This window comes from Parahaliea mediterranea, from assembly GCF_003402235.1.
Classification (GTDB): Bacteria; Pseudomonadota; Gammaproteobacteria; order Pseudomonadales; family Halieaceae; genus Parahaliea; species Parahaliea mediterranea.
Genome location: NZ_QEWO01000001.1, coordinates 568,698 through 626,368, shown reverse-complemented (window position 1 = coordinate 626,368; position 57,671 = coordinate 568,698). Strand labels below are relative to the sequence as shown.

The window sequence follows — 57,671 nt, the reverse complement described above, 5'->3', positions numbered from 1 at the left end:
AAAGTCGGCCATGCCCTCGTCGGCGCGGCCTTCGCCCCGCGCGGCGGCCTGCTGGTAAACGTCTATCGTCTCCTGCAGGGAGGGAATCCAGCGCTCGCTGATGCGCGGGTCGGTGCCCGGAATCTGGGCCCAGCCGCGGGCCGCGGCCAGGGTGCCCTGCAGGGCCTGGATGCGGCTGACGTTGCCGGCCGGGTCCACGGCGGTAAAGCCCACGGTTTGCTGCAGGGCGCCGACTTCATCGAGCTTGCTGTTGTCGTAGGCGTAGTCCACATAGAAGCTGTCGGTGAGCGACCAGCGGGCGGCAAAGCGCCAGGCCTGGCGGTCCATCTCGTCGAAGTCATCGCCGCCCGGGCTGTTGTTGTCGTACAGGCCGTCGCGCAGGCGTGTCTGGTAACCGAAGTTGACCGCCAACTCGCCAAGGCCCTCGCCCGCGGTGCCGATGGCCGGCAGGTCGAGGTTGCCCTTGAACTGGCGGTAGTTGTAGTTGCCCACCCCGGCCTTGGCGCGCAGGCCGAATTCGCCGCTGGGCTTTTTGGTGATGAAGTTCACCGCGCCGCCAGTGGAGTTGCGCCCGTACAGGGTGCCCTGGGGGCCGCGCAGTACCTCGATGCGCTCAATCTCCGCCACGTCCATGGCCGAACCCACCTGCTTGCCCACGTAAACGCCGTCCAGGTACAGCGCCACCGCCGGGTCCAGCGACAGGTTGGCCGGCGCGCCACCAGACACACCGCGCATGTTGATGGCGGTTGCGGCCCGGGAGCCGGGGGAGTCGTAGCCGGATACGCCGGGTATCTGGCCGATCAGGTCTTCGCTGTTGTTGATCCCGCGATTCTCGATGTTGGACTCGCTCAAGGCGGTGATGGAGATGGGGGTGTCCTGGCTGGACTCTTCCCGCTTCTGGGCGGTGACCACCACTTCCTCCAGGGCGCCGCCCTGGGCCAGCACGGGCAAGGCGCAGGGGCTGATGGCCAGGCCGAGCGCCAAGGCCATTGGCCGGGGCGCCAGGGCGCGGGCTGGGCGTGCCTGGGAGGAGCGCGTTCCGGTGACCGGTGCACTGGGGGAAAGGGGTTTGGATAATGGCATGTGAACCTCGCTGACCATCTTATCGGAGGCCGACAGGCCCCGGTGTTATTGAGCAGGTAAAACGGCGCGCAGCGTCAGAAACGCGGCGCCGGGCCACCTTACTCCGGGCTCTGGCGGCAGGCTACGGGCGGGCGCCCGAAAGGCGGTGTGGCTGGTTTTGATTGTCAGACTGTGGGCGATGAATTGCCCGCCGAGCGCCGGAACAGACGCTGGTAAGGGGGGCGAGTGCCGGGTGGGTGGGGCCGCTGCGGCGCAAAAAAAAGAGCGACACCATTGCCGGTGCCGCCCCGAACATGGACCGGGTGGTGCCCGATCAGTAGTCGTAGGTGACTTCCAGGCCGTAGGTGCGCGGCGCGCCGTACTGCTCGGCGATCAGCCCCAGGGTGCCGAAGTTGACGGCGAAGTTGGGGTAGTCGTCGTCGGTCAGGTTACGACCCCACAGGCTGACGCGCAGGTAGCCGTCACCCACCTGGATGTCTTCCAGGTTCAGGCGGGCGTTGACGATGGTGCGCTCGTCCATGCCCTGGTGGTCGTAAACCACCGGCTCGCCGCCCACCACGGCGCTCCACAGGGCGGTTTCCACCCAGTCGCTCTGCCAGTTGGCCTGCACATAGCCGGTCAGGTTGCCGACGGGAGTGCGGGCAAACAGGTAGTCGGCAGACACGCTGACCTGGTGGTCGGGCGAGGCGCCGCGCTTGGCCATGCCGGAGGTGTCGATGCAGGTGGTGGGCACGTTGGTGCCGCACACTTCGGGGAACTTCTCGAAGTCGCCGTCCACGTAGGAGTAGCTCAGGCCCAGCACCAGGTCGTCCAGCGGAGACACCATCATTTCCAGCTCGCCACCCCAGCGGTCGGCTTCGCCGGCGTTGGTGATCATGCTGGTGGCGGCGCCGGTGTCGGTGCGAATCTGGCTGACCTGCAGGTCCTCGTAGGTGTAGGTGTACAGGGAGCCGTTGATGCGCAGACGCTGGTTCCACAGGTCGCTCTTGAAGCCGACCTCGTACTGCTCGATGGTTTCCTCGTCGTAGGCGTTGTTGAACACCTCGCCGTTGAAACCGCCGCTGCGATAGCCGGTGGCGTAGCGGAAGAAGCCGTTGACCTGGTCGGTGAACTGGTAGGCCAGGGTGAAGTTGCCGCTCACGTTGCTGAAGCTCTCGTCGCGGCTGGCGATTTGCGCCGGCACCGGGCCGAAGGGCGTTTCGTAGGCGCTGTAGTTGTAGTCGATTTCCTTCTCTTCCTCGGTGTAGCGCAGGCCGAAGGTCAGGGCGATGCGGTCGTCAAACCAGCCGGGGGTCCAGGTGGCCTGGGAGAAGGCGGCCCAGGCTTCGGTGGCGTTGTCGTAGTACTGGCTGCCGGCGCCATTCAGGGGGGCGGCGAAGATGGCGTTGCGGCGGTACTTGCCCTCGTCCTCGAAGTAATAAAGGCCCAGGGCGTAGTCCACCCGGTCGGTGCTGCCCACCATTTGCAGTTCTTCGGAGAACTGCTCGTAGCCGGTGTAGGTGTCCTGCTTGGTGTGGAAGGCGCCGATGTCGTCGATGCCGTTCCACAGGTTGTCCACCTGGCCGAAGGCGTAGCCGCCGGAGGCGCCGTAGAGCTGGCCCAGGGTCAGGTGCACCAGGTCGGAATAGGCGCCCACACCGTTGCCGTCCAGGCGCGAGTCGATGTCTTCCAGGTCGCCAAAGACCGAGGTTTCCACTTCCCGGTAGGCGGTGATGGACTTAAAGGTCACATCGCCGAAGATGCCGAGCTCACCCGCTTCCCAGGTGGCGGTGAGGGAGTGGCCGTCCACATCGTTCTGTGATGCCGGGGCAAAGTCCGCCAGGCCGTCGTCGGCGCGGCCTTCGCCACGGTCCAGGGCATTCTGGTAGGCGTTGATGCTCTGCTGCAGGGAGGGAATCCAGCGCTCGGCAATGCGGCTGTCGGCGCCGGGGTTGGCGGCCCAGCCCCGGGCGGCCTGCAGCAGGCCCTGCATGGCATCCAGGCGGCTGACATTGCCGCCGGCGTCCACCGGCGTGTAGCCCACCACCTGTTGCAGCGCGCCGATTTCGTCCAGCTCGCTGTGGTCGTAGATGTAATCCACATACACCCGGTCGGTGATGTTCCAGCTGGCAGCAAAGCGCCAGGCCTGGCGGTCCAGGTCGTCGAAGTCATCGCCGCCGGGGCTGTCGTTCTCGTAGAAGCCATCGCGCAGGCGGGTCTGGTAGCCCAGGTTCACGGCAAATTCGCCAAGGCCTTCGCCCACGGTGCCAAAGGCCGGCAGGTCAATGTTGGTTTTGAATTCGCGGAAGTTGTAGTTGCCGGCCTTGGCGCTGGCGCGCACGCCGAATTCGCCGGTGGGCTTTTTGGTAATGAAGTTCACCGCGCCGGCGGTGGAGTTGCGGCCGTACAGCGTGCCCTGGGGCCCGCGCAGCACTTCAATGCGCTCTATCTCGGCCACGTCCATGGCCGAACCCACCAGCTTGCCCACGTACACGCCGTCCATGTACATGGCCACGGACGGGTCCAGCGACAGGTTGGCCGGGTTGCCGGCAGACACGCCGCGCATGGCCAGGCTGGAGGCGCCGCGAGAGCCCGGGGCGGTGTAGCCGGACAGGCCGGGCAATTCGCCGATCAGGTCTTCGGAGTTGGCGATGCCGCGGTTCTCAACAGCCGTTTCGCTGAGGGCGGTGATGGAAATGGGGGTGTCCTGGCTGGACTCTTCGCGTTTTTGCGCGGTAACCACGACTTCTTCCAGTGCCGCCCCCTGGGCCAGGGCGGGCAGGGCGACCGGAGCGCTGAGCAGGGAGATCGCCAGCGCCAGCGGCGCGTGGCGGTGAGTGGTAGCGTGTTGCATGTAGGCCTCGCTTGGTTCGATGTGCAGACGGGACGCGTGTGCGTAGCCGGATGGTTGCGGGTAGTAAAAGTTTATATTGGGTACAAAAAAATGACCGCGGGCAAAGATACGCCTGAGTCCGCGCCTGGGCCATTCACAAAATCAGGCAGTGGCCAAATTTCGGTATGAAATAATAAACCCGGCAATGGGGGGCGCTGGTCGCGCCGGGTGGGTTAAGTGCGTAGGTTCAGAAAGCGCTCAGGAAGGCCTCAGCGCAGAAGCGAGGAAGCCGGCGGCGGCGGTCAGTTCGGTTTTCAGCGGATAGCGGGGGTTGATCAGCCACATCATCAACTGGTGCACGTAGATGCCGGTGAGGTACTCGGCCAGCTGTTCCGGGCTGCGGTCGGTGCGGATTTCGCCGCGCAGAATGCCGGCATCGATCAGCGCCAGCAGGGCGCCGCGGGTGGCCGGAAAGCGGCGCGGGTCCGCGGCGGTGGCCTGTCTTTCCTCGCCCTGGTACACCTGCAGGGACTGCAGCAGCAGCGAGCGGGTGAGCTGGGGGGTGATGTCGATCATCGACGCCACATAGTTGAAGAAGTTCTGCAGGCGCTCGTCGGTGGACACCGCGCCCTTGCCCGTGGCCTCAATGGCGGTGGCAAAGCGCTCGTCCACCGCCGGCAGCAGGGCCTGCAGTAGGCTCAGTTTGCTGGGGAAGTAATTGAACAGGGTCGGCTTGGAGATGTCGGCGCGCTCGGCGATGGTCTCCACCGTGGTGGACTCAAAGCCGCGCCGGGTGAATTCCTCCTGGGCCACGCGCAGGATGCGGGCGCGGGTCTCGCGTTTCTTGCGTTCGCGTCGGCCTTCGGTGGCGGGGGCATCCGGCATGCTTAACCTTAATCAAAATTTTTACCTGCCGGCTATTAAGCCCCATATCGGCGCGACTGCCAAGCGGTGGGGCAGCCCGCGGGAGGCTCCGCCCCGATCGGGCAGGGGGAATAATCCCGCGCCCCCTCAACCCCGGCGGCGGCTTCCGTTATACTCGGCCCTTCGAGCCGCTCTCTCAATTCTCTCAATCCGGCCCTGTAATCGAGCCCTGTCTGGCGCAGGGATCGGGGCCACAGCGCAGCGCTAGTGCAGGACAGTCAATGGCAGACAGCAATCTCATTCCCACCGTGCAGGTTTACAGCGGACAGAAGTTCGTCAACGACCGTGGCATTACCGCCATCAAGGACGGTATCAAGTCCAGCAGCGGCCAGGGAGCACGCCTGGCCAAGCCCGACTGGCTGCGCATTCGCGCCCGTGGCGGCCCCACCTTCGAGAAGGTAAAGGGCATTGTGCACGAGCACCGTCTGGCCACCGTCTGCGAAGAGGCCAAGTGCCCCAATATGAGTGAGTGCTGGAGCGCCGGCACCGCCACCATCATGCTGATGGGGGATGTCTGCACCCGGGCCTGCCGGTTCTGCTCGGTGAATACCGGCAACCCCAAAGGCTGGCTGGACAGTGAGGAGCCGGACAACACCGCCCGCTCGGTGTCGCTGATGGGCCTGAAATACGTAGTGCTGACCTCGGTGAACCGCGACGACCTGCCGGACGGCGGCGCCGGCCACTACGCCGCCTGCGTGCGCCGGGTTAAAGAGGACAACCCGGACACCGCGGTGGAGGCCCTGACCCCGGATTTTCTGGGTGTTTTGAAAGACGTGGAAACCGTGGTCGATTCCGGCATTGAAGTATTTGCCCAGAACGTGGAGACGGTGCGGCGCCTGACCCACCCGGTGCGCGACCCGCGGGCCTCCTACGAGCAGACCCTGGCCGTGCTGGCCCACGCCAAGGCCCACCGCCCGGACGTGCTCACCAAAACCAGCCTGATGCTGGGCCTTGGCGAAACCGACCAGGAAATCCGCGAGGCCATGGACGACCTGCGCGCAGCCAGGGTGGACATTCTCACCTTTGGCCAGTACCTGCAGCCGACCGTCAACCACCTGCCCATCCAGCGCTATGTCACCCCGGATGAGTTCGAGCAGTACCGCCACTGGGGCCTGGAAAAAGGCTTTCTGGAGGTGGTGTCCGGTGTGTTTGTACGCTCCAGCTACCGCGCCGAACAGGTACTGCAAAAGAATAACGTGGGGCTGTAACCAGCCCCGGCGTCGCTAGCGCCCGAAGCGCTGCTGCAGGTGGCGCCGCCGCGCGGCCAGTTGTGCTTCCCTGTCCTTGAGCTGGCCGGTGGCAAAACCGGGAATGGCGCTGGCCAGATCCTCCATGGCAACCACCTGGGCGCTGGGCCACTGGGCCTTGGGAATATCGCCATTCACCCCGTCAAAGCGCAGCAGCATGGCGCCCCGGCCAAGGCCCACTGGGTCCAGCCAGTTCTGGTAGCCGGGGTCCTGCGCACTCAGCACATAATAGTAGGCGCCATCCGGCGCTTGCAGCGACTGCTCGCGGTTGAAGCTGGAGGTGCGATTGCCGTATTCCAGCGAGGCAAACCACGGGTCGGTGAGCTGCACAGCCTGGTAGACGGCAGTGGTTTGCGGAATGCGCAGCACCACCGCCTGGCCCGGCGCCAGCTGGAAGTGGCCGCTGCTCATCCAGCGCCCGGGCACGCCGCCCAGGGTTGAGGTATCCAGCAGCGGCGACAGGGTGTTGGCCGGCCGGGCGTTCACATAGCGCTGCTCGACAAAACGCGGCCAGGTGACCGCTGCGGTATAGAGTTCGTCCCCCGCCTGGCGGATGTCGGCCGCCAGTTGCTTGCTTGCGGGCTGGGGCAGGGGGCGGCCCTCGTAACCAATGCGGTCAATGTGGGCGGCGCCGGGGCGCTGTGCCTGCCAGTCGCCGTAAATAAAGCGCACAAACAATTCACTGGCATCCTCGGGCAGCAGCAGATCCGGCTTATCCGCCGGGCGCGATGACACCCGCAGGGAGAAGCTGCCATCGTCGGCAAAGGCAATGTCGTCGTGGCTGATAAAACCGGCGCTGCGGCCGTTGCCCGCCCAGGGCTTGCCGGCGTACACCTGAATCTCCACCCGGGTGGCATCCCCGCGCTGGCCCCACACCCGGTAGGCGCCAGTGCCATCGATTGGGGCGAACAGGTACTTCTGGTCCGGGTTATCGCCGCCCTCGCGGCTGAACAGATCCAGCGAGCGGAAGTAGGGGAAGTCCCGATCCTGCAGGATGTCCTGCTCGATGCTCTTGCGCACACTGCGAAACAGGTGGCTGTAGGCGCCGGCGCGCTCCACATCGCTGCCGTAGAAGGGGTGGGCGCGCAGGGCCTGCTCCGCGCCCTGCAGCTGCTCAAGGTAGTGGCTGAAGGCCGCGCCGAGTGCGTCCTGGCTACTGCCGGCATCGGCGGCCTCGCTGGCGACGGCCGGGCCTGTGGCCAGCAGGGCGAGGGCGATGGCGCGGGCCTGGGCCCGGGAAAAGAGAGTGCGAAAGAGGGTGTGAAAGAGGGTGTGAAAGAGGGTGCGCAGGAGCGGGCAAACCCGTGCCGGCGGAGAGAACGAGAGGAAATACACGGTAATGGGCTCCGTTTGTGCTGTTATCGGCTCAGCCCCCAGTGTGGTGAGTCGCCGCCGATGGTGAAAGCCCGCGGCGGCCAGTCACTTGTACCAGGCGCCGGTTTAGGGTGGATTGACAGTGCCAACCGGCAGGCGCAATGAGCGGGTGCTCAACCAACAGCCACTTGCACAATGGCTGCCCCCCGGGTATTGAAGTGCCATGTCTTCCGCCACCTTACTTGACCCCCAAAGTCCAGCGCTCTGGCAAACCCTGGCCCTGCCCCTGCCGGATGGGGGCGCGTTGCCCCTGCAAGTGCTGCGGCTGGATCGCTGCGACAGCCTGGCGCCTGGCAACAAGCTGTTCAAGCTGGCCGGCCTGCTGCCTGAGGTGAGTGGGCCGGCGCGGGTGCTCAGTTTTGGCGGCCCCTGGTCCAATCACCTGCACGCGCTGGCGGCGCTGGGGCGAGAGCGGGGCTGGCAGACGGTGGGGCTGGTGCGCGGCGAAGCCCTGGATACGCCCACCCTGCGCGAGGCTGCCGACTGGGGCATGGCGCTGCATCCGTTGTGCCGCGCGGACTATCGCCAGCGCCACAGCGACGCATTCCAACTGGCCTGCCAAAAGCGTTACCGGGCGGACCGGGTGATTCCCGAAGGTGGCGACTGCCCCGCGGGCGCCCGGGGTTGCATGGCGATTGGCGCGGCTATTGGTGCGCGCTTTGGTGATGGTGATGGCGGCTTCGATGGCGGCGGCGAGGGCGCAGTGGTCGCCCTGGCTACCGGCACCGGCACCACCCTGGCCGGCATTGTGGCTGGCCTGGACCGGCGCTTTGAGGTGCTGGGCATTTCCGCCCTGAAGGGCGCGTGGGATACCGAGCAGCGTATTCTCGCCAACCTGGCGGCCCTGGGTAGCGCGGGCGATACGCAGGCGGCGCGTTGGCGGCTGTACCATGAATTTCACTGCGGCGGTTTTGCCCGCGCCAATGCCGAGTTGCGCAAGTTGCTGGCTTGGGCCGATGGCCAGAACTTGCCGCTGGAGCCGGTTTACACTGCCAAGGCGCTATTGGCCCTGCAAACCCTGGCCGATCGCGGCGAGCTCAGCCCCGGCAAGCCCCTGGTGCTGGTACACACCGGTGGCCTGCAGGGGCGGCGCGGGTTTGACTGGCTCGCGCATCAGCCGGGCCAGTGATCGGCGCACACAAAAAAACGCTGTGATTCCTTGCCCGCTGCATCCAGGGCGGCCACCAGTTGCGCGCTGCCGCGCCCGGCAAAGTGTGCCTGCAGCTGCTGGCGCAGTGCCGTTGCTGTTAGCGCCGGGTGATCGGCGTCATCCCCCAGTGCCGGCGCCAGCCAGTCAAGGCGCGCCAGGGTGCGATAGCGTTTGCCGTCACTGTTTTTAACGCCGTCGCCAGCCATCAAGGCGTTCAACTCGCGCAGGTGACACCAGCGCTGCAGGCGCCGGGCCGGGTTAACGCCGTAAGGCCCCCGGGGGGCGGGCTGCTGCCAGTGGTGAAACAGATAGCCTTTGAGTTCGATCTCCGTCAGTGGCGAGTCGATACCGCGTTGCGCCAGTTGCGCCTGGCCGGCGTCGATTTGAGACAGCGCGCTCTGGTGATGCAGCAGCCGCGCCAGCTTGCGGTCGAGGCGGTCGCGGCTGTTGGGCCCCAGCCAGTGTCGCCACTCGCCGGCACTGCCGCCATGGTGCAGGTAGAACTTGACCGCCAGCTCCAGATGCACCGGCCGCTGGCGGCGGTGGCAGTAGTACAGGCAGTCGAATTCACCGAGGGTGCGGCCACCTTTGCGTACCGGCAGGTTGTGGGCCAGCAGGTCCACCGCGCTGTCGCGGGTCAGGAAAAAATGCCAAAGGGCCTCAAAATACAGGCCCAGGCGTTGTGTGGGGCGCCGGCCCAGGTGATCCAGCAGGGGCCCGGGCTGCCGGTCCAGTTGTTCCAGCCAGTGCTGCCGCTCGGGGGTGAGTGCAAAAACCGCGTTGTTTTTGCCACCTGCCGGGCCTGATGTTGCTGCCTGCGCAGCCACTTGCACCGTCAACACCAGTGGCGGTGAAAAACAGGCCCAGGCCAGGTCGCGCACCCGGGGGTGGCGCAGGTTGTTCAATGGCAGGGCAGGGGTGTCGGACTGTGGCATGCATGCGCCCCGGTGAATCTCGTGTTTATAATACCAGTCCATTCGGGGCGGAACGCGAATCCATGCAGCCATCCTTCAAGAAAATCGGTATCGTCGGTCGCAGCCAGCACGAGGGCGTGCAGTCTGTGCTCGAGGAGCTGCTGGCCCTGCTGCTGGAGCGCGATCTGGAGGTGGTGCTGGAAGAGCGCCTGGGCGAACTCCTGGGCGCCGGTCGTTTCCAGCAGGGCAGTGTGGACGAGATCGGCGAGGATTCCGACCTGGTGATTGTGGTGGGGGGCGATGGCAGCCTGCTCAGCGCCGCCCGCACCCTGGCGCGCTACGAAACGCCGGTGCTGGGCGTGAACCGCGGGCGCCTTGGCTTTCTGACCGACATCAGCCCCGACGAACTCAAGCAGCAGGTGCCCGCAGTGCTGGATGGCAAGTTCGAGCGCGAACGCCGCTTTCTGCTGGATGCCCGGGTTACCCGCGATGGCAAGACGGTGGGCCGGGCGGATGCCCTGAACGACGTGGTGGTGAACTCCGGCACCTCGGCGCAGATGATCGAGTTCGAGCTGTCCATCAACGACACCTTTGTGTATCGCCAGCGCGCCGACGGCCTGATCGTATCGACCCCCACCGGCTCCACCGCCTATTCCCTGTCGGGCGGCGGGCCCATCATGCACCCCACCCTGGATGCGGTGGTACTGGTGCCCATGTTCCCCCACGCCCTGTCCAGCCGCCCCATTGTGGTGGACGGCAACAGCGAGATCAGCATTCACATCCTGGGGCGCAACCGCATTCACCCACCGGTCACCTGCGACGGGCAGGTGAATATGACCGCCCGCCCGGGCGACTGTGTGGTGATTAGTAAAAAGCCCCACCGCCTGACCCTGTTGCACCCCATCGGCCACAGTTTTTACGCCAGCTGCAGAGACAAACTGCGCTGGAGCTACGCCCTGGTGAATTGATGCCAAGCATGCGTGATGGTTATCCGGCCCTGAGTGTGGGCCTGGACGAGGATTTGCTGCCCCTCAGCGTGGCCCTGCGCCAGCGCGGCGTGGGTCACCGCATTTACGAAGAGCAGGGCCGGCAGGTGTTGAAGGTGCTGGACGACGCCCATGTGGCGCCGGTGGCGGAGCTGTACCGCGCCTGGCGCGCCGGCGAAGTGGACATTACCCTGCAGCGCAACAGCAGTGCCCCCGCCGCCCGCGCCGGTGGGCTGGACCTGCGGGGCGTGCCGGTCACGCTGGCGTTGCTGGCCCTCAGCGCGGCGGGTTTTTTGCTGGTGTACTTCAATGCGCCGCTGGCCTGGCTGTCGCTGCTGACCTTTACGCCCTTTGAGGTGAGCCACGGCCAGGTCAGCTTCGAGCCCATGGGGCAGCAGTACTGGCGGCTGCTGACCCCTGCCTTTCTGCATTTCGGCTGGCTGCATATCGTGTTCAACAGCCTGTGGCTGTGGGAATTGGGCGGGCGCATCGAGCGCGCCATGGGCAGTGTGAACATGGCCGGCCTGTTTCTGGTGATTGCGCTGGTGTCCAACAGTGCCCAGTACCTGTTCGGCGGGTCGGGCATTTTCGGCGGCATGTCCGGCGTGGTCTACGGCCTGCTGGGCTTTGGCTGGGTGGCCGGGGCCCTGCAGCCGCGCTGGGGTATCCAGCCGCGGCCGGCCATCATGCTGTTCATGGTGGGCTGGCTGGTGATCTGTGTGCTCGGTGTGGTGGAGGTGCTGGGCTTTGGCGCCATCGCCAATGCCGCCCACGTCGGCGGCCTGCTCAGCGGCGCCGCGCTGGGCGCCCTGTTTGGCGGATTGTCCCGCGTTTCCAAAGCCTGAGCCGGGGGCGTTATAATCGCGCCCCGCGCAACCCGCGCTCGACAAGCCCATTCCCCCGACATCTCATCCACAGACCTGCCGCCATGGATTACCAGCAACTCATCGAAAGCCTGACCCCCGAGGTCTACGACAAACTCCGCATCGCCGTGGAAATCGGCAAATGGCCCGATGGCCGCCGCGTGAGCCCCGAACAGCGCCAGGAATGCCTGCAGGCTCTGATTGCCTGGGGCGCGCTGAACCTGCCTGAAGAACAGCGGATAGGCTACATCGACCGCGGCCACAAGGCCGGCGAGGTCTGTGACGATCCGCAGCCCGACTCTCCTGGCAACGCCACGGATGAAGTGCCGCTGAACTGGCGCAATTGAACAACCGGCAAAAGGAGACCCCTTGGCCCAGCAACTTTCCGCAGGCCCCCTGCGCAAAATGCACACCGCCCTGGCGGCGCCCGTGCAATACCAGATGGTGCTCGGCGAGCACCGCCAACCGCTGAATGCCCTGCTGGGCCAGGCCCTGCGCCTGGACTACGAGGGCGCGATTTTCTGCATTCACTGCGCGCGCAAAACCAGCAAGAGCTTCAGCCAGGGGTATTGCTACCCCTGCTTCAAGCGCCTGGCCCAGTGCGACAGCTGCATCGTCAGCCCGGAAAAATGCCACTACCACCTGGGCACCTGCCGCGAGCCCGAGTGGGGCGAGCAGCACTGCATGATCGATCACATCGTGTACCTGGCCAACACCTCCGGGGTGAAGGTGGGCATTACCCGCCACAGCCAGGTGCCCACCCGCTGGATGGATCAGGGTGCCACCCAGGCCCAGCCCATTTTCCGGGTCAGCAGCCGCTTTCAGTCGGGGCTGGTGGAAACCCTGTTCAAGGCCCATGTGGCCGACAAAACCAGCTGGCAGACCATGCTCAAGGGCGCCGGGGAACCGGTGGATCTGGAAGCCCGCCGCGCCGAACTCACCGCCGCCTGCGCCGACGACATAGCCCGCCTGCAGGCGGAACACGGCCTGCAGGCCATCACCGTGCTGGCAGGCGAGCCGGCGGTGACCATCGATTACCCGGTGCTGGAGTACCCGGTGAAAGTGAAGTCCTTTAACCTGGACAAGACGCCGCTGGTGGAGGGCACCCTGCTTGGCATCAAGGGCCAGTACCTGATGTTTGATACCGGTGTTATCAACCTGCGTAAATACGGCGGCTACCAGGTCGCCCTGTCACAGCTGTAGCCATTTCTTTTGCCACTTTTGTAGCCGCTTTGTAGCCCCTTTCCCACGACCGAGGTAAACCATGCGCGACGCCCGCCCCAGTGCCATCTATCTCAAGGATTACCGCCCACCGGCCTTTCTGATCGAGCGCACCGAACTGGCTTTCGATTTGCACGAAGACCACGCCATCGTCGAAGCCACCCTGCACCTGCGCCGCAACAGCGGCGTGGCGCCGGAGGAGGCCCTGGTGCTGCACGGGCAGGATCTGGAGCTGCAGTGGCTGGCCCTGGACGGGCGCGAGCTGTCGGCGGGGGAGTACAGCCAGAGCGATGACGGCCTGCGCATTGCCCGCGTGCCGCAGCAGTTCACCCTGTCCAGCCGCACCCGCATCCGGCCCCAGGACAACACCTCGCTGGAGGGCCTGTACAAATCGCGCACCCTGTTCTGCACCCAGTGCGAGGCCGAGGGCTTTCGCAAAATCACCTGGTACCTGGACCGGCCCGATGTCATGGCCGAGTTCGACGTGAGTATCGAGGCGGACAAAGCCCGCTATCCGGTGCTGCTCAGCAACGGCAACCCGGTGGCGGCCGAGGACCTCGGCAACGGCCGCCACCGCGCCCGCTGGCACGACCCCTTCCCCAAGCCCGCTTATCTGTTTGCCCTTGTGGCGGGGGATTTGCACAGCGTGGACGATCACTTCACCACCGCCAGCGGCCGCCAGGTCGGCCTGCGGATTTTTGTCGAGGAAAAGGACCTCGACAAGTGTGAGCACGCCATGGTCTCCCTGAAAAAATCCATGCGCTGGGACGAGGAGGTGTACGGCCGCGAATACGACCTGGACATCTTCAACATCGTCGCCGTGGATGACTTCAACATGGGGGCGATGGAAAACAAGAGCCTCAATATTTTCAACAGTTCCTGCGTGCTGTGCAGCCCGCAAACCACCACAGACAAAGGCTTTCAGACGGTGGAGGCCATTGTCGCCCACGAGTACTTCCACAACTGGTCCGGCAACCGGGTCACCTGTCGCGACTGGTTCCAGCTCAGCCTGAAAGAGGGCTTTACCGTGTTTCGCGATGCGGAATTTTCCGCCGACATGGGCTCGCGCACCGTAAAGCGGGTGGAAGACGCCACGGTGATGCGCACCGCCCAGTTTGCCGAAGATGCCGGCCCCATGGCCCACCCGGTGCGGCCGGACTCCTTCATCGAAATCTCCAACTTCTACACCCTCACCGTGTACGAAAAGGGCGCGGAAGTGGTGCGCATGATCCACACCCTGCTGGGGGCGGAGGCGTTTCGCAAAGGCGCAGACCTGTACTTTGAGCGCCACGACGGCCAGGCGGTGACCTGCGAGGATTTTGTGCGCGCCATGGAGGACGCCTCCGGCGTTGACCTCGGTCAGTTCCGGCGCTGGTATGCCCAGGCCGGCACGCCGGTGCTGAGCGTGGCCGGCGCATACGATGAAGCGGCCCAGACCTACGCACTCACCGTGCGCCAGAGTACACCGCCCACCCCGGGCCAGGCCCACAAGGAGCCCCTGCTGATCCCCCTGGCGCTTGGCCTGCTGGGCGATGCCGGCAACCTGCCCCTGCAACTGGCGGGCGCCGCGCCCAACGTGGAGAGCGCGGACAACACCCACCTGGTGCTGAAGGTGAGCGAGGCGGAGCAGACCTTTGTGTTCAGCGGTGTTCGCGAGCGTCCGGTGCCGTCGCTGCTGCGCGGGTTTTCTGCCCCGGTACGGCTGGAATACGATTACAGCCGGGCCGAACTCTGCGCCCTGATGAGTCGCGACAACGACGGCTTTGTGCGCTGGGACGCGGCCCAGCAACTGGCTATTTCCGTATTGCAGGAGGCCGAGGAGCAGATTCACGCCGGCGCGGCGCCGGTGGTTGACCCGCTGTATCTCAACGCCTGCCAAACCCTGCTTGAAGATGCCTCACTGGATGCGGCCATGGTGGCGGAAATGCTGCGCCTGCCGGGTGAGGGCTACCTGGCGGAACTGGCCGCCCGGCGCGGTGGCGCCCGGGTGCTCAGCATCCACCTGGCCCGCGAAGCGGTGCACAAGGCCCTGGCGGTGCATGCCGAGGCCGCCTGGCTGGATGCCTACCGGCGCAACGCCGTTAACACGCCCTATGCCCCCGAGGCGGGGCAGATAGCCGCGCGCAGCCTGCGCAACCTGAGCCTGGAGTACCTGGTGCTGGCGCGGGATGAGCACATCGCCCTGGCGCGGGCGCAGTTTGCCAGTGCCGGCAACATGACCGACAGCCTGGCGGCGCTGAAGGTGATCAGCCAGCGCGGCAGCGCGGCGCAGCGCGACGAAGCGCTGGATGACTTCTATCGCCGCTGGAAATCGGAAACCCTGGTGGTGAACCAGTGGCTGCAGGTGCAGGCCGCGGTGCCGGGGGAGGGTGCGCTGGAGCGGGTACAGGGGCTGTTGCAGCACGAAGCCTTTGACCTGCGCAACCCGAACAAAGTGCGGGCCCTGGTGGCGGGCTTTGCCAACGGCAATCCCCTGCAATTCCACCGTGCCGACGGCGCCGGTTACCGCTTTCTGGGTGAGGTGATTGAGGCCTTAAACACCCGCAACCCGCAGATTGCCGCGCGCCTGCTGGTGCCGCTGACCCGCTGGCGCAATTACGCCGGTGATCAGGGGCCGGCCATGCGCAGCGAGCTGGAGTGCCTGGCGGCCCTGCCGGACCTGTCGCCGGATGTGTTCGAGGTGTTGAGTAAGTCCCTGCAGGACTGAGGACTCATGACTCATGACTGAGGGCTGAGGGCTGAGGGCTGAGGGCTGAGGGCTGAGGGCTGGGCTTGCGTGCCAGGGCGTGATTCTGCTCGCTGCTCAGTACTCGCTGCCGGCGCTACGAGGTGCTTTCGTCAGGTCGGGTAGAGTGACAGGCCAGGCTGGTCGGCGCCGTCCTGGCGGCGCAGTTGCGGCCGCAGGGCCTTGGCGCTCTGGGCCAGCTTGCTGCCGTCCCAGTTGCCATCGCCCGGGGCGAACAGGGCCTGTTCCAGCTGGCTGACGGCACTGGCAAAGGCCGGGCTGTTGGCCCGTTCAACCAGCGTGGCCAGCGCGGGCCCCCGCGCCTGGGGGTAGAGGCTGCCGGCCCAGTCGAGCAGGGCCTTGCGCGCCGCACCCGCCTGGTTGCTTGCACAGGCCGCCATCAACTGTTTGTAGGCGCGGCTCTCCCCGGGGCCTGCGGGTGTGTCTGGCGTTGCACCGTGGTGTGGCCCGTTGTTGCCTCGCGCTCCGCGCCTTCTTGCGTGCCACCAGAGCCATCCGGCCAGTAGCCAGCCCAGGGCGCCGAAGGCGGCAAGGCCACGCCACAACCACAGCTCGCCCGGTTCGCCGGCCGCGGCTACCATTGAGGCAGGCGCCGAGCGGTCCTTGGCCGGCGCTGCTGGCGCCGCTGTACCCGGTGCGGTTTGGCCTTGCCCTTGATTAAGCTCTTGATTGAGTCCGGGCGCGGCGCTTACCGCAATGTCCCGGGCCGGCAGCACGGCCTCGCGCAGTTCGCCGCGCTCGGTGTCCCACCAGGGAATGCGAATCTCCGGGATGCGATAGTGGCCGGGGGCCGCCGGCACCAGCGCGGCGCTGTCCACCCGCTGGCCGATCAGGCCATTGCCGCCCTCGGTTTCGGCAATCTGCGGCTGGTCGGGGTAGTAGCGCAGGCCGGCCTGGGCGGGGAACAGGGTGGGCGGCAGCTGGGCGCCCTGCAAACCCTCGCCACTGATGCGCACGGTGCGCGTGGCGCTCTCGCCGGCCTGTAGCTGTTCCGGTGGCACCGACCAGGTTTCCTCAATGCGCAGGTTGCGCGCCGGCAGCCAGGTGGTGCCGGCGGGCCAGTTGCCCGGCCGCGGCAACACCTCGATGGACAGCGGCTCGGTGCTGCGGCGCAACAGCGGGCCGCTGCCCCGGTCGAACAGGCTGCGCCGGGGCTGGCTTTCGCGGGCGGAAAAGGTTTGGGCGGGTATCTCCAGCGTGCCGCTCTGCTCGGGGAAGATGGCGTAGCGAATTTCGTGCACCAGCCAGGGGCGGCCATTCACCGTGCGCTGGAAGGACTTCTGCTCCAGCGGTTTGACGAAGGCGTTGTCGATCTTAAGCTCGGTCACGCTGCGGTTGTCGAGGTTCACCGCCTGCTGCAGGCGCAGGGTAAGCAGCAACTGCCCCTGCACATACACCTGCGAGCGGTCCACCTCGGCCTCGAACAGCACCTGGGCATCGCCGGCGGGGCGCTCGGGCTGGGGACCAACCTCCACCTGCAAGGGCAGGGTGCGCGCATTGGCGCTGGCCAGGGGCGAAATAGTCAGTTGCCCCTGGCGCCTGGGGGTGATTTCCAGCACCAGCTGGCGGTTTTCGCTGCGCTGCCCGTTGACGATGTTCACGCTGCTGCTGGAAGAGCGCTGCAGGATGTCGAAATCGCGCTGCACCGGCGTCAGGTCGATGGCGCCCAGGTCCTCCCCGGCGGTGGCGGTGATTTCCAGGCGCAGGGTGTCGCCCATAGCCACCTGTTGCCGGTCGACACGGGCCTGAAGGGCCGCCAGCGCCGGCTGCGCCAGCAGCGGCAACAGGGCGAGCCACAGCAGCCAGGTGGCGGGGCGCTTACCAGTTCTGATCATCTCGCGGTGTGTCTCCCTGCTGTTGCCGTTGCCGGCTTTCAAACCTGAACTTCTCCCGCAGCAGACCTGAGGGGTCATCCGGCACCCGCCGCAGCCACTGCTCCAGGGCCTGGTCGCGCTCGGCTTGCTCCGCGCTGGGTTCTGCGCTGGCTTGGGCCTGGCCGGGCTGTTCCTCGGGATCGCCGGCTTGCGGTTCGGGTTGGGGGGCCTGCCCCGGTGCCTGCTCTGGCGCTTTCTCTTGCTGATTGGCGTCTTCCGGCGCCGGCTGCTGAGCGGGTGATTGGCCGGGATCCTGCTGATCCTGCTGATCCTGCGATTGATCGCCGTTCTGTTGGCCCGGGTCGGCGGGGTTCTGTTTGTCCTTGGGCCCCTGGCTGTCCTGCTGGCCGTCGTTGTTCTGCGGCGGGTTCTGCTTATTGTCGCCCTGGTTGGGGTTCTGCGCATTCTGTTGCTGTTCCTGCTGCTGTTGCTTCACCTGCTCCAGCAGTTCGATGTTGGCCTCGGCATCGGCCTGGCCCGGCTGGCGCTTGAGAGATTCCCGATAGGCCTCGATGGCGGCATCCAGCTCGCCGGCCCGGGCCAGGGCGTTGCCGCGGTTGTACCAGTCATCGGCGCTATCGCCTTCGGCAAAGCGTTTGGCCGCCGCGTCGAAATCACCGGCCTTGAAGGCGGCGGTGCCCGCCCAGGGGGCGCTGTCAAACAGTGTGCTGGCGGCATCGAAGTCGCCGGCCTGCAGCGCCCGCTGGCCCTGCTGGTCGGGGGTGAGCCACAGGTCGTTCCACAGTGAGGGTTGCCACGCCCCGGGCTGGGCTGCGTTTTCGGCTGGGTTCTGGCTCGGGTTCTGGTTCTGGCTCTGGGCTTGCGGCTGGGTTGGAGCCTGATGTTGCTGCAGTGCTTGCGCCTGTGCCGGCCCCGGCTGACCCAGCCACAGCAAGGCCAGCAGGCCCAGCACCACGCCGCGGCGAAACAGCAGCAGGGCCACCGGCAGCAGCAACATAATCAGCAGGTAGCCCTGGTCTTCCCAGTGGTCGGCGCGGCGCTCGGCGGCGCTCAGGCGTTCCTGCCCGGGCAGGCTGAGGGGGCTGGTGATCTGTTGCAGGTCGGCGTTATCCACCTGCATGTCCAGGTAGCGGCCGCCGCTTTGGCGGGCCAGGCGGGTCAATTCCGCCCGCTCCAGCCCCGGCACCACTATGCTGCCCTGGGCGTCCTTGAGGAAGCCACCGTCGGGCAGCGGCAGGGGGGCGCCACTGCGCGTGCCAATGCCAAGAATGGTCAGGGCCGCGCCGGCATCGGAGACGGCCTCGGCAATGGCGTCGTGCTGGCGCCAGGCCACGCCGTCGGTAAGCAGCAGCAGGCGCCCGTGGCGGGCGCCGCCGCTGTGCAGCAATTCCAGCGCCAGGCTGACGGCGCCGGCGGCATCGCTGCCCGGCACGGGCATCATGTCCGGGTTAAGGGCCGGCAGCAGGTTGGCGATGGTGGCCTTGTCGTCGGTGAGAGGCGTCACCACGTGGGCATCGCCGGCAAAGGCCACTAGGGCGGTTTGCCCCTCATCGCGCGCTGCTAGCAGGTCGAGGATTTTCTGCCGCGCCCGATCCAGCCGCGAGGGGGCGAGGTCGGCGGCTTTCATGGAGTAGCTGAGGTCGAGAATCACCACCAGCGCGTCTTCGCGCTGGGCCACCGGCTGGGGGATTTTGTGCAGGCTGGGGCCGGCCAGGGCCACACAGGCCAGCGCCCAGGCCAGCAGCAGCCAGGGCAGGGCATTGCGTTTTTTGGCAGCGTTGCTTTCTGCCACCAGATGGCGCAGCAGCTCCGGGTCGATCACGGCGCTCCAGCTGCCGGAGCGGCGGCGCGCGGCAAACAGGCCCAGCCCCAGCAGGGCGGCCGGCAGCAGGGCCCACAGCCATTCCGGGCGCAGAAAATGCAGGCCTTCGGCGTTCATGGCCCAGCCCCCCGGCGCGCGGCAGTGGGTGCAGTGGTGCTGCGTTCAGCCGGCGCTTCGCCGCGCGCACGGGCGCGCTCAAACAGCCCCTGGCGATAGCAGTGGCGCAGGGCCAGCAAAAAGCTCAGCAGCAGGGCGCCGGCCAGCGGCCAGTGCCCCAGCGCCTGGCGGGGCCGGTAGGTGGCGCTGTCCTGTTCCACCGGCTCCAGCTGGTCCAGCAGCTGGTAGATACCCACCAGTTCCTGGGGGTCGCGGGCGCGGAAGTAGCGCCCGCCGGTCAGGTCCGCAATCTGTTGCAGGCCCTCTTCGTCAAGCTCGGCGGAGGGGTTCACCTGGCGGCTGCCAAAGCTGGAGCCGAACAGGCCCGGCAGGGTGAGCCGGTCGGCGCCAATGCCGATGGTGTATATCCGGATGCCCAGGGTTTGTGCCAGGCGGGCGGCGTCCAGCGGCTGCACCGAACTGGCGGTGTCCTGGCCGTCGGTGAGCAACACCAGCACCCGGCTTTCGGCGGGGCGCTCTTTCAGGCGTTTGACGGCCAGGCCAATGGCATCGCCGATGGCGGTCTCCTGCCCGGCAAAGCCAATCTGGGCCTCCTGCAGAAAGCTGCCCACGGTGTCGGTGTCAAAACTGAGGGGCGACTGCACATAGGCCCGGCTGCCGAACAGGATCAGCCCCAGGCGGTCCCCGGCGCGGCGGTCGATAAAGTCGGCGCCCACCACTTTCACCGCGTCGATACGCCGCAACTGGCGCTGGCCGACCAGCATGTCTTCCATGCGCATGCTGCCGGAGATATCAACGGCCAGCATCAGGTCGCGGCCGCTGTTGGGCAGCTCGATCGCCTCGCCAATCCACTGGGGGCGGGCCGCCGCCAGCAGCAGTAACAGCCACAGCAGGGCCAGGCAGGCCAGCAGCGCCCAGCCGCGCCGGTCGGGTGAATCACTGCCTTTGTCGCCCAGATCCTGCCACTGGTCGAAGAAGGGAGTACGCAGGGCGACTTGCTGGGTATCGAGCCTGGGCAGCAGGCGCCGCGCCAGCCAGGGCAGGGGCAGCAGCAGGAGCATCCAGGGCCATTGCCATTCAATCACAGGGTCGCCTCGTGCTTTTGAATCCACCGGCGGCTGCTGTGGTAGAGGGCATTGCGCGCCGGCGCCGGCGCCTGGGGGCGGTAGTGCTGCTCGCCAAAGTCCTCGGGAAACAGCCCGCCTTTTGCGCTGTTGACGGTGGTATTCAGAAAGTCGCGCCAGGGCCGGCCCGACAGGGCGGCCACATCGGTGCGCGGGAAGCTGCGCAGCGCCACGGCTTTTAATAGGCGGTTGCACTGGGCGCTGAAGCCGGCGTCGTCATCTGCCGGCCAGGTGGCCTGCAACTGCGCCAGCGCAACCAGCGCCTGGCGGCGATAGCGGCGGCGCTGGTGGCGGCGCCACAGCACCCACAGCGCCAGCGCCATTAGCAGCACTAACAGCGCCGCCAGCACCCACCAGCCGGGGGCCGGGGGCCACCAGCCGGGTTCGACCGGTGTGCGCAGGGGCTGCAGATTGGCCAGGGGGTCGTTCGCCTGCATGTCAGTGCTTACCCGCGCCGTAGTAGTGCTGCAGCAGTGGAAAGGGTGCGCTGGTGGTGGAGAAGGCCAGCAGGGGGATGCCAAGGCGCTGCAGGTCTTCTGCCAGTTGGCCCGCCTCGGCTCTGGCCTGTTCTGCGAACTTCCGGCGCAGATTAGCATCGGCGGTGCTGAGTTGTGCCCGTTGCTGGCCATCGGTAACGGCGTAAACGCCGGCACGTGGAAGCTCCTGCTCCAACGGATCGTGACAGGCCATGGCGGTAATCTCGCAGTGGCGGGCGAGCTGGTAGAGGTGTTCGCTGGCGCCATCGCGGGCGGCGTTGTGAAAGTCGCTGATCAGGTAGATGCTGCTGCCCGGGCGCGCCACCCGGCGCAGGTGACCCAGCATGTCGCTGAAGCTGCCATCGCTGGCGCTGGCTGCGAGCGGCAGGCGGTGGTTGTACTCGGTAATGGCCGACAGTATGGCCAGCACATTGCGGCGGCTGCGGCGGGGGCGAATTTCCCGGTGCTCTGTGCCGTTGAACAGCAGCGCGCCCACCCTATCGCCCCGGTCCAGCGCGCTCCAGGCCAGCAGGGCGCCGAGGTGGGCTGCCAGAACCGACTTGAAGCAGTGGCGCGAGCCAAAGAACAGGCTGTTGCGCTGGTCGATGGCAATCAGCACCGGGCGTTCGCGCTCCTCGCGAAACAGCTTGGTGTGGGCGCTGCCGGTGCGGGCGGTGACCCGCCAGTCGATTGAACGGATGTCATCACCGGCCTGGTAGCCGCGCACCTCTTCAAAGTCGATGCCACGGCCGCGGAAGCTCGATTTGTTGGGGCCGGTGAGCTGGTTCAGGGCGCGCTTGCGCCGGCCGAGGTCCAGCTGGCTGCCCAGCAGGCGCAGGCCGATCAACGCCGCCAGTTCGCAGTAGGCGCCGCGCGGGGGGAGCTGCAGGTTGTGTGGCAGGGTGTGTTGCGACATGCCAGCCGGCTCAGGCCACCGGCACCCGGCCGAGCAGTTCGGCAATCACCGCATCGGGTGTGACGCCGCTGGCCTCCGCCTCAAAGCTCAGCAGCAGGCGGTGGCGCAGGACATCGCCGGCCACGGCCTGCACGTCGTCCGGCGAAACAAAGTCGCGCCCGGCCAGCCAGGCGTGGGCGCGGGCGCAGCGGTCCAGGGCGATGGTGGCGCGGGGGCTGCCGCCAAATTCAATCCAGCCCGCCAGTTCGCTGCTGTAGTGCCCGGGCTCCCGGGTGGCTATCACCAGCTGCACGATGTACTCCTCCACGGCGTCGGCCATGTGCAGGCCAAGCACCTCCCGGCGCGCCTCGAACACGGCCTGCTGCGACAAGGGCGGGGGCGGTGCGACGTTGCTGTGGGCGGCCTCGGCGCGGGTCAGGCGCAGAATGTCGCGCTCGGCCGTGGCGTCGGGATAGCCCACTTTGACATGCAGCAAAAAGCGGTCGAGCTGGGCTTCGGGCAGTGGGTAGGTGCCCTCCTGCTCGATGGGGTTCTGGGTGGCCATCACCAGGAACAGCTCGGGCAGGGCGTAGGTTTCGCTGCCCACGCTCACCTGGCGCTCGGCCATGGCTTCCAGCAGGGCCGACTGTACCTTGGCCGGCGCACGGTTCACCTCGTCTGCCAGCACCAGGTTGTGGAACACCGGCCCCGGCTGGAAGTGGAAGCTGCCCTGTTGGGGGCGATAGATTTCGGTGCCGGTGACATCACCGGGCAGCAGGTCCGGGGTGAACTGCACCCGGTGAAAGCTGCCCTCTATGCCGTCGGCCAGGGATTTGATGGCGCGGGTTTTGGCCAGCCCAGGCGCCCCTTCCACCAGCAGGTGGCCGTCGGCCAGCAGGGCGATGATAAGGCGTTGCACCAGGTGGGCCTGGCCGATGATCTGCTGGCTGAGCCAGCTTTCCAGTGCTCTTAGCTCTGCGCTTGCCACGCGGTCTCCTGTTATTCGTGTCCGGTTGTGCCGGTTTGCAATGGATGGGGCTACCCGGGTCCTGCCCGGGCAAGCGCCGGATTCTAGCGAATGCCCGGGCGCAGGCCAAACCGGTGGCCGGGCTGTATTTGTGACGGGTGTGTGACTGGTGCGCTGTGTAAAAGTTCCAGACGTAACTAACGTCAGGGCTGGGTATTTGAACTAGACTAGGCGACAACGATTGAGGCCGTAAAGGCCCTGTTTTTCGCCATAAAAATGGAGTCCGCAAGAATCCGATGGCCTGGGATGCAATGAAGAACAGCCTGCTGGAAGAGCTGGCGCAACGAATCGACAAGCGGGGCGACGCGGATGATCGCCAGTCCCTGCATAACCTGGCAGCAACCTTCCTGTCGCGCTTTCCCGCCGAGGACATGCGCGGCCGCTCGGTGGAAAACCTCTACGGCTGCCTGTACGGCCTGCTGCGGTTCATGGAGAACTGGCAGGCCCCCGCCGCCAAGGTGCGCATCTTCAACCCGCAGTTGCAGGGCCACGGCTGGGAGAGCAAGTACACCGTGCTGGCGGTGCTGTGCCGCGACATGCCCTTTTGCACGGCGTCGGTGCGGGGCGAGCTGAACCAGCGCAATATCCGTATTCACACCCTGGCCAGTTGCAACCTGGTGGCCAGGCGCGACGCCGACAACGTGCTGCAGGCCGTGCTCAGCGATAGCGAGGCAGACGAGGCGGGCGACGGGACAGACGACGGGCTGTCACGGGAGAGCCTGCTCTACTTCGAGATTGGCCGCCACTCGGATGTCGCCGAGTTGGAAGAGCTGCGCACCACACTGGAGGGCGTTCTGGCGGAGGTGGCGCTGGTGGTGGAGGACTTCCCCGCCATGCGCGAGCGCCTGCTGGAGGCGACGGCGGTCATCGACAGCAGTACCTGTGTGGATGAGGACTACCGCGCCGAGGCCGCCGCCTTCTGCCAGTGGCTGCGCCAGGATCACATGACTTTCCTCGGCTACGAGTACCTGGCCGTTGAGCGCAGCGGCTCACAGTTTGCCGTGGCGGTGGACGAGGCGCGCAGCCTGGGCCTGCTCAGCGAGCGCAGCAGCAGCGGCGCCCGCGACCTGGCGGCCGACCTGAACGCCATGCCGGCGGAGGAACTGCAGCGGCGCCAGCTCAGCTTCGCCAAGTCGCGGGTGCGCTCGCGCATCCACCGCCTGGCCTACCCGGACTACGTGGAAATCAAAGTCTTCGACGACGCCGGCGAGGTGGTGGGCCAGCACCGCTTTATCGGCCTGTTCACCTCCACCGTGTACACCATGAACCCGGCGCTTATTCCCATCCTGCGCCGCAAGGTGGAGCAGGTGGTGGCCCTGTCGGGCCTGGACGACGGCGAGCACGACGGCCGCGAGCTGGCCCGGGTGCTGGAGCTGTTCCCCCGGGACGAGCTGTTCCAGTCCAGCATTCGCGAACTCTACGACACGGTGATGGCGGTCAACCGCATTCAGGAGCGACGCCAGACCCGCCTGTTTGTGCGCGAAGACGCCCACGGCAAATTCGTGAACTGCCTGGTGTACATGCCGCGCGACCGCTACACCACCGAACAGCGGGTGGTGATGCAGAACATCCTTACCCGTGCTTTTGGCGCCGAGGAATCCGAGTTCACCACCCATTTTTCGGAATCCATCCTGGTGCGCTGCCACTTTGTGCTGCGGGTAGACCCCGCCGCCGAGCGGCACTACGACGTCAATGAAATTGAGGAGCAAATAGTGCAAGCCACACTGGCCTGGGAAGATCGCCTGCGGATGCGCCTGATCGAGGAGTTTGGCGAGGAGCAGGGCGAGCACCACGCGCGCAACCTTGGCACTGGTTTCCCGCCCGGCTATCGCGATGACTTCGACGCCCGCGTGGCGGTGATGGACATACACGATCTGTTGAGCCTGGGTGAACAGCGCGAACTGTCCATGCGGCTGTACCGCCTGCTGGAAGAAGACGACGACCAGCTGCGCCTGCGCCTGTACCACCGGGGCGAATCCCTGCCCCTGTCGGACATTCTGCCGATTCTGGAAAACCTCGGCCTGCGGGTGGTGTCGGAGCGTCCCTACGGGGTGCGCTCGGCGGACGGCGAGCGCTACTGGATCCAGGAATTCAGCCTGATCTACTCCCTGTCCAACAACATCGACCTGGAGCAGGTGCGCGATGAGTTCGAGGACGCCTTCTCCCGCATCTGGTTCGGCGAGGCGGAGAACGACTCCTTCAACCGCCTGCTGCTGGGCACCCGCCTGAGCTGGCGGGAAATTGCCCTGCTCAGGGCCTACGCCCGCTACCTGCGGCAGCTGCAGTTCCCCTACAGCGTGGACTACATTGCCGAAACCATGGCCAACCACCTGCACATCACCGCCGGTTTGGTGGAGCTGTTCCTGACCCGCTTCTCGCCAGTGTTTGACGGCGACGAAGACTGGCGTAATCAGCGCGAGCAGGCGGTGGAACAGCGCATTCTCGATTCGCTGGAGCAGGTGGAAAACCTCGGTGAGGACCGCATCATGCGGCAGTTCATCACCGTCATCAAAGCCACCCTGCGCACCAACTTCTTCCAGCAGGGCGACAACGGTGAACTGAAGCCGTACTTCTCGTTCAAGTTCGACCCGCGGCAGATTCCCGAGGTGCCGCAGCCGGTGCCCATGTTCGAGATTTTCGTGTACTCGCCGCGGGTCGAGGGTGTGCACCTGCGCGGTGGCAAAGTGGCCCGGGGTGGTTTGCGCTGGTCCGACCGGCTGGAGGACTTCCGCACCGAGGTGCTGGGGCTGGTGAAGGCCCAGCAGGTGAAAAACGCGGTGATTGTGCCGGTGGGGGCCAAGGGCGGCTTTGTGGCCAAGAACCTCACCACCGACATGAACCGCGACGAGGTGCAGCAGGAAGGCATTGCGTGCTACAAGCTGTTCATTCGCGGCTTGCTGGACATTACCGACAACCGGGTGGAAAGCGGCATCCGCCGCCCCAGCCAGGTGGTGTGCAAGGACGAGGAAGACCCCTACCTGGTGGTGGCGGCCGACAAGGGCACCGCCACCTTCTCGGATATCGCCAACGCCCTGTCCGAGGAATACGGCTTCTGGCTGGGGGATGCCTTCGCCTCCGGCGGCAGCGCCGGCTACGACCACAAGAAAATGGGCATCACCGCCCGCGGTGCCTGGGTATCGGTGCAGCGCCACTTCCGCGAAATGGGCGTGGACGTGCAGCGCAGCGACTTTACCGCAGTGGGCATTGGCGACATGGGCGGCGATGTGTTTGGCAACGGCATGCTGCTGTCCGAGCACATCCGCCTGGTGGCGGCCTTCAACCACCTGCACATTTTTGTGGACCCGGAGCCGGAGGCCGCCAGCAGCTATGTCGAGCGCAAGCGCCTGTTCGAGCTGCCGCGTTCCAGCTGGACTGACTACGACACCAGCCTGATTTCCGCCGGTGGTGGCATCTTCAGCCGCGCCGCAAAATCCATCACCATTTCGCCGGAAATGCAGGATCGCTTTGGCATCAGCGAGAGCCGGCTGACGCCGAACGAGCTGATTGCCCGCATCCTGAAGGCCGAAGTGGACCTGCTGTGGAACGGCGGTATTGGCACCTACGTGAAATCGTCGCTGGAGTCCCACACCGACGTTGGCGACAAATCCAACGACGCGGTGCGGGTGAACGCCAACGAGCTGCGCTGCAAGGTGGTGGGCGAGGGCGGCAACCTCGGCATGACCCAGCTGGCGCGGGTGGAGTACTGCCTGCACGGCGGGCGCTCCAACACCGACTTCATCGACAACGCCGGCGGGGTGGACTGCTCCGACCACGAGGTGAACATCAAGATCCTGCTGAACGCCATCGTGGCCCGGGGCGATTTGACCGGCAAGCACCGCAACCAGCTGCTGGAGGGTATGACCGAGGCGGTGGCGGAGCTGGTGCTTGAGAACAACTACCGCCAGGTGCAGGCCATCAGCCTGGCGCAGTTCCAGGCGGCCGAGCGCAACGGCGAGTACCAGCGCTTTATTGTGGACCTGGAATCACGCGGGCGGCTCAACCGCGAGCTGGAATTTCTGCCCTCCGACGAGGAGCTGGCCGAGCGGCGCGTGCAGGGCAAGGGCCTGACCCGGCCCGAGCTGTCCATTCTGGTGTCCTACAGCAAGGCCATGCTCAAGGAGGAACTGATCGATTCCGACCTCGGCAAAGACCCGCGCCTGGCCGAACAGGTGGCCAGCGCCTTCCCGGCCCAGCTGGTGGCGAGCTACGGCGACGAGCTGAAGGTGCACCGCCTGCACCGCGAAATCATGTGTACCCAGATCGCCAACGACATCGTCAACCGCATGGGCCTGACCTTTGTGCAGCGCCAGCGCAAGGCCACCGGGGCACCAGTGGCGGACGTGGCCCGGGCCTACACCACGGTGATGGACGTGTACGGCATTGGCCAGCTGTGGGAAGAGATTGAAGCCCTGGACCACAGCGTGGACGCGCGGGTGCAGATGGAGATGATGCTGAACCTGATCCGTCTGGTGCGCCGTGCGGTGCGCTGGCTGCTGCGCAACCGCCGCCACGAGCTGGCGCCCACCCAGTGCATTGCCGAATTCGGCGAGGGCGTGTTGCAGCTGCGCGAACTGGTGCCGGAACTGCTGCGCGGCCGCCTGCGCGAGCACTACACAATGCTGGAGTCCCATTACACCGACGCCGGTGTTGGCGAGGCGCTGGCCCGCCGGGTGGCCAGCGCCGTGCTGGCCTACACCACCCTGGGCATCATCCACGCCAGCCGCGAGACCGGCTCGCCCCTGGAACAGGTGGCCCAGCTCTACTACTACTTGGGCGACAAGCTGGAGCTGGACTGGTTCAGCGGCCAGATTTTGGCCAGCAAGGTGGACAACGAATGGCAGGCCCTGGCCCGGGACACCTACCTGGAAGACCTGGAATGGCAGCAGCGCACCCTGGCGGTGGGCGCCCTGCGCCACTGGGACGCCGAGGGCGACCTGGAGAGCTGCTACAAACAGTGGGCGCGGCAGGAGGCCACGCTGCTCAAGCGCTGGCGCGAAATGCTGGCCGAACTGCACGGCACCAGCGCCCCGGACTTTGCCATGTTTGCCGTGGCCAACCGGGAGTTGCTGGATTTAGCCCAGAGCTCATTGCGGGATTAGTTGACTGAGGTGTTCAGTACCTGGGCCGGTAGTTTCTGGTCGCGATAGTTTGCTGAAATCGGCGCACATGCTGCGCCGCATCCAAACACCTTAAGGTCCACACCGCATTCGGGATTCAATTCACAGCGCCGTCTCGACGAGGTGCTTCAATGCCTCTTGATTGATGATCGAGATTTTCCCGTAGTGGTAGCTGATCCAGTTGTCTGTTTCCCACTCTTTCATGATCTTGATTATGGTGGCCCGTGATGCACAGAGAATTGAGCACAATTCCGCCTGCGACATATGAATCTGGTGTTTTCTCTCCGTTCTCATGAGTTTCTGAACGTCATCTACCTCCAACAGCAGTTTTGCAAGTCGCTGAGCGGGGGACAATAATCCCATGTCCACCTCCCGTTGCATGGTGTCGCGCATGTTGAAGCAGAAAAGCTTTGTAAAATTGCGGTAGTACTGCGGTTCATTGCCGACTATCTGCTCGAAGGCGGACTTGGAAAGCTCAAGCAGGGTTGCCTTGCCACTGGCGAACGCATTGTGGGGGAGGGGCTGTTCATCCAGCAGTGCGACCAGGCCAAACCAGTCCCCGGGCAAAAATATCCTCAGCAGCAGGTCATTGCCCTCCCGGGTAATGAAATCCAGTTTGGCTTGCCCTTCCACCAGCGCATAGAGCGCTCTCCCGGCGTCGCCCAGCGCATACATAAACTCTCCGTTGCCATAGGTTTTAATCGTGGCATTGCTGAGTATTAACTTGCGCAGTCTGTCGGGTTGCTCAGAGTACCAGCCCCGCTTGCCGAGAATGGTATCGACATCATTCGTATTCATATTTTTTTGCTTGTGCGTGAGAGGGCCGCAGCGAGTGAAACCTGTTGGCCAGCATCCATGGATGAGAATCTGACCTGGATACCCTCATCCATTCGGGACAAATCATCGTTGGCATGCCTGCGAATGTCAAAATTAGTCAGTTGCCCCTCCCGGCTCAGTCGCATACTGCATCGCAATAACAAGCGATGATGGATTTCACCATGCCCACTTTGCCCCCCACAAGAATCGGGGACTACCTGCGCGTCGATTCGCAGGAATCAGGGAATAGGCCGATATGGCAGTTCCAGAGCAGGTCATACGCGCTTGAGGAGGTAGATCAACTTACCGATCGTGTGGCTTGCGGACTGCTGGCGCTGGGCTACGGCAGTGGCGACCGCCTTGCCATACTGGGCCTCAATCAGCCCGAGTGGCTGATTACCTATTTGGCGGCGGTCAAAATTGGGGTGATTGTCGTGGGGCTAAGTACGCGCTACACCGAAGATGAGATCGGCTACATCCTCGGCAACAGTGGCGCGCGAGGCGTTATGACGCTGTCTTGCCACGATGGAATCGATTACCAGCAACTGTTTTCGCGTCTCAGACAGCAGCTCCCGACCCTGCAGCACGTGTTTCTGAGCGATGGCGGGGCGCACGACGAATTCAGCTACCAGTCCCTTGCGTCGATGGAAATTGGCGACGCTCTGGAGCAAGCCAAGGGCCTGGTCAGTGACGCCTCGGCCAGCATGATTATCTATACCTCGGGCACAACCGGCAAACCCAAAGGCGCGGTATTGAGCCACCGTAGTCAACTGGCGTCGGCCCGTGCCCAGGTGAGCCACACCGGGCTCGCCGCCGATGACACGATGCCGCTGGTAGTGCCTCTGAACCACGTAGCCGGGCTGACCTGTTCAGCGCTGGCCTGCCTGATAGCGCGCAGCACTGCGGTGATAGTGCCGCAGTTTTCACCCAAGGTGCTGGTTGAGGTGTTAAACAGTGTGCCTGCCACCGTGATCGGCATGGTGCCGACCATGTACACCCTGCTACTGCAGCATGGCGGGCTGAGCGAAAGTGCCTGTCAGCGGGCTCGGGTCTTGCAAGTCGGAGCGGCAGCGCCAGATACGGCACTTGTCAAGGCGCTGAACCTTGCGTTTCCCAATGCGGAAATCCTCAACTCCTATGGCATGAGCGAGTCTTCCGGGATTGTCGTCATGAGCCCTCCTCGGGACAGTGTCGAGCAGACGGTGTCATCAGTGGGACTACCTCTGCCGGGGATTGAAGTGCGCATTGTCGACCAGAAGCGCCAACCTCTGCCGAGTGGGGAAGTCGGCGAACTGTGTGTGCGTGGCGATGCAGTCATGCTGGGATATTTCCGCGATGACGAAATGACCCGGGAGGCCATCGACAGCGCTGGCTGGCTGTACACCGGCGACCTCGCCAGCGTGGACACAACAGGCCGGGTTTTCCTCAAGGGACGCAGCAAGGAGATGTACATACAGGGGGGGTTCAATGTCTATCCCACCGAAGTAGAGAACGTCCTGACCCAGCACCCGGAAGTCACTATCGCCGCCGGTATCGGCGTACACGATGCGGTGCTGGGAGAGGTCGGGAAGTACTTTGTTGTTCGCAAGGCAGGTAGCCACCTGGACGAGCAGGCACTGATCGAGCATTGCCGGAAAAGGCTGGCCAACTACAAGGTGCCGCGACAGATTGAGTTCCGGGAAGAGTTGCCGATGACGCCCACCGGCAAAGTCCAGAAGAGCCTTCTGGCCCAGGGGTGAGCATGAAACAACACATCAGCCCGCTGGCCGTATCGGCCCGCAATGCCGTATTGACCTTGATGGCCTGCGCCGCGGGAACAGGGTCGGCCGCCGCAGCGGATCAGGATCCGGGAGAGACGGTTTTCAAGCACCACTGTGCCGCTTGCCACACGGTGGATGGTAGTCATGCTCCGCGGGTCTCCTCGCTGAGGGAAATGAGCCCCCACGCGATCGACAGTGCCCTGACCCTGGGCAAAATGGCGACCCAGGGTGCGGCGCTGAGTGAAACTGAGCGGCGCCATCTGGTCGAATGGTTGACCGCCAGTCAAACGGATTACAGCGGCTGGGAGCAGCAAGCCGCCTGTAGCACGCCCCCTGACGGCCAGGGCGAGGCGACGCCTTGGGTCACAGGCTGGGGCATCGGCGAAGGCAATCACCGTTACCAGAGCAGGACACGCATCAACGCGGGGAACGTGGGCCAACTCCAGCAAAAATGGGTGCTGGCCTTTCCCGGCGTTGCCACCATGCGCTCCCAGCCCGCCGTCGTGGGAGATACTCTCTATCTGGCGGTGGCGGATAGCTACACACTCTATGCCATTGATCGTCACAGCGGCTGTATTCGCTGGCACTACCTGTCGGAAAGCGCTCCCAGAAGCGCGGTAGGCTACGGTCAGCTGAAGGACGGCAGAAGTGTTGTTTTTTTCGGCGATGTGAACGGCTACGTGCACATGGTTGATGCGAAGAGCGGGCAACCGGTCTGGGTTCGCCATGTCGGCGTGCATCCACGTACTGCCATTACAGCGCCGCTGCTGCTGGACAACGGTGTTCTCTATGTTGCGCACTCTAGCCTGGAGACCCTCGCCACGCTGGATCCGGATTACGAGTGCTGCCAGCTGACCGGCGCAATCAGCGCTCACGACCCGGCCACCGGTGACACCCTGTGGCTCTCAAGGACGCTCCCGGTGCCACAGCGACGGGGGGGCAGCAAGGTGGGTACGCCCCAGTGGGGGCCGGCTGGCGCGTCAGTTTGGTCGGCTCCGGTCATCGATCACAAGCGCGGCCTGATTATCGTCGGGACCGGTCCGGTTGCAGCGCCCCCCGACGTGGGTACGGGCGATGCGTTGATCGCCTTCGACCTGCATACAGGTGAGCGCCGCTGGGTGTTTCAGGCGACCCCTGGAGACTTGTGGAACGGGGCTTGTCGCTCCCGATACAGCGATGGCAAGCATCCCAACTGCGACTTTGAAAAAGGCCGGGACTTCGACTTTGGCGCGGGTGTAGTGTTGGCAACAGACAGTAATGGCCGGGATGTTGTATTGGCCGGCCAGAAAAGCGGGGTTGTGTGGGCGCTCGACCCGGCCAGCGGCCGTGAGCTATGGCGCCGGAAAGTTGGCGAGGGCTCTACGCTGGGCGGTGTTCACTGGGGCATGACGCTTCAGGGAAATGCGCTTTATGTACCGGTTCACGACCCGCAAATTCCGCCAAGCAGCGCCTTGCCGGATGATATCAACCAATGGGTCAGCTCGACCGGGCGCGCCCCGGGCTTGTATAAGCTCGACATCAGTTCGGGAAACATCCTCTGGACCTGGCGTCCCGAACGGGACTGTAAACCGGATTTCACCAGCGCCGAAACGTGGCCGGCCTGTCCTCGCCAGATTGGCCTGTCGGGGGCCGCCATGGGCATCGAAGGAGCGGTGATCAGTGTTGGTGCCGACGGCGTGTGGCGCGTGCACGACATTGAGAATGGCCAGGTGCTGCGCCAGGAAGATACCGCCAAAGCCTATATCGAAACAGTGAACGGCGTGCCCGGTCACGGGGGCAGCTTGGACAATGCCACCACAGTCGCGGCCGACGACATGCTGTACGTGCAGTCAGGCTACGGCTTCTTTGGCGGAACGCCCGGCAATGTGCTCATTGCCTATGCCCTCCCGGAAGAATCAACCACCCCACAAGCAGCATCAACCACCAAGCAATAGGAAACACTCATGCGAAAAGCTATGTCCTTTTTCGGCGCCGTGGCGTTCATTCTCAGCCAGTCTGCTTTTGCAGGAACACTGAGCCCTCAGGAGGGTATCGCCAACCTGATGGCCGACTATGCCTGGTTCGCGGATCAGCGCGACACAGAAGCAGTAAGCAAGTTATTCGTTGAGCAAGGGGTGCTCAAGGTGCCTGTCGTTAATCAAACGATGGAGGGGCCTGCGCAGGTGAGCAGCTTCTTCAGTAAAACCTGGGCACCGCTTGAAGCCATGGGCCAGCAGCGGCGTCATGTGATCACCAATATTCGGCCCTACGATGTGCAGGGCGATCAAGCCAGGGTACGGGCTTACATGACAGTGCTTGGATCCACCAAAGGTGGCCCGTCATCAATCAAACTGCAGGGTTACTACGAGGCCGAGGTCGTCGACACCCCGGAGGGTTGGCGTTTCCGCGCACTGACCATTCAGGTGGATGGCATGGTGCCGTAGCGCCAAGGCAGCTGCCCTCGTGTCAATCCGAATCTGTCAATAATTGACAGTCTGCCACCGGCGCACAAGCGCATAGTCCGCGCTCACCAGTTTATGCGGCGCAGTTCCAACTGTACGCCCGTGACAACAAGGTACGGCCAGTTGCCCGGGCAACGGATCGTACTGAAATAAAGATAACATGGAGATTCCGATGAAGTTCACCCACAGCAAACACCTTTTGTCGCTGGCAATTTCGTCAGCGCTTTCCTGTGGCGCTCTGATCGCACAGGCACAGCAACTCGAAGAAGTAGTGGTCACCGCCCAGAAGCGCGTCGAGAGCATCCAGGGTGTCCCCATCTCGATCATGGCGGTCACTGATGCAAAGCTGGAGCAGGCAGGTATTGACAGCGCAGACGACCTGACTCGTATTGTGCCGAACCTGCGTATCAATCGACAGGCGCAGGCCTCCGCTACAAGTATTCGCATGCGAGGGGTAGGCAGCGACGGTAACAATGCCATCGACCCCAGCGTCGCGCCGTTTATTGATGGCGTCTACATTGCACGCGGCGGCGCGATACTCAGCAGTTTCCTGGACGTGGCCAGTGTGGAGATTCTGCGTGGTCCACAGGGAACGCTCTTCGGGCGCAACGCCACGACCGGTGCGGTTCAGATCAATACCCACGCGCCGCAATTCGACGAGTTGAGTGGTGAGGTATTTGCGGAGTATGGCAATTTCGATGCCCGTCGCTTACGCGGCATTGTCAATGTTCCGGTATCCGAGAGCTTTGCCCTGCGATTTGCCGCGACCGCTGATCAACGCGATGGCTATTACCACAACCGGCTGGATGACAAGGACTATGGCGACCGCGATGCAACCACCGCCCGGGCTTCTGCCCGCTGGCAGCCCAGTGACAGCCTGGACTGGGCTGTCCGGGTAGACTATGCCGACATGCAGGGTGACGGGGCTCTCCCGCCCGAAGTGGCATCGGATGCCGGACCTGCCCGCTTTATCGACGCCATCGGCTCGGTGTTCGGGCCCTTGTCGCCGAGTATTGACGATGCCTATGACGGCACGGTGAACCAACGCATCGTCGGCGATCTTGACGATAGCCAGTGGGGTATATCCAGCGACCTGAACTGGGACCTGCAGTCAGACTACCGCGTGCGCTGGATCGGCTCCTACCGCAGCTGGGAAAATGAACAACTGGACGGCGACGTTGTCTTTACCGGCATGGATTTCCTGAATCGCCTTAGCTTCTACGATACAGAGTCTACGAGCCAGGAAATCCAACTGATTTCACCCGAGGGTGCATTCTTTGACGGGCGCATGGATTTCGTGGCCGGCGCCTACTACTTTCAGGAAGATTACGCCATCGGCGAGAATCTCAACCTCGGTGCGTCCTTTTGCCCCGTGCTGATTGGCGGCTCACTGCCGGATTCCGTGCCGTTGTGTCAGTCTCTGGCCCAGACCGACGCCACCGTTCAGCGCTTCGACCAGGATGCCGAAAGTATGGCGGTATTTCTGGAGACCAAGTGGAAGCTCAGTGATACCCTGGAGCTGACCCTCGGCGGGCGTTATACCGAAGACAGCAAGGAAGCCAGCTTCGATCAGCAGGTTGCCAACCCCTTTGCCGGGTCGTTGCGTGCGCCTGAGCAGGATGCTTACCGCTTCGAGGACGAGCAGTTTACCTATCGCGTTGTGTTGTCCTGGTTTGTGACCGAAGATACGATGCTGTTCGCCAATTATTCAACCGGCTACAAGTCTGGCGGTATTAATTCCAGTGGCAGTGCGCAGCCGCTTTTTGAGCGTCGGCTATTTGACTCCGAGCAGGTTGATGATATCGAGCTGGGCATTAAGACCACCCTGCTGGATGGCTTGATGCAGGTCAACGCCACCGCCTACCGTATGGAAATCGATGAATTCCAGGATCGAGCATTCCAGGACGCTAGTTTCATCGTGACTAACGCCGGCAGCCTCCGGCAGCAAGGTCTGGAGCTTGAGCTGAAAGCTGCAGCGACCGAGCACCTGACGCTGGATCTGGCATTTGCCTACCTGGATTCTGAGTTCACGGATTTCAAGGGTGCGACACCCCTGCCTGGGTGTGCTGTTTTGCCTTCTCCAGGTACGCCGTCCTGCCCGAATCCTCAGGACCATACCGGCAGAGCCGCTCCTTTTTCGCCAGAGTGGGAGATCAATGCAGGTATCGCCTACACGCGTGACTTTTCGAACGGAATGTACTGGACGGCCAGTGCCAACTGGCAGTATGTCGATGACTTTATTGCCGGTGGAACTGAACTCAGCCGTCAGGCGGTAAACGATGCCTATGAGCTGGTGGATGCCCGATTCACCGTTGCGAGCGCCGACGACACCTGGACCTTTAGCATCTACGGCCAGAACCTGACCGATGAACGCTATGCCGAGTACAATTTCACCCAGGTTCTCGGCGGGGCTTTGGGTTTGCTGGACACCAGCAATGGCGATACGGTTTATCGCCATTATGTTTCAGCTCCCCGCACCTATGGTGTCAGCGTTAAATATGCGTTTTGATCATCGCATTCGAAGCGCCGGGAGCGTCTAAAAAAATGGGCCGGCATTTGCCGGCCCAGTTGTGTAGTGGTTGTTACTGCCTCTGTGATTACAGGGCGCGAAGTTTATGTACGCCGGAAACGCCGGTCAGCCCGTCCCAGTGATCGGAGCGACCTTCACGCCAACCGCACACCCAGTTCTGGCGGTGTTCCTCGTTGGCGTGGGGGCAGTAGTCGATGCTGCGGCCGGAAAGGCCGGCCTGGTAGCCGCGATCAAACGCCCGGGTGTTCATGTCGCGCTTCTGTCTTCTCATAGAGGTTGCCTCCATTGGAGCCTTTCTTGCGCCGAGGAAACAGCCTCGCACCCAAAGAGTGCGCCCGGCGTAAGTGTGTTGCTCCAGTTGTCTGTAGCGAGTTGTCTATGTGGGTATTGCGGTAGAAAACGCACAGCAATACCCGGAAGTGGTGCCTAAAGGCACAGGCCCATGAAAACAGAGCGGCGCCGGGGTGTCGACTACTGTTTTGGAACATCGGCGCCACTTTATATAACGCCAGCTTGTTAGGGGCGCCCCTTAGCTGCGTGCCGGGCCGGCGGCGGCGCCGATATAGCCCAGCATGGCGGCGCGGTACAGGGCCTGGGAGCGGCCCGATACCGCCAGCTTGCGCGCGGCGTTGGTGATGTGAAAGCGCACCGTGGGCAGGGAGATGTCCATGATGATCGCCACCTCGGCGTCGGTTTTGCCCAGCGCCGCCCACTTCAGGCACTGGATTTCCCGGGGCGTCAGCCGCGGCGGGGCCTCCATGCGGGCGCGGGCGCTGCAGTCGCGGTAGCTGGACAGGAAGGTCAGCGCCAGGGTCAGCAGGTCGCTGGCGTGGGTGTGGAAGATGTCCGCCACCGGCAGGGCGGGGTCGGGGCTGGCCCACACCACCGAGCCGATGACCCCGCCCGGCAGGTGGCAGGGCACCATGATGGCCGCCTCCACCCCAAAGCCCTCGAAACTCTCCTGCTCGTTGACGGCATCCAGCGCGCCGTTGTGGCGCCAGCTGGCGAGCTGACCCTGGTGCAGGTAAAAGGGTTCGGCACACACCCGGCAGGCTTGGATGATGGTGGCGCGCAGGGCAAAGCCCGGGTCTTCCCAGTAGCGCAGCTCCGGGTCCAGCCAGGGGAAGATGGATTCCGCCAGCGGGCGGCCCTCGCGGTCGATCAGGGGGTGGGGGCTGGAGATGTCGGCGCTGGCGGCAATGTAAGGCAGGCCAATGCGCTTGCCGGCGGCGGCAACCGCTTCGGCCAGGCTCTGTACCTCGTCCTGTTCCAGCGCGCGTTGCTCGGATGTGGATGCCACCGCCATCAGGATTTGCTCCCCGTTTTTATCGCGCACCAGAGTGCCCTGAGTGGGGAGGTGTTGCAACATTGAATCCGGCAAGGTCGAAATCGGCCCTTGCGGGCCGGCGCGGCCCGCCCCCTGCCGCAGGGGCAGGGAGGGGGCAGCGCCTTGGGAGCTGAGTGCGGCGCGGTGCGGGCGCTGCATCAGAAACGGTAGGTGAAGCTGGCGCCGTAGGTCATGCTGCGCCCGGGGAAGCGCACTGCGGTATTGGCATTGGTGGCCACCGCCAGCCAGTAGTACTCGTCGGTCAGGTTGGCGCCCCACAGGCTTACATTCCAGCGCTCGTCCAGTGAGTAGAGGGCGGCGGTGGCGTTGAACAGGCCGTAACTGTCGATCTTGTGGTCATCGTCGTTGGCCAGGTTGCCGTAGCTCTCATCCTGGTAGCGGCCGTTCAGGGTCAGGGACATGCCAAGCCCCTCGCTGATCGGCCGGTCGTAGATGAGGGTCAGGCTGCCGGCGGCCTCCGGACTGTACAGGAAGTGCTTGCCGTCGAAGTCGGCCGGCTGGCCGGCGGCGTCGATGCCCTGATAGTCCTGCACCTCGGTGCGCAGCAGTGTGCCGCCCACAATGGCAGTGAGGTGGTTGGTAACGGCAAAGGTGATTTCGGCATCCAGGCCGTAGGCCTCGGAGTCCGGCACGTTGTTGATGCGCGACAGGGCGGTGTAGATGGGGTCGGCGAAGTACACGCTCAGCTGCTTGTCGGTGTAGTCGTAGTAAAAGGCGGAGGCATTGAACTGCATGCGCTGGCTGAACAGGGCGGCCTTCACTCCCAGTTCATAGGCCAGCAGCTCCTCCTGCTTGGCCGGCGCGTTCTGGGTGGAGATGTTGGCGGCGTTCACCGGGGTGACGCCGGCTTTTGTGCCCTGCGACACCGACGCGTAGTACAGGGTGTCGACGGTGGGTGTCCAGTTGGCCACTACGCGCCAGGCCACGTTGTCTTCGTCCAGTTCCGATTCCACCGTGCCAAAGCTCAGGGTTTCGGGGTTGAAAGTGTTGCACTCGTTGGGACCGATGGGGTCCACAAAAGCGCCGTAGGTCTGCAGGAACAGGGCGCGGTTGGTTATGTTCACGTTGGGCAGCATGCTGCCGTTCACATCGCTGGAACAGCCGTTGTAGTCCTGCTCGTCTTCGCTGTAGCGAATGCCGGTGGTCAGGGTCAGGCTGTCGGCCAGATCCCAGTCCACGCTGGCGAACACGCTCTTGGTGGTGCTGTCGATGTTGGCGCTGTCGCGGTAGGTGCGGAAGGACTGCAGGGCATCCTCCACGGTGTAGCCGAAGCTGTTGAAGGGCGTGCCCAGCAGGGTGGAGGTAATCACCGAGATCATGTTGGAGTTGGCGTTGTCGCCCAGCAGGGTGCGGTTGGCGTCGAGAATTTCGTCCTCGGCGTAGTAGGCCCCCACCATCCAGCGGGTGTTTTCGGTGCTGCCTTCCAGGCGCAGCTCCTGGGAGAAGCTCTCAATCGTGCCGTAGGCGTCCTGCACCAGAATTTCAAAGGGCGCGCCGCTCCAGTCGGACAGGGCCTGGCGCTCGAAGTCCTGATAGCCGGTCAGGGCCACCAGGCGCAAATCGTCGTTCAGTTCCCAGTCGATGTTGAGCTTGTAGGCGTCCAGCGAGCTGTCGTTTTCCAGATCGCCGCCAAGGCCGGCCCCAATGCCGATGTCTGCCCCGCGTTTGGCGGCGCTCACCCAGTTGGCGTCTTCGGCGTTTTTCGGGCGGTTGTTGGCCACGTAGTCGGCCAGGCCCGGCTCGTTGAACAGACTGGGCTGGCCTCCGCCACCGGGGGTGGTGGCCGGGGTGAAGCCGATGGCCTGGGCGGCCAGGGTGTCGGAGGTGTCGCGCCAGCCGTTGTAGGCAAAGTCGATGCCGAGCCGGTCGGTGGGCTGGAAGGCCAGGGCCGCGCGCACGCCGGTGCGGTGCACTTCGCCCAGGGTTTCGCTGCGGTCCATCGCTTCCTGCCAGCCTTCGTTGCTGTCCTCGTTGCGAATGGACAGCCGTGCCTGCAGGCCGTCGAACAGGGCGCCGGAAATCATCGCCTCCTGGTTGAAGGTGTCGTAGTTGCCCACCTCGGCCTGCACCATGGCCTCAAAATCCTCGGTGGGCTTGTTGGTCACCAGGTTGATCAGGCCGGCGGTGGTGTTGCGGCCAAACAGGGTGCCCTGGGGGCCTTTCAGCACTTCTACCCTGGCCATGTCGAACATCGGGCCGGCATTCAGAATGGGGTAGGGGTAGGCCACCTCGTCCACGTAGGTGCCCACAGTGGAGGTAGCGGACATGTTGATGGTGTTAAAGCCCACGCCGCGCAGGGTGTAGGTGGGCACACCCTGGTAGCTCTGGGCCACGGTGAAGCTCGGCACCACCGCGGTCAGGTCGTCCACGTCGTCCAGCCGCAGTTGTTCCAGGCGCTCGCCCTGGTAGGCCTGGATGTCCATGCCAACATCATTCACCGACTGCTCATAACGCTGGGCGGTAACAATCACCGTTTCCAGCGGCAGCACCTCGTTGCCCTGGGCCTGCGCGGCTACGCTGCCAAGCGGCAGGGTGAGCAGGGCAATGGCGCGGGCCAGGGTGCGCGGACGGGCGGGCAGGGGGCTGCCCGGTAAGGAGTTGCCAGGTGCGGGCTTTCCGGGGAAGGATGCGTTCACGTTCAGTGCCTCTCAGGTTATGTTTTTATCGTCATCTAAGGTCTGCCAGGCAGGGTGCGTGAACAAGCTGTCGATAGTGATAGGGCCGCCTTTGGTTCATATAAGGCATTGAAAAATAAAACAATTAATGGTCGCCGGCTGATGCCGGCCACAGCTCGCGGCGACCGCCCGGCGGGGCCGCAAAGCCGTGCCCGCGCAAGGTGATTGGGCGGCGCGGATGGGCGAATGCACCACCCGGCGGGTGGGCGTGCTAAGGTCGGCCTCCTGATTGCAGCGACCGCAAACCCCGGGAGGCCCCACCGTGTTTCGCAACCCCTTGTCCGTCATTTGCCTGTGGCTCACCTGCCTGGCAGCACCCGCGCTGGCCCTGTCCCCCGAGGAGGACGCCGTCTCCGTCGCCGTGGAGGAGGGCGTGGCCCGCTACACCGGCGTGCTGGAGCGGGCGGTGAACATCAATTCCGGCAGCATGAACCTTGCTGGCGTGCGCCAGGTGGGTGAGCTGTTTGCCGATGAATTCAGCGCGCTCGGTTTTCAGGCCAGGTGGGTGGACGGCGAACCCTTCGGCCGCGCCGGGCACCTGGTGGCCCGGCGCGGCGAGCGCGGGCCCAAGATCCTGCTGATTGGCCACCTGGATACCGTGTTTGCCAGCGACAGCCCCTTCCAGCGCTTTGAGCGGGTAGATGAGCACCATGTGCGCGGCCCCGGCATTACCGATATGAAGGGCGGCAATGTGGTGATGCTGCTGGCCCTGTCGGCCCTGCGCCAGGCGGGGGTGCTGGATGAGCTGCAACTGCAGGTGGTGCTGACCGGCGACGAGGAACTGCGCGGCAAGCCCCTGGCGGTGGCCAATGCCGCCCTGGTGGAGGCCGCGCGCTGGGCCGATATCGCCATCGGCTTCGAGGATGGCGATGGCGACCCGGCCACGGCCGTCATTAGCCGCCGGGGCGCCAGCAGCTGGCGGCTGGCGGTGAGCGGCAGGCCGGCCCATTCCTCCCAGGTGTTTCGCGAGGACATTGGCGACGGGGCGGCCTTCGAGGTGGCGCGTATTCTCACCGCCTGGCGCGAGGCCCTGCGCGAGGAGGACAACCTGACCTTCAACCCCGGCGCCCTGGTAGCCGGCACCGATGTGTTGCTTGAACCCGACAGTGGCCGCGGCACCGTGTTCGGCAAGAGCAATGTGATTGCCCGCGCGGCGCTGGTGAACGGCGGCATTCGCGCGGTGTCGCCGCAGCAGCTGGAGCGGGCGGTGGCGACCATGCGCGACATTGCCGCCGACAACAGCCCGCACACCCAGGCCGAATTCACCTTCAGCGAGGGCTATCCACCGATGCCCGCCACCGACGGCAATCGCACCCTGCTGGCCATGTACACCGCGATCAGCGAAGAACTTGGCTACGGGCCGGTGGCGGCGGTAAACCCGCGTCGCGCCGGCGCCGCCGATATTTCCTTTGCCGCCGCCCATGTGGACATGGCCATCGACGGCCTGGGCCTGATGGGGCAGGGCGGCCACACGGTGGAAGAAATCGCCGATATGCGTACCCTGCCGATGCAGGCCAAGCGGGCGGCCATCCTCCTGCTGCGCCTTGTCCGGCAGGCGCCCCACCCGTCTTGATCACCGGGAGATAACCATGCCCCAGGCCCCATCCAGCTCCGGCTACAACCCCCACAGCCCCTACACGCTCTACGGCGGCGAGCTGTCGCTCTACACCGGCAAGGCGCGCTGCTACCTGTGCTACAAGGGCCTGGACTTCAACGAGAAGCCCGCCACGCGGCAGGTGTACAAGGACTTCATCCTGCCGCGGGTGGGCGCGGCCATCGTGCCGGTGCTGCACACGCCCGATGACGAGGTGGTGCAGGACACCACCGACATCATCGACTTTCTGGAGCAGCGCCACCCGCAGCCGTCGGTGTATCCCGCCGGGCCGCTGCAGCGGCTGGTGGCGCTGATGCTGGAATTCTATGGCGATGAATGGCTGGTGATTCCCGCCATGCACTACCGCTGGAGCGTGGTGGACGAGCAGTACGATTTCATCATGCGCGAGTTTGGCGCCATGAGTGACCCCGAGGCCAGCGAGGAGGAGCAAATCCGCCTGGGCGAAAAACTGTGCGCGCCCTTTCGCGGTTCCATCACTGCCCTTGGGGTAACGCCCGAGACCATCCCCGGCATCGAGGCCGCCTACGCCGACACCCTGGCGCACCTGGACGCGCACTTTGCCCAGTACGACTTTCTGCTGGGCAGCCGGCCCTCCATTGGCGACTTTGGCCTGATCGGGCCGCTGTACGCCCACCTCGGACGCGACCCGGTGCCCCGGGCGCTGATGGAAAAAACCGCGCCCAACGTATACGCCTGGGTGCAGCGCATGAATGCGCCCCGGCCGCGCAGCGGCGAATTTCTGGCCGATGACAGAGTGCCCGATACCCTGCTGCCCATCCTTGCCACGATGTGCCGCGAACACCTGCCGGATGCGGTGGACGTGGTGGCCCACAATGCCCAGTGGCTGGCGGCCAACCCCGGCGGCAGCCTGCCGCGGGTGCTGGGGTTTCACCCTTTTACCACGGGCGGCGCCACCGGCACGCGCTACATTCACAGCTACAGCCAGTGGATGTTCCAGCGCTGCCTGGATCACTATGCGGGCCTGGCCGGGGATGAGCGCCAGCGCGCCGACACCCTGCTCGGCAGCGTGGGCGGCCTGCAGGCCCTGCGCACCCCCATACGCCACCGCCTGCGGCGCCAGCCGGGGCAGCTGGAACTGGTGGAAGCGTAGGGCGCCCGCCCGCGCCTGCACCGGCAACGTCATCTGACATCAGCTATGCTGTGATAACAGCCTCACGGAGCATCGCCATGACCGAAGTTCGTATTGCCGACAATCTGCCCGACTGGGTGAAGGATCACGTACAGCGCTATCTCGCCAGTGACGGCGCCGACGGCCACTACTGGGACGCCAGCCTGGGGGGCGGGGAGGGCATGATTGCCACCCTGCTGCTGACCACCACCGGCCGCAAAAGCGGCAAGCCGTTGATTTTGCCGCTGATCTACGGCCGCGCCGGCGAGGGCTACTGCGTGATTGCTTCCAAGGGCGGCGCGCCGGCCCACCCGGCCTGGTTCCTCAACCTGCAGGCCAACCCCGAGGTGCAGGTGCAGGTGGGCGCAGACAAGTTCCGGGCCCGGGCCCGGGTGGCCGAAGGCGCCGAGCGCGAGGCCCTGTGGCAGCAGATGGTGGACATCTACGCGCCCTACACCAAGTACCAGCAGGCCACCGACCGGCGTATCCCGGTGGTGGTGCTGGATCCGCTGTAGAGAGCGCTACACCGCCGTGGCGGGGCTGGTGGCGGTTTCGGCGAACAGCACCGGCACCGCCGAGTCCGGGCTGCCAATGCCGCGAATCAGGTGCAGGCTGCCGCTGAAGTCCTCCACCAGGGCGGTACAGTTTTCCACCCAGTCGCCGTCGTTGCAGTACAGCACGTCGTCGTAGCGCTGGATCACCGGGTGGTGCAGGTGGCCGCAGATAATGCCGTTAAGGCCCCGCTGGCGGGTCATCAGCACGGCGGCGTCCTGGTAGGCGTTGATGGCCTGCTCCGCCTGGGCAATGTGCCCCTTCACCCATTTGGCCAGTGACCAGTAGGGCTTGCCCAGCCATTCCCGGCCGCGATTCACCCAGCGGTTTACCCACATCAGAAAGTCGTAGGCAATGTCGCCAATGGCGCGGTTGAGGCGGCTGTAGCGCACTGCGTAGTCCAGTTCGTCGCCGTGGATAACCAGAAAGCGGCGGCCGTCGGCGGTTTCGTGGATGGCTTCCTGGCGCAGGTGTACGTTGCCGAATTCCGCGCCGCAGAATTCGCGGAAGTTCTGGTCGTGGTTGCCGGGGATGTAGATGATCTCCACCTGCTTGCGCGACAGCTTGAGCAGCTTGCGCAGCACCTGGTTGTGGGCCTCCGGCCAGAACACCCGACGGTGCATGGCCCACACATCCACAATATCCCCCACCAGATAGAGCCGCTCGCATTTGACGCGATCCAGCAGCGCCAGCAGGTAATCCGCCTTGCAGTGGATGCTGCCCAGGTGAACGTCCGAAATCCACAACGTGCGGCAGTGGATTTTGCCGTCCGCGTTCAGTGCCTCCATGGTGTGCCCTCCCCGTGGCTTATGTGGCGCTGTCATCCCCCGCGCCGGCACCCAGATAGCGCCTGCGCTTGCGTTCGGTGAGCCGGGTCAGGTCCGCCAGTACAAAGGCGTCCACGCAGTCACCAAAATCGTGATCCACATTGAATGCGGTAAAGGTCACGCCGTCGGGCTCCAGGGCCTGGGCGTAGTGTTTGTACAGCACCGGCAGCGGCAGGCCCTGTTCCGCCAGGGTGTCGCGCAGGGCCTTCAGGTCCTGTTCCCGGTCCAGGCCGGCGCATTCGCTGGCCAGTCGCGCCTGCAGAGTGTCAGGGACGGTGAAGGGGCTGCGCGGCGTCACCTGCAGGCCCCGGGCCGGGTAGTGGGTGCCGTAGTGCCAGGCGATGCGGGCAATGGCCTCGCTGCCGTACAGGCGGCTGATGGAGGCCGGGCCAAACAGGTAGCGAAAGCGCGGGTTGCGGCGCAGGAAGGCGCCGATGCCCTGCCACAGGTAGTCCAGGCTGTGGCGGGTCTGGTATTTGGGCTGCACAAAGCTGCGGCCCAGTTCCAGGCCCTGCTCCAGCAGCGCTCGCATGTCTGGCCCGAAGGCGAACAGGGTGTGGGTGTACAGGGCGTCCATGCCGCCGCGCTCAAGCAGGGCCGGGGCGTCGCCAAGGCGATAGGCGCCGGCAATTTCCATGTTGGCGGCGTCCCACAGCACCAGGTGCTGGTAGTCACGGTCAAAGCGGTCGATGTCCCGGGGCCGGCCGGTGCCTTCGCCCACGCTGCGGAAGGTCAGCTCCCGCAGGCGGCCAATCTCGCGCATCACGCAGGGGGCGTCGTCCATGCGGCACAGCACCATCTGCTTGCCGTCTGCGGTGTCGCCCAGGTGTTCGGCCTGGGCCAGTTCGCGCTTGAGCAGCAGGGGGTTTTCCGGCGCGGCCACCGTTTCCACCGAACGAAACAGCGGGCGCCGGTCGCGGGCAATGCGGTAGACGTGCTTGCGAAACATCTGTGCCAGCTTGCGCGCCGACAGGTCGAGCCCGGCGTAGTTGTCGTAGGGAATGGCGCGGCCAACGCGGGCCTCCACCGCGTTGTGGCTCTGCTTGAACATCTCCCGCACCAGCCACAGGGTGGACAGCGGGCGGGCCAGGAAGGACAGGCTGTAAAAGAAGAGGGAGTTGCGCCCGGCCACAAACACCGGCAATACCGGCGAGCGGGTGGCGCTGGCAATCTTCACAAAGCCGCTCTGCCACTCGCCGTCTTTTACGCCCTTGGCGCCAAAGCGCGACACCTCCCCGGCGGGGAAGATAATCAGCGCGCCGTCCTGCTCCAGGTGGGCGCGAATGGCCTTGAGGTGCTGCCGCGCCGTGCCACCGCCCATGTTGTTCACCGGCAGCAGCACCGGGTGCAGGGCGTCGATGGCAGTCAGCAGGTCGTTGGCCACCACTTTCACATCCGGGCGCACCTGGCGCACCAGGTTCAGAAGGGCCAGCCCGTCCAGCGAGCCGATGGGATGGTTGGCGGCAATCACCACCCGTCCGCTGGCGGGGATGCGCATGCGCTCGTTGTCGCGCAGCTTCAGGGTAAAGTCGAAGTAGTTGAGGGTGGCGTCCACAAAATCGAAGCCGCGCAGGTGGGGATAGTCGCGGCCGAACTGTTCAAAACGGGACTGGTAGAAGAGGAAACCGAGAAAGCGCGACAGGGTGTGGGCGCTGCGCGCGTGGCGCTCGAAGAAGGATGGGTAGCGGGACTCGAGAACGCTGCGAACGTCGAGCATGGGCTGTCCTCACTCCATAATCTGCTGGAAGTCGTCCTGGCCGTGCCAAACCGGGCCGCGACGCACCGCCTGCAGGCGCGGCTTGCCGTCCATCACATCAATGCGGCCACCCCGGTGCAGGAACTCCTCCACCTGCTGGCGAATCTGGTCGCGAATGCGCTGTTTTTCCCCGGGGTTGATGTCCTGATTGCTGCGTGCCATGGCTAATACCTCGCCTGCAGTGAATGTGGGGCCAGCATGGCGAGGCCCTGTTGCAGGAAAAAGACGGAAATTTGAAACATTTGTGACGCTGCAGGCGGGCGCAATACAGGGATTTCAGCGGCCCGGGGCCGGCCGCGAAGTGGCGCCCGTCAACATTTCAAAAATTGCCCAAAACTTTAACAAAACTGTCATGTTCGCCAATTAGGATGCGCTCATCTGCACCGGGCTCCGTACTGGAGTTGGGTTGTTGGCCGGCCAGCGCCGCCACAGCTACCGGGCATCGGGTTTGACTGGATCTGGAGTTGAAGCGCATCAACATGAAGAAATCCTATCTCGGTATCGGGCTGGCCGCCTCGCTGGTTTCGCAGCATTCCCTGGCTGGCGGGCTCTATCTGCAACTGTTTCTGGACGAGGCGCCCCTGCAGGGCGTACAGGCAACGCTGGATGGCGTGCCCCTTGGCAGCACAGACGGCCGTGGCTCCACAGAGGCGGACATCGAGGGCGGCTCGCACACCCTGAGCCTCAGCGACGACGACATCACATTCCCGGTGGAATTTGAAGCTGACGCCGATGAAGACGTGGAGATCAGCGTGGTGTTCACCTCCGCTGCCGGCGACGAACCCCGGGTGGAGGTGCGCAAGTTCAGCCCCGGCGACGCCAGTGCCGACGGTTTTGTGACCGGCGTCATCAGCAACACCGCCAACGCCCCCATCGCCGGCGCCACCGTGGTGGTGGCCGGGGCCGGGGTTTCTGCGGTCACCGACGCCCAGGGCATTTACCAGATCGACGTGCCGCGTGGCGAGTACGACCTGAAAGTGTCCCACCCGGACTACAAAGACGCCACCGTCGGCGGCGTGCGCGTGCTGGCCGACCTGGGGGTGACTGCCCAGATCAAGCTCTATGCCGACTCCGCCAACGACACCGTGCAGCTGCCTTCCACTGCGCTGGAAGAGGTGGTGGTGATGGGCGTATTCAACCCGGTGGACGACGCCGCCACCATGGAGCGCTACGCCACTTCCATTACCAACGCCATCGATATCACCCAGCTGGAACGCTTTGGTGATTCCGACGTGGCCGCCGCCCTGAACCGGGTGGTGGGCGTGGCGGTGACCGACTCCAAGTACGCCACCGTGCGAGGCCTGGATGGGCGCTATATTTCCAGCACCCTGAACGGCCTGCTGATGCCGAGCACCGACCCCCAGCGCCGCGATGTGCAGCTGGACCTGTTTCCCACCAACATCCTTGGCGGCATCGAAATCCAGAAGTCCTACAGCCCGGACCAACTGGCGACCACCACCGGCGGCTCCATCAAGATCAACACCCGCGGCCTGCCGGATGAGCGCGTGTTCAAGGTGGGCGTGTCTGGCGGTTACAACTTTGACGTGACCGGCGACAAGATCATCAGCTACCGCGGTTCCAACGACGACTGGCTGGGCTTTGACAGCGGCCTGCGCGACCTGCCAAACTACGTGGTGCGCGCCACCGACGGTGGCTCGTCGCTGACCATCTGTGACCCGGCCATCGACCCGGTGCGCTGTACCTCGCCGCTGGATGCCGCCCAGTACGGCGTGGAGTTCCAGGACGACTACAACATCAAGGAAAAGTCCGCCATTCCCGATGGCGGCCTGTCCATCTCCTACGGGGACCGCTACGCCCTGCAAAGTGGTGAGATCGGCTTTTACGCCGCCGGTGACTACGGCTACAAAACCTCCGACCGCGGCAAGGCCGAGCTGAATAACCCGCTGGATGTGACCGGCGGTTACCAGCGCGCCGAGGAAACCATCACCCTGAACGGCTACTTTGTGGCCGGCTACGAATACGGCGCTGCCGACGAAGTGCTGAGCAAGACCATTCTGCTACGCAACAGCGAGGACACCACCCGCTACGAAAGCGGGGTAGACCTGGAAGACAGCCAGGTTGACCAGGCCATTCTGCAGTGGGTGGAGCGCCAGTTCTTCTCGCAGGAATTTACCGGCCACAACGAGTTTGCCTTTGGCGATAACCCCCACAAACTGGACTGGCGCCTGGCCTACTCGCGCACCGACCGCAACGAGCCGGATCGCCGCCAGTACACCTACTTCAACGGCAACCTGTCCACCTCTGCCTTCGAGCGCCGCTGGTCTGACCTGGTGGAAGAGAGCAACGACATCTCGGTGGACTACGCCATTCCCTTCGACTGGAACAACAACGTCAGCACCGAGTTCAAAGTGGGCCTGCTGTGGTCCGACAAGGACCGCACCGTAGAGCAGTACCGCTTCGGTATTCGCCTGGGTGATGACGGCGACGATCTGGACCTCGGCATCGACCAGGATCTGGAGAAGGACATCCTGCCTTACTACAACTTTGCGCTGGACAAAATTCGCCTGCAGGCTAATACGGCCGACACCGACTCCTACGATTCCCAGGAAGAAATCCAGGCCTACTACCTCACCACCAACACCGACTTCGGTGAGCAGTGGAGCCTGTTGCTGGGTGCCCGGGTGGAAGACTTCACCCAGAACCTGGAGTACCCCAACGAGGAAGGCGGCACCAGCAACGACCTGAGCTACGACGATGTCTACCCGGCCCTGAACCTGACCTGGCGCCCCACCGAAGACATCCAGCTGCGCGCCGGCTTCAGCGAGACCGTGTCCTACCCGGGCCTGATCGAGCGTTCCGAGTCGCTGTCCTACGACCCGACCACCGACGACCCCATCTTCGGCAACCCGGATCTGCAGGTATCCACGATCGAGAACTACGACCTGCGGGCCGAGTACTACTTCTCCGAGGACGAGAGCGTGTCGCTGGCCTTGTTCCGCAAGGACATCGACCAGCCCATCGAGCGCGCGCTGCCGGACGCCTCCGGCTCGGCCGCCAGTGGCATCACCTTCCGCAACCAGGAAGCGGCCACCCTCAACGGTATTGAGCTTGACGCCAACATGAACCTGATGGACGAGGCCAACTACCTGCTGTTCCTTGCCGGTAACGTGTCCTACATCGATTCCGAGGTGGACCTGAGCGAAGACTCCATCCGCCTGGAAGGCGCCGGCGCCGACGGCCGCCAGCTGCAGGGTCAGTCCGAGTGGCTGGGCAACCTCCAGCTCGGCTTCGACCATTACCCGACGGAGCAGAAGTTCACCCTGCTGGTGAACTACTTCGACGACCGCATCTTCCGTATTGCCCGCGGCGCCAACACCGGCCCGCAGATGGAAGACGGCCGCGTACTGATTGATATCACTTACGAAAAAATGTTCTCGGAGTCCCTCACCCTCGAACTGCAGGTGAAAAACCTGCTCAACGAGAAGGTCGACTACTCCCAGAACCAGCGGGTGATCGAGAGCTACCAGACCGGCACTATTTTTGGCGCCTCGATTACCTACCAGTTCCTGTAAGACCTCGCCCGGCGCCCCGGCGCCGGATTTAACCGACACCAGCAACACGATCATTCAGCAACCAGAAAGGAATGAACCATGAAACGTAAAGGGCTTGTTGTGGCGACCCTGATTGCGCTGACGACCCTCGCGGGCTGTAGCGGCGGCGATGACGGTGACGATGTCACGATCAATATCGATAACGGCGGTGATGGTGGTACCACCGACCCCAACGATCCGACCCCGCCGCCGGTAGACGGCGACTGTGACAGTGTTGTGCAGGCCGGCTTTGTCAGCTTCAACGACGACTGCAGCGTTGGCACCCTGAGTGGCCAGGTGGACAGCGACTACGTGCTGACCAGCGACGTGCAGTGGCGCCTGTCTGGCACCGTGCGGGTGGGCGAGGGCAATGAGAACGTGTCCAGCGCTGCCGATGTACAGGCGCTGCGTGACAACGGCGTGACCCTGGAGATTGAGCCCGGCACCGACATCCGCGCCTTCGACGACGGCACCCTGCTGGTGACCCGTGGCTCCAGGCTGATAGCCGATGGCACCGCGGCCATGCCCATTACCTTCTCTTCACTGGATGAAAACTACGACGGCCTTGGCGAGTGGGGCGGCGTGGTGATCCAGGGCTTTGCGCCCCAGTACGGCCAGGGTGGCACCGGCGCCTGCTTCGGCGATGGCGAAGTGTGTAACGTGGAAGGCGAGGGCGGCACCGAAGTTGCCGTGTACGGCGGTAACGATCCGGCGGACAACAGTGGCATCATCCGCTATGTGCGCATTGCCGAGGGTGGCCTGGTTGCTGGCCCCAACAACGAACTGAACGGCCTGACCCTGCAGGGTGTTGGCCACGCCACCACCATCGAGTACGTGCAGGTACACAATAACCTGGATGACGCTGTTGAGTGGTTTGGCGGCACCGTGGATGCCCGTTACCTGGTGCTGACCGGCACCGATGACGACGACATCGACTACGACGAAGGCTACATGGGCAACATCCAGTACGCCATCATCCAGAAGGATCAGGAGAAGGCGACCCCCACCGGCTCCAACGATCCGCGCGCCATCGAGGCCAACTCATCCGACGATGAGTATGTGCCCGAAACCAACGCTGTACTGGCCAACATCACCATTATCGGTGGCCCCATGGTCAACAGCGAAGAGGCCGAGGCTGGCCGCCAGCCGGGCATGCGCCTGCGCGGTGCCCTGACCACCAGCATCTACAACACCTCGGTGCAGGGTTTTGACACCGGCTGTATCCGCATCGACGATGCCGATGTGAATGGCGACGGCTCCATCATCGAGCCTTCCAACGTGGTGCTGGAGAACATTCTCAACGACTGTGCCGAGGGTATCTACACCCACGAAATGCCAGAGAGCGCGTCGAATGTCACCACCCAGACGCTGACCTACTCGGCCACCATGGCCATCAACGAGTCGGCGGCCCGCCTGGCCTCTGCGCCGGTGATCACCGCGGTCAATAACGGCTCCGGCTTTGTGTTTGACCAGACCGACTACGTGGGCGCCGTCGACCCCGACGCCAGCACCGGCTGGTGGGAAGGCTGGACCCTGCCCAACACCCTGGGCACCGCCCAGGAAGTGCAGCCGGCTGACTTTGTCAGCTGTAACGCCGACAGCACTGTGTGCACCATCTCCGGCACCGTTGATAGCGACTACACCCTGGTGGCCGGCGTGGAATGGCGCCTGTCTGGCGAGGTGCTGGTGGGCACCGGCAACCAGAGCGTCAGCTCCGCTGCCGATGTGCAGGCCGTGCGCGATGCCGGCGTGACCCTCACCGTGCGCCCCGGCGTGGATGTGAAAGCCTTTGACGATGGCTCACTGCTGGTTACCCGCGGCTCCAAGCTGGTGGCCAACGGTTCCGCCGCCAGCCCGATTACCTTCTCCAGCCTGGACGACGGTTTCGACGGCATCGGCGAGTGGGGTGGCATCATCCTGCAGGGCTTTGCGCCCCAGTACGGCCAGGGCGGCACCGGCCCCTGCTTTGGCAGCGGCACCGTGTGTAACGTAGTGGGCGAGGGCGGCACCGTGGTGGGCAACTACGGCGGTAACGACCCGGCGGACAACTCCGGCTCCCTGCGCTATGTGCGCATTGCCGAGGGTGGCCTGGTGGCTGGCCCCAACAACGAGATCAACGGCCTGACCCTGCAGGGTGTTGGTCACGCGACGGTCCTGGAGTACATCCAGGTACACGGCAACCTGGATGATGCCGTGGAGTGGTTCGGTGGCACCGCCAACGCCAGGTACCTGGTGCTGACCAACAATGACGATGACGACATCGACTTTGACGAGGGTTACAAGGGCAACATCCAGTACGCCATCGTGCGCAAGGATCCGAACAAGGCAGCCCCCACCGGCTCCAACGATCCGCGCGCCATCGAGGCCAACTCATCCGATGACGAGTACGCCCCGGAAACCGATGCGGTACTGGCCAACATCCTGATCCTCGGCAGCCCGATGAACAACAACGACGACTCCGACGCCGGTGCCCAGCCGGGCATGCGCTTGCGCGGCGCCCTCACCACGGCTATCTACAACACGGCGGTGCGTGACTTCAACGAAGGCTGTGTGCGCATCGACGATGCCGACGTGAACGGTGACGGCTCCAATGTGGTGAACTCCGACGTGACCCTGGTGAACCTGCTGGGTGAGTGTTCCGGCGGCTTCTACACCCACCGTAGCGCCGATGTTGAAGACAACGCCGGTGAATCCAACAACAGCACCGTCACCATCGATGATGCCTACGCCATCACCGAAAGTGCGGCACTGGTCACCGCGCCCGGCATTGTGCCGGTGGACAACGGTTCCGGCTTTACCTTCGACGACACCGACTTTGTCGGCGCTGTCGAGCCGGGCACCGCTGCCAACGACGCCTGGTGGGCCGGCTGGATCATTCCGGGCTCCCTCGACTAAAACTATATTCAGGTTCCATACCTTGGCCCGGGCATCTGCCCGGGCTTTTTTTTTGCTTTTTCCAATGTTTGGGTTCGACATGGCCCACTCGCCGGTTAAGATCGGGTTTTCGCCCGGCTGGGTTGTGACCGGCAGTCGGATGTGCCGGTGTGGGCCCTGCGGTGCACTTTTGCCAGATTGGTCTACACTCGGTGTCACAGGCTGGTGTCTGCCCCGGTGCCGTAGTCGGGCGCCGTAGTCCCGATGCCATAACCGGCCCCTATCAATCAGGAGATCAGAACATGAAACGATTCGCCGCGCTGACCACTTCACTTGCCGCCGGTGCACTGTTAAGTGCCTGTGCCAGCATGGAGCCTTCGCCGCCGGCTGTATCCTACGATGGCCTGCAACTGGTGCCCGACACCCAGTTTGCCGAGGTGTATAAAAAGCCCGGGGCGGACATCACCGGCTACAAGGAATACGGGGTAACCCCCTGTTCCGTGGCTTTCCGCAAGAACTGGCTGCGCGACCAGAACGAGGATCGTATCGACCTGACCAACCGGGTCACCCAGAAGGATGTGGATCGCATTAAAAACGCACTGGGCGAAGCCTGCGAAGAGAAGTTCCGCGAGGCCCTGGCCCAGTCCCCGGCCTACAATGTGGTGGAGGAGTTCACCCCCGGCGAGCAGGTGCTGGTGCTGCGCCCGGCCATCATCAATCTGGATATCAACGCGCCTGACGTGCGCACTGCGGGCATCAGCCACACCTACACCACTACCGCCGGTGAGATGACCCTGCTGCTGGAACTGGTGGACGCCACCACCGACGAGGTGCTGGTGCGCATTGTGGATCGCCAGCGTGACTTCGACGACAACTACCTGACGTGGACCAACAGCGTGACCAACAAAGCCGATGCCGACCGCATCCTGCGCCGCTGGGCCAAGGAGTTGCGCGACGGGCTGGACAAGGTCAGCGCTGGCTCCTGAACCGACACCACAGGGCGCCGCGGGGCGCCCTTTTTTCACTGTATTGAACGGAGGAGCCGCCGATGGCTTTGACGGTGCGGGTTGACCGGGGCTACACGCGGGTGCTGGCAAGGGCAGCAGGGCAGGGGCAGGCACTGGCGAGAGTGCTGGCAAGTGTACTGGCGTACTGCCTGCTGGCCAGCACCCTGGCGCGGGCCGAGGCCGCGGGCGTGGCAGTGCTGCCGTCCTGGCAGGCGGGCCCGGCGCGCGATGCCATTGTCGCCTTTGTTGAACAGGTTACCCGCGAGGGCGCCAGCACCTACGTGGCGCCCGCCGAGCGCATAGCCACCTTCGATAACGACGGCACCCTGTGGAGCGAGCAGCCGGTGTATTTCCAGCTGCTGTTCGCCCTGGACCGACTGCGGGACTTGGCGCCCCAGCACCCCGAGTGGAAGGACACCGAGCCCTTCAAGAGCGCCCTGGTCGGCGACTTGGATGGCCTGAAGGCCACCGGCATGGAAGGCCTGATGCAGATACTGATGGCCTCTCACACCGGCGTCACCACCGATGAATTTGCCGCCGCCGCCGGGCAGTGGCTGAAGGACAGCCGCCACCCCCAGACCGGCAAGGCCTACACCGAGATGATTTACCAGCCCATGCTGGAACTGCTGGATTACCTGCGCGCCAACGACTTCAAGGTGTTTATTGTATCCGGCGGCGGCATCGACTTCCTGCGGGTGTTTGCCGAGGCGGTGTATGGGGTACCCCCGGAGCAGGTGGTTGGCACCACGCTGGAGGCTCACTTTGAACTGCGCGATGGCATCCCGACGCTGATGCGCGACCCCAAGGTGTCGCTGGTTGACGACAAGGCCGGTAAGCCCGTGGGTATCTATCGCCATATCGGCCGCCGCCCGATCTTTGCGGCGGGCAATTCCGATGGCGATCTGCAGATGCTGCAGTACACCACCATCCCCCGCGATGCCGGTGATACCACGCCGCGCTTCGCTCTGCTGGTTCACCACACCGACGCCGAGCGGGAGTACGCCTATGACCGCAAGTCGGCCGTTGGCAAGCTTGATGCGGCGCTGGACGAAGCCCCCAGCCGCGGCTGGCTGGTGGTGGACATGAAAAAGGACTGGCGCCGTATCTACCCCGACGCCTGAACTGGCGCCGGGGGCTGCGCCGCCAGGCTGGCCCCACCAGATAGCCCCTACCAGGTAGATCCAGCCTGGATATAAATGGCGGATTCCTCCGGCCCGCGAGCCACATCCAGCCCCATGGAAAACCCGTAGCGGCGGGCGATCAGGTAGCGAAAGCCCGCGCCGATGGTGTCCACGTTGTCTGCCGCGCCCAGGTCGTTGAAGTGCTCCGCGGCCCGGCCCATGCCGCTGAACACGCCTACTTTCCAACGTTGGCTGAGCTTGTAGTCCAGCTGCACCTCGGCAACGCCCACCGCCTCCCCCTGGTAGCGCGATTTGGGAATGCCCCGCAGATCCACAAACGGCGGCACGTAGGAGGGCAGCGCTTCGCCGCCGCCAGCGCGCACGGCGTCGTACTGCAGGCGTATGCCGAGGTTGAAGCGCTCGCCGAACTCCCAATAGTTCAGCCCGGCTATCTGGTAGCTGTCGTAATCCACGTCGCTGCCAATGGCGCCGTCGTACACCGTGTAATTGGCCGTGTAGTAGTAGCCGCTTTGCGGGTTGAAGGGGTTGTCGCGGCTGTCGTATTCCACCACCGCGCCAAGGCCGGAGGTGGTAATGGTCTGCTCCAGCTGGTTGCGCAGCGCGCCGCCAAAGCCCGGCGGCAGGTTGGGCAGTTGCGGCGCATTGGCCAGGCTCGTTTCCACCTGCCGGTAAAACTGCCGTGCCCCCACAAAAACACCGGTGCCGGGCAGGCGGTATTTCAGGTCCTGGAACAGGGCTGGGCCCTCAAGGTTCAGCTCCAGCGCTCGCGGCAGCTCGCCCAGGCGCGGCAGGGAATAAAAATCCAGGTTGATGGAGGCGTATCCGGCAAAGCCTCGATAGCGCAGCGAATCCTGCATCCAGAACCCCAGGTGGCCACCGCCGCCGCCCCAGGAGCCATTGTCGGTGCCCATGGCGCCCAGCACGCTGATGTTCTCCGGCAGCAGGGCCTGGTGGCTGGTGTGCTGCCTGCGTTGCTCGGCCGTCTCATGAAAAAACAGCGCCCCCAGGGATAGGCCCGTGCCCACCGCCGGCTCGGTGATGATGGAGGGAATTGGCAAAAAACCAAGCGGCACGCTTGAGAGGAACTGGCTGGCGTCTATCATGCCGTCCTCCGGGTCGATCATGTAGTCGTTAAAAAAGTCCGCCTGGCTGGCGCTGGCGCCCAGTAGCAGGGGCAGGGGCAGGGCGCAGGCCCAGCGGTGCAGTATCACGGTTTTAAGGCTCCGGGCGAATTTTGAACAGCAGGCGAATATAGGGGCTGGATCCGGCGTCGAGGCCCACATCCTCAAGGCCGGAATCTTCCACGCGCAGGCCACGGAACCCGCCTACGCCCGCTTCCAGGGCGGCGAAAACATCGCCCCCAGGCAGCGCTTCACGCTCAGCCCGAAATCCCAGGCGTCCAGGTTCATGGCCACGCTGTCATCGCCGCCGCCAGGCTGTCGCATCGGCCGCGTCCCCTCAGAAATGCCACCTGGCATTCATACCGAGCTGGTAAATCACGGCCTTTTCGTATTCCCCTTCAAACTGCGCGGCGGAGATGCGGGCATTGCCGAGGTCGGCGTAATTGAAGTAGCCCCCCAGGGTGAGCGCGTCGCTGAGCTGGTATTCGCCGCCCACGCCAACGTGAATCTGGCGGTCGAGAGGCATGTCGGCGGTGCGAAAGTCGGCGTCCATGGGGTTGGTATCGTAAGACACCCCGGCAGTGACAAGCCAGCGTGGATTGAATTGGTATTCCATGCCGATGGCTACATGTGTGGTGTCGCGGGAGTTTTTCTCCAGGCTGGCGCCGGTGCTGGCGACGGCCACAAACACCTCGTCCAGTTCACTCCAGTCGTCCCAGCCCAGGGTCAGGTCCAGCGCCAGGCGCTCATTTAAACGGTGGTGCAGGCCCAGGCGCACGTTTTGGGCCATGGTCAGATCGGTGTTGGTGACCACATCGACCCCCAGCCCTTTTAATGCCAGCTGGCCGCCAAAGTCGGGGTTAAGTTCACTCTGGTAGCTCAGACCCAAGCGGGTCTGCTCGGACAATTCATACAGCGCGCCGGCGGTGAAGCCAAAACCGTTGTCGGTGCCATCCAGTGTGCCCTCGCCATCGGGGCGGTTGGGTAAGGGGTTGGGAATACGCAGGCTTAGGTCCAGCTCGGCCATATACCACTGCAGCGATGCGCCGAAGGTCAGGCGGTCGGTGAAGCGCCAGGACAAGGTGGGGGCGAGGGTGGCGATCAACAGGCTGCTCTCGATGGTCTGGTAGCGACCTACCCAGTTGTCGTCATAATCCAGCCCAACGCCAGCCAGGCCGCTGAAATAAATCCCGGCCCGCCAGTTGTCGCTGTTGTTGCCATGCACGTAGAACAGGCCACCAGAGGGCGAGAGCACCCCGGCATCGCCGCCGTTGCCGCCGCCCGGGCCCAGGGTGGCATCGCCTTGCTGCTGGAACTCGAAGGCCGGTTGTAGCAACGCCGCACTCACCAGTAACTCACTGCTGTCCAGGCGAATGGCGCTGGCCGGGTTGTGCAGCAGGGTGGAGGCGTCGTCCACCCCGGCGGCGGCACCGGCCGAGGCGCGCCCGCCAGCGGTGTCGCCATATTCGTTAAGCCACAGCCCGCCGGACTGCGCCGCAGGCGCCGCCAGCAGGCAGGCGACAACCGCGAGCCTGGCAAAGGATGTGCTTTGCATGGTGGTCTCTCCCGTTCGGCGTGGCGAGGTTACCGCGCCTACCCCTTGTTGTTGCACCCGGTCTCTGCGAGTCTAGTCCAGATGCGCGTATTTGCCTGCGTCCACCGATTGCGGCACCGCCCATGCCTATCAATGCAGTGCCCGGTGGCAAAATCGGATAGCGCCGGGGGCGGGGCCGGCGCTTATACTGGTGGTCCACTTTCCCTATCCACACCCGCAACACTCACTATTAGCCACGCTGCAATACGCAACACGTTCCATAACACGTTCCGCAAACAGAGAGAGCCGCGCGATGATTACCCTCTACGGATTCCCCTTCAGCAACTATCACAACATGGTCAAGCACGCCCTGCTGCACAAGGGCCTGGACTTTGAAGAGTCCATTGTTTACCCAGGCTCACCGGAATTGCTGGCGGTCAACCCGCTGGGCAAGGTGCCCGCCATGCGTACCGCCCAGGGCACGGCGCTGTCGGAGAGCTCGGTATTGCTGGAGTACCTGGAGGACGCCCATCCCCAGCCCGGTCTATTGCCGCGCAATCCAGATGACCGGGCGCGGGTGCGGCGCCTGGCCAAGCTGGCTGAACTCTATTTTGAGCTGTCCGCCCGGCGTTTACTGCCGGCGGTATTTGGCGGTGCCGACATTCCCGCTGTGGTGCTGGATGAGGTCAAAGAAACCCTGCAGCGGGGTGTGCGCGGCTTGCGCGAGTTGGCGGCCTTTGGCCCCTATGTGACCGGTTCGCAACTCACCCTGGCGGATATTGTGCTGCGCTATGCCCTGGCCATTCCTAAACTGGTGGGCCCCAATTACCTGAACTTCGATGTTATTGCTGCGGTGCCGGGCCTGGCGCAATGGGATGCGCTGATGGCCGATTCCGATATCGCCCGCAAAATCGACGCCGACCAGGCCGCCAATACCGAGGAATTCATGGCCTACCTGAAAACGCGCAAGGGCTGAACAGTGCTGTCATCGCCCGCCGCGCACGGCCTGTGCGCGGCGGGTTTGTTTTCTCTCGGGCTGGCTCTGGGTTGCCATGCCAGGTTTAGCTCCCCATAATGCCGGCCTTCTTTCGCGCTCAACGCCCCGGTAGCTCAGCTGGATAGAGCAAGCCCCTCCTAAGGGCTAGGTCGGACGTTCGAATCGTCTCCGGGGTACCACCTTCTCAGAGCGTCTATTGCAAGGTGCCTCGCCCCTCAGCTCACCATCATCGCCCGCATCATGCGGTGCAGCAGCTGTTTTTG

At 64.4% G+C, this 57,671-nt stretch carries 42 protein-coding genes and 1 tRNA gene (2 of these 43 cut by a window edge); 21 read left to right on the top strand and 22 right to left on the bottom strand.

Going from position 1 to position 57,671, the window contains the following annotated elements:
* The 3 genes from DDZ17_RS02670 to DDZ17_RS02660 form a co-directional block, all read right to left on the bottom strand.
* On the bottom strand, positions 1–1,083 hold the beginning of the coding sequence (locus tag DDZ17_RS02670; protein WP_241505760.1) for a TonB-dependent receptor. The gene continues 1,497 nt to the left of window position 1, outside the view; 1,083 of the gene's 2,580 nt are visible here — the first part of the coding sequence; its start codon is at positions 1,081–1,083; its stop codon lies beyond the left edge, outside the window.
* 313 nt (positions 1,084–1,396) lie between these two features.
* Positions 1,397–3,916 carry a TonB-dependent receptor gene (locus DDZ17_RS02665; protein ID WP_116364389.1) on the bottom strand — a complete coding sequence of 840 codons (2,520 nt, stop codon included), beginning with the start codon at positions 3,914–3,916 and terminating at the stop codon, positions 1,397–1,399.
* Positions 3,917–4,153: 237 nt separating this feature from the next.
* Positions 4,154–4,780: a TetR/AcrR family transcriptional regulator gene (locus tag DDZ17_RS02660; protein WP_116364388.1), complete on the bottom strand. Its 627-nt coding sequence runs from the start codon at positions 4,778–4,780 to the stop codon at positions 4,154–4,156.
* A gap of 260 nt (positions 4,781–5,040) precedes the next feature.
* Between DDZ17_RS02660 and lipA the strand changes: the two genes are divergently transcribed.
* Positions 5,041–6,027 carry a lipoyl synthase gene (lipA, locus tag DDZ17_RS02655; protein ID WP_116364387.1) on the top strand — a complete coding sequence of 329 codons (987 nt, stop codon included), beginning with the start codon at positions 5,041–5,043 and terminating at the stop codon, positions 6,025–6,027.
* A gap of 15 nt (positions 6,028–6,042) precedes the next feature.
* Here lipA and DDZ17_RS02650 read toward each other — a convergent pair whose 3' ends face one another.
* A complete protein-coding gene (locus DDZ17_RS02650) occupies positions 6,043–7,401 on the bottom strand; it encodes a hypothetical protein (RefSeq protein WP_116364386.1) in 1,359 nt (452 codons plus the stop codon).
* A gap of 202 nt (positions 7,402–7,603) precedes the next feature.
* Here DDZ17_RS02650 and DDZ17_RS02645 point away from each other — a divergent pair, with 202 nt between their 5' ends.
* The gene (locus DDZ17_RS02645; protein ID WP_116364385.1) at positions 7,604–8,569 is read left to right on the top strand and encodes a 1-aminocyclopropane-1-carboxylate deaminase/D-cysteine desulfhydrase; all 966 of its coding nucleotides are present in this window, start codon (positions 7,604–7,606) and stop codon (positions 8,567–8,569) included.
* Here DDZ17_RS02645 and DDZ17_RS02640 read toward each other — a convergent pair.
* The gene (locus DDZ17_RS02640) at positions 8,554–9,525 is read right to left on the bottom strand and encodes a DUF1853 family protein (RefSeq protein ID WP_157976403.1); all 972 of its coding nucleotides are present in this window, start codon (positions 9,523–9,525) and stop codon (positions 8,554–8,556) included. The genes DDZ17_RS02645 and DDZ17_RS02640 overlap by 16 nt on opposite strands.
* A 62-nt stretch (positions 9,526–9,587) precedes the next feature.
* Between DDZ17_RS02640 and DDZ17_RS02635 the strand changes: the two genes are divergently transcribed.
* The 5 genes from DDZ17_RS02635 to pepN all read left to right on the top strand — a co-directional run bounded on the left by DDZ17_RS02635 (position 9,588) and on the right by pepN (position 15,281).
* Positions 9,588–10,472, top strand: coding sequence for an NAD(+) kinase (locus tag DDZ17_RS02635; protein ID WP_116364383.1), 885 nt, complete (start codon positions 9,588–9,590; stop codon positions 10,470–10,472).
* Positions 10,472–11,335 (top strand): rhomboid family intramembrane serine protease, encoded by an 864-nt coding sequence (locus DDZ17_RS02630; RefSeq protein WP_241505759.1) that lies wholly within the window; start codon positions 10,472–10,474, stop codon positions 11,333–11,335. The genes DDZ17_RS02635 and DDZ17_RS02630 overlap by 1 nt, the downstream gene beginning before the upstream one ends.
* 83 nt (positions 11,336–11,418) lie before the next feature.
* Positions 11,419–11,700: a YeaC family protein gene (locus DDZ17_RS02625; protein WP_116364381.1), complete on the top strand. Its 282-nt coding sequence runs from the start codon at positions 11,419–11,421 to the stop codon at positions 11,698–11,700.
* A gap of 58 nt (positions 11,701–11,758) precedes the next feature.
* On the top strand, positions 11,759–12,556 hold the full coding sequence (locus tag DDZ17_RS02620) for a DUF2797 domain-containing protein (RefSeq protein ID WP_116364938.1): 798 nt from the start codon (positions 11,759–11,761) through the stop codon (positions 12,554–12,556).
* 61 nt (positions 12,557–12,617) lie between these two features.
* Positions 12,618–15,281: an aminopeptidase N gene (pepN, locus tag DDZ17_RS02615; RefSeq protein ID WP_116364380.1), complete on the top strand. Its 2,664-nt coding sequence runs from the start codon at positions 12,618–12,620 to the stop codon at positions 15,279–15,281.
* 131 nt (positions 15,282–15,412) lie between these two features.
* On the opposite strand, the gene DDZ17_RS02610 is transcribed toward pepN, so the two are convergent.
* Genes DDZ17_RS02610 through DDZ17_RS02585 form a run of 6 tightly spaced genes read right to left on the bottom strand, consistent with a single transcriptional unit; the run spans position 15,413 to position 22,577 of the window.
* Positions 15,413–17,155, bottom strand: coding sequence for a BatD family protein (locus DDZ17_RS02610; RefSeq protein ID WP_157976402.1), 1,743 nt, complete (start codon positions 17,153–17,155; stop codon positions 15,413–15,415).
* Positions 17,139–19,094 carry a VWA domain-containing protein gene (locus DDZ17_RS02605; RefSeq protein ID WP_116364378.1) on the bottom strand — a complete coding sequence of 652 codons (1,956 nt, stop codon included), beginning with the start codon at positions 19,092–19,094 and terminating at the stop codon, positions 17,139–17,141. Before DDZ17_RS02605 ends, DDZ17_RS02610 begins: the two co-directional genes overlap by 17 nt.
* Entirely contained in the window at positions 19,091–20,179 is a 1,089-nt protein-coding gene (locus tag DDZ17_RS02600) for a vWA domain-containing protein (protein WP_116364377.1), read from the bottom strand. Before DDZ17_RS02600 ends, DDZ17_RS02605 begins: the two co-directional genes overlap by 4 nt.
* Complete coding sequence (locus tag DDZ17_RS02595; protein WP_116364376.1) at positions 20,176–20,655, bottom strand: DUF4381 domain-containing protein; 480 nt, start codon at positions 20,653–20,655, stop codon at positions 20,176–20,178. Before DDZ17_RS02595 ends, DDZ17_RS02600 begins: the two co-directional genes overlap by 4 nt.
* Before the next feature lies 1 nt (position 20,656).
* Positions 20,657–21,610 carry a DUF58 domain-containing protein gene (locus DDZ17_RS02590; RefSeq protein WP_116364375.1) on the bottom strand — a complete coding sequence of 318 codons (954 nt, stop codon included), beginning with the start codon at positions 21,608–21,610 and terminating at the stop codon, positions 20,657–20,659.
* A 10-nt stretch (positions 21,611–21,620) separates the two neighbouring features.
* A complete protein-coding gene (locus DDZ17_RS02585; protein ID WP_116364374.1) occupies positions 21,621–22,577 on the bottom strand; it encodes an AAA family ATPase in 957 nt (318 codons plus the stop codon).
* 275 nt (positions 22,578–22,852) lie between these two features.
* Between DDZ17_RS02585 and DDZ17_RS02580 the strand changes: the two genes are divergently transcribed.
* A complete protein-coding gene (locus tag DDZ17_RS02580) occupies positions 22,853–27,715 on the top strand; it encodes an NAD-glutamate dehydrogenase (RefSeq protein WP_116364373.1) in 4,863 nt (1,620 codons plus the stop codon).
* Positions 27,716–27,835: 120 nt separating this feature from the next.
* Here DDZ17_RS02580 and DDZ17_RS02575 read toward each other — a convergent pair whose 3' ends face one another.
* Positions 27,836–28,531, bottom strand: a complete 696-nt coding sequence (locus tag DDZ17_RS02575) for a Crp/Fnr family transcriptional regulator (RefSeq protein WP_116364372.1) — start codon at positions 28,529–28,531, stop codon at positions 27,836–27,838.
* Positions 28,532–28,716: 185 nt separating this feature from the next.
* Here DDZ17_RS02575 and DDZ17_RS02570 point away from each other — a divergent pair, with 185 nt between their 5' ends.
* From DDZ17_RS02570 to DDZ17_RS02555, 4 genes are all read left to right on the top strand, one after another.
* Complete coding sequence (locus DDZ17_RS02570; RefSeq protein WP_116364371.1) at positions 28,717–30,288, top strand: AMP-binding protein; 1,572 nt, start codon at positions 28,717–28,719, stop codon at positions 30,286–30,288.
* Between the two features lie 2 nt (positions 30,289–30,290).
* Positions 30,291–32,243, top strand: coding sequence for an outer membrane protein assembly factor BamB family protein (locus DDZ17_RS02565; protein WP_116364370.1), 1,953 nt, complete (start codon positions 30,291–30,293; stop codon positions 32,241–32,243).
* A gap of 9 nt (positions 32,244–32,252) precedes the next feature.
* Positions 32,253–32,732, top strand: a complete 480-nt coding sequence (locus DDZ17_RS02560) for a nuclear transport factor 2 family protein (RefSeq protein WP_116364369.1) — start codon at positions 32,253–32,255, stop codon at positions 32,730–32,732.
* A 190-nt stretch (positions 32,733–32,922) separates the two neighbouring features.
* Positions 32,923–35,259, top strand: a complete 2,337-nt coding sequence (locus tag DDZ17_RS02555; protein WP_170150136.1) for a TonB-dependent receptor — start codon at positions 32,923–32,925, stop codon at positions 35,257–35,259.
* Between the two features lie 88 nt (positions 35,260–35,347).
* Here DDZ17_RS02555 and rmf read toward each other — a convergent pair whose 3' ends face one another.
* From rmf to DDZ17_RS02540, 3 genes are all read right to left on the bottom strand, one after another.
* Positions 35,348–35,551: a ribosome modulation factor gene (gene rmf / locus DDZ17_RS02550; RefSeq protein ID WP_116364367.1), complete on the bottom strand. Its 204-nt coding sequence runs from the start codon at positions 35,549–35,551 to the stop codon at positions 35,348–35,350.
* A 258-nt stretch (positions 35,552–35,809) separates the two neighbouring features.
* Positions 35,810–36,616, bottom strand: a complete 807-nt coding sequence (locus tag DDZ17_RS02545; RefSeq protein ID WP_206613415.1) for a helix-turn-helix transcriptional regulator — start codon at positions 36,614–36,616, stop codon at positions 35,810–35,812.
* 149 nt (positions 36,617–36,765) lie between these two features.
* Positions 36,766–39,264, bottom strand: coding sequence for a TonB-dependent receptor (locus DDZ17_RS02540; protein WP_206613414.1), 2,499 nt, complete (start codon positions 39,262–39,264; stop codon positions 36,766–36,768).
* A 301-nt stretch (positions 39,265–39,565) separates the two neighbouring features.
* Between DDZ17_RS02540 and DDZ17_RS02535 the strand changes: the two genes are divergently transcribed.
* The 3 genes from DDZ17_RS02535 to DDZ17_RS02525 all read left to right on the top strand — a co-directional run bounded on the left by DDZ17_RS02535 (position 39,566) and on the right by DDZ17_RS02525 (position 42,562).
* Entirely contained in the window at positions 39,566–40,876 is a 1,311-nt protein-coding gene (locus DDZ17_RS02535; RefSeq protein WP_116364366.1) for a M20/M25/M40 family metallo-hydrolase, read from the top strand.
* 16 nt (positions 40,877–40,892) lie between these two features.
* Complete coding sequence (locus DDZ17_RS02530; protein ID WP_116364365.1) at positions 40,893–42,029, top strand: glutathione S-transferase family protein; 1,137 nt, start codon at positions 40,893–40,895, stop codon at positions 42,027–42,029.
* A gap of 77 nt (positions 42,030–42,106) precedes the next feature.
* Positions 42,107–42,562, top strand: a complete 456-nt coding sequence (locus DDZ17_RS02525; protein ID WP_116364364.1) for a nitroreductase family deazaflavin-dependent oxidoreductase — start codon at positions 42,107–42,109, stop codon at positions 42,560–42,562.
* Between the two features lie 6 nt (positions 42,563–42,568).
* Here DDZ17_RS02525 and DDZ17_RS02520 read toward each other — a convergent pair whose 3' ends face one another.
* From DDZ17_RS02520 to DDZ17_RS22220, 4 genes are all read right to left on the bottom strand, one after another.
* Positions 42,569–43,387 carry a UDP-2,3-diacylglucosamine diphosphatase gene (locus tag DDZ17_RS02520; protein WP_116364363.1) on the bottom strand — a complete coding sequence of 273 codons (819 nt, stop codon included), beginning with the start codon at positions 43,385–43,387 and terminating at the stop codon, positions 42,569–42,571.
* A gap of 19 nt (positions 43,388–43,406) precedes the next feature.
* Positions 43,407–45,143 (bottom strand): bifunctional ornithine lipid synthase OlsF, encoded by a 1,737-nt coding sequence (gene olsF / locus DDZ17_RS02515; protein WP_116364362.1) that lies wholly within the window; start codon positions 45,141–45,143, stop codon positions 43,407–43,409.
* Between the two features lie 9 nt (positions 45,144–45,152).
* Positions 45,153–45,344 (bottom strand): hypothetical protein, encoded by a 192-nt coding sequence (locus DDZ17_RS02510; protein WP_116364361.1) that lies wholly within the window; start codon positions 45,342–45,344, stop codon positions 45,153–45,155.
* 157 nt (positions 45,345–45,501) lie between these two features.
* Positions 45,502–45,663, bottom strand: coding sequence for a hypothetical protein (locus DDZ17_RS22220; protein ID WP_157976401.1), 162 nt, complete (start codon positions 45,661–45,663; stop codon positions 45,502–45,504).
* Here DDZ17_RS22220 and DDZ17_RS02505 point away from each other — a divergent pair.
* The 4 genes from DDZ17_RS02505 (at position 45,662) to DDZ17_RS02490 (ending at position 53,735) form a co-directional block, all read left to right on the top strand.
* Positions 45,662–48,715, top strand: a complete 3,054-nt coding sequence (locus tag DDZ17_RS02505) for a TonB-dependent receptor (protein WP_157976400.1) — start codon at positions 45,662–45,664, stop codon at positions 48,713–48,715. The genes DDZ17_RS22220 and DDZ17_RS02505 overlap by 2 nt on opposite strands.
* A gap of 78 nt (positions 48,716–48,793) precedes the next feature.
* Positions 48,794–51,628 (top strand): hypothetical protein, encoded by a 2,835-nt coding sequence (locus tag DDZ17_RS02500; protein ID WP_116364359.1) that lies wholly within the window; start codon positions 48,794–48,796, stop codon positions 51,626–51,628.
* A 281-nt stretch (positions 51,629–51,909) separates the two neighbouring features.
* On the top strand, positions 51,910–52,593 hold the full coding sequence (locus DDZ17_RS02495) for a DUF3313 family protein (protein WP_116364358.1): 684 nt from the start codon (positions 51,910–51,912) through the stop codon (positions 52,591–52,593).
* Positions 52,594–52,655: 62 nt separating this feature from the next.
* Complete coding sequence (locus tag DDZ17_RS02490; RefSeq protein ID WP_116364357.1) at positions 52,656–53,735, top strand: HAD family hydrolase; 1,080 nt, start codon at positions 52,656–52,658, stop codon at positions 53,733–53,735.
* A gap of 47 nt (positions 53,736–53,782) precedes the next feature.
* Here DDZ17_RS02490 and DDZ17_RS02485 read toward each other — a convergent pair whose 3' ends face one another.
* Complete coding sequence (locus DDZ17_RS02485) at positions 53,783–54,967, bottom strand: BamA/TamA family outer membrane protein (protein WP_241505757.1); 1,185 nt, start codon at positions 54,965–54,967, stop codon at positions 53,783–53,785.
* Positions 54,968–55,214: 247 nt separating this feature from the next.
* Positions 55,215–56,432 (bottom strand): OmpP1/FadL family transporter, encoded by a 1,218-nt coding sequence (locus tag DDZ17_RS02480; RefSeq protein ID WP_116364356.1) that lies wholly within the window; start codon positions 56,430–56,432, stop codon positions 55,215–55,217.
* 292 nt (positions 56,433–56,724) lie between these two features.
* Here DDZ17_RS02480 and DDZ17_RS02475 point away from each other — a divergent pair, with 292 nt between their 5' ends.
* Entirely contained in the window at positions 56,725–57,387 is a 663-nt protein-coding gene (locus tag DDZ17_RS02475) for a glutathione S-transferase family protein (protein WP_116364355.1), read from the top strand.
* Between the two features lie 123 nt (positions 57,388–57,510).
* Positions 57,511–57,587, top strand: a tRNA-Arg gene (locus DDZ17_RS02470).
* Between the two features lie 36 nt (positions 57,588–57,623).
* On the opposite strand, the gene DDZ17_RS22675 is transcribed toward DDZ17_RS02470, so the two are convergent.
* Positions 57,624–57,671, bottom strand: partial view of a TetR/AcrR family transcriptional regulator gene (locus DDZ17_RS22675; protein WP_206613413.1) — the 3' portion only. 588 nt of this gene lie beyond the right edge of the window; only the last 48 of its 636 coding nucleotides appear in the window; the start codon falls outside the window, past its right edge; its stop codon occupies positions 57,624–57,626.

Coding starts and splice junctions, on each gene's coding strand:
- DDZ17_RS02665 (WP_116364389.1), bottom strand. CDS start 3,916: ATGCAACACGCTACCACTCACCGCCACGCGCCGCTGGCGCTGGCGATC.
- DDZ17_RS02660 (WP_116364388.1), bottom strand. CDS start 4,780: ATGCCGGATGCCCCCGCCACCGAAGGCCGACGCGAACGCAAGAAACGC.
- lipA (WP_116364387.1), top strand. CDS start 5,041: ATGGCAGACAGCAATCTCATTCCCACCGTGCAGGTTTACAGCGGACAG.
- DDZ17_RS02645 (WP_116364385.1), top strand. CDS start 7,604: ATGTCTTCCGCCACCTTACTTGACCCCCAAAGTCCAGCGCTCTGGCAA.
- DDZ17_RS02640 (WP_157976403.1), bottom strand. CDS start 9,525: ATGCCACAGTCCGACACCCCTGCCCTGCCATTGAACAACCTGCGCCAC.
- DDZ17_RS02635 (WP_116364383.1), top strand. CDS start 9,588: ATGCAGCCATCCTTCAAGAAAATCGGTATCGTCGGTCGCAGCCAGCAC.
- DDZ17_RS02630 (WP_241505759.1), top strand. CDS start 10,472: ATGCCAAGCATGCGTGATGGTTATCCGGCCCTGAGTGTGGGCCTGGAC.
- DDZ17_RS02625 (WP_116364381.1), top strand. CDS start 11,419: ATGGATTACCAGCAACTCATCGAAAGCCTGACCCCCGAGGTCTACGAC.
- DDZ17_RS02620 (WP_116364938.1), top strand. CDS start 11,759: ATGCACACCGCCCTGGCGGCGCCCGTGCAATACCAGATGGTGCTCGGC.
- pepN (WP_116364380.1), top strand. CDS start 12,618: ATGCGCGACGCCCGCCCCAGTGCCATCTATCTCAAGGATTACCGCCCA.
- DDZ17_RS02610 (WP_157976402.1), bottom strand. CDS start 17,155: ATGATCAGAACTGGTAAGCGCCCCGCCACCTGGCTGCTGTGGCTCGCC.
- DDZ17_RS02605 (WP_116364378.1), bottom strand. CDS start 19,094: ATGAACGCCGAAGGCCTGCATTTTCTGCGCCCGGAATGGCTGTGGGCC.
- DDZ17_RS02595 (WP_116364376.1), bottom strand. CDS start 20,655: ATGCAGGCGAACGACCCCCTGGCCAATCTGCAGCCCCTGCGCACACCG.
- DDZ17_RS02590 (WP_116364375.1), bottom strand. CDS start 21,610: ATGTCGCAACACACCCTGCCACACAACCTGCAGCTCCCCCCGCGCGGC.
- DDZ17_RS02580 (WP_116364373.1), top strand. CDS start 22,853: ATGGCCTGGGATGCAATGAAGAACAGCCTGCTGGAAGAGCTGGCGCAA.
- DDZ17_RS02575 (WP_116364372.1), bottom strand. CDS start 28,531: ATGAATACGAATGATGTCGATACCATTCTCGGCAAGCGGGGCTGGTAC.
- DDZ17_RS02570 (WP_116364371.1), top strand. CDS start 28,717: ATGATGGATTTCACCATGCCCACTTTGCCCCCCACAAGAATCGGGGAC.
- DDZ17_RS02565 (WP_116364370.1), top strand. CDS start 30,291: ATGAAACAACACATCAGCCCGCTGGCCGTATCGGCCCGCAATGCCGTA.
- DDZ17_RS02560 (WP_116364369.1), top strand. CDS start 32,253: ATGCGAAAAGCTATGTCCTTTTTCGGCGCCGTGGCGTTCATTCTCAGC.
- DDZ17_RS02555 (WP_170150136.1), top strand. CDS start 32,923: ATGAAGTTCACCCACAGCAAACACCTTTTGTCGCTGGCAATTTCGTCA.
- rmf (WP_116364367.1), bottom strand. CDS start 35,551: ATGAGAAGACAGAAGCGCGACATGAACACCCGGGCGTTTGATCGCGGC.
- DDZ17_RS02530 (WP_116364365.1), top strand. CDS start 40,893: ATGCCCCAGGCCCCATCCAGCTCCGGCTACAACCCCCACAGCCCCTAC.
- DDZ17_RS02525 (WP_116364364.1), top strand. CDS start 42,107: ATGACCGAAGTTCGTATTGCCGACAATCTGCCCGACTGGGTGAAGGAT.
- DDZ17_RS02520 (WP_116364363.1), bottom strand. CDS start 43,387: ATGGAGGCACTGAACGCGGACGGCAAAATCCACTGCCGCACGTTGTGG.
- olsF (WP_116364362.1), bottom strand. CDS start 45,143: ATGCTCGACGTTCGCAGCGTTCTCGAGTCCCGCTACCCATCCTTCTTC.
- DDZ17_RS02510 (WP_116364361.1), bottom strand. CDS start 45,344: ATGGCACGCAGCAATCAGGACATCAACCCCGGGGAAAAACAGCGCATT.
- DDZ17_RS02505 (WP_157976400.1), top strand. CDS start 45,662: ATGAAGAAATCCTATCTCGGTATCGGGCTGGCCGCCTCGCTGGTTTCG.
- DDZ17_RS22220 (WP_157976401.1), bottom strand. CDS start 45,663: ATGTTGATGCGCTTCAACTCCAGATCCAGTCAAACCCGATGCCCGGTA.
- DDZ17_RS02500 (WP_116364359.1), top strand. CDS start 48,794: ATGAAACGTAAAGGGCTTGTTGTGGCGACCCTGATTGCGCTGACGACC.
- DDZ17_RS02495 (WP_116364358.1), top strand. CDS start 51,910: ATGAAACGATTCGCCGCGCTGACCACTTCACTTGCCGCCGGTGCACTG.
- DDZ17_RS02490 (WP_116364357.1), top strand. CDS start 52,656: ATGGCTTTGACGGTGCGGGTTGACCGGGGCTACACGCGGGTGCTGGCA.
- DDZ17_RS02480 (WP_116364356.1), bottom strand. CDS start 56,432: ATGCAAAGCACATCCTTTGCCAGGCTCGCGGTTGTCGCCTGCCTGCTG.
- DDZ17_RS02475 (WP_116364355.1), top strand. CDS start 56,725: ATGATTACCCTCTACGGATTCCCCTTCAGCAACTATCACAACATGGTC.